The organism is Spirosoma gilvum (assembly GCF_054776815.1).
This window is the reverse complement of the sequence record NZ_BAAHBH010000016.1, coordinates 57,672-115,342: the sequence shown is the minus strand read 5'-3', so window position 1 is coordinate 115,342 and position 57,671 is coordinate 57,672. Positions and strand designations below refer to the sequence as shown.

45 protein-coding genes and 1 riboswitch (2 of these 46 cut by a window edge) are annotated in these 57,671 nt (G+C 49.6%); of the genes, 21 read left to right on the top strand and 24 right to left on the bottom strand.

What is annotated here, in order from left to right; all coding sequences use genetic code 11:
• The 5 genes from ACYVFD_RS31670 to ACYVFD_RS31650 form a co-directional block, all read right to left on the bottom strand.
• Nucleotides 1-1,806 carry the 5' portion of a hypothetical protein gene (locus ACYVFD_RS31670; protein ID WP_461094624.1) on the bottom strand. Its footprint begins 720 nt before the window's first position, so 1,806 of the gene's 2,526 nt are visible here — the first part of the coding sequence; the start codon lies at nt 1,804-1,806; its stop codon lies off the left edge, out of view.
• A gap of 133 nt (nt 1,807-1,939) precedes the next feature.
• Entirely contained in the window at nt 1,940-3,376 is a 1,437-nt protein-coding gene (locus ACYVFD_RS31665; protein ID WP_461094623.1) for a RagB/SusD family nutrient uptake outer membrane protein, read from the bottom strand.
• A 106-nt stretch (nt 3,377-3,482) separates the two neighbouring features.
• On the bottom strand, nt 3,483-6,677 hold the full coding sequence (locus ACYVFD_RS31660) for a SusC/RagA family TonB-linked outer membrane protein (protein WP_461094622.1): 3,195 nt from the start codon (nt 6,675-6,677) through the stop codon (nt 3,483-3,485).
• A gap of 112 nt (nt 6,678-6,789) precedes the next feature.
• On the bottom strand, nt 6,790-8,286 hold the full coding sequence (locus ACYVFD_RS31655) for an L-fucose/L-arabinose isomerase family protein (protein WP_461094621.1): 1,497 nt from the start codon (nt 8,284-8,286) through the stop codon (nt 6,790-6,792).
• Nucleotides 8,287-8,587: 301 nt separating this feature from the next.
• The gene (locus ACYVFD_RS31650) at nt 8,588-9,844 is read right to left on the bottom strand and encodes an MFS transporter (protein ID WP_461094620.1); all 1,257 of its coding nucleotides are present in this window, start codon (nt 9,842-9,844) and stop codon (nt 8,588-8,590) included.
• 214 nt (nt 9,845-10,058) lie between these two features.
• Here ACYVFD_RS31650 and ACYVFD_RS31645 point away from each other — a divergent pair, with 214 nt between their 5' ends.
• The 3 genes from ACYVFD_RS31645 (at nt 10,059) to ACYVFD_RS31635 (ending at nt 13,010) form a co-directional block, all read left to right on the top strand.
• Nucleotides 10,059-10,973 carry a 2-oxoadipate dioxygenase/decarboxylase family protein gene (locus ACYVFD_RS31645; RefSeq protein ID WP_461094619.1) on the top strand — a complete coding sequence of 305 codons (915 nt, stop codon included), beginning with the start codon at nt 10,059-10,061 and terminating at the stop codon, nt 10,971-10,973.
• 103 nt (nt 10,974-11,076) lie between these two features.
• Entirely contained in the window at nt 11,077-11,910 is an 834-nt protein-coding gene (locus tag ACYVFD_RS31640; RefSeq protein WP_461094618.1) for a sugar phosphate isomerase/epimerase family protein, read from the top strand.
• Between the two features lie 146 nt (nt 11,911-12,056).
• Entirely contained in the window at nt 12,057-13,010 is a 954-nt protein-coding gene (locus ACYVFD_RS31635) for a hypothetical protein (protein ID WP_461094617.1), read from the top strand.
• 101 nt (nt 13,011-13,111) lie between these two features.
• Here the strand turns inward: ACYVFD_RS31635 and ACYVFD_RS31630 are convergent, their stop codons facing one another.
• The 6 genes from ACYVFD_RS31630 to ACYVFD_RS31605 form a co-directional block, all read right to left on the bottom strand.
• Nucleotides 13,112-14,203 carry an aminotransferase class I/II-fold pyridoxal phosphate-dependent enzyme gene (locus ACYVFD_RS31630; protein ID WP_461094616.1) on the bottom strand — a complete coding sequence of 364 codons (1,092 nt, stop codon included), beginning with the start codon at nt 14,201-14,203 and terminating at the stop codon, nt 13,112-13,114.
• A 10-nt stretch (nt 14,204-14,213) separates the two neighbouring features.
• On the bottom strand, nt 14,214-15,239 hold the full coding sequence (locus ACYVFD_RS31625) for a dipeptide epimerase (protein ID WP_461094615.1): 1,026 nt from the start codon (nt 15,237-15,239) through the stop codon (nt 14,214-14,216).
• 50 nt (nt 15,240-15,289) lie between these two features.
• Nucleotides 15,290-15,940, bottom strand: coding sequence for a response regulator (locus ACYVFD_RS31620; protein WP_461094614.1), 651 nt, complete (start codon nt 15,938-15,940; stop codon nt 15,290-15,292).
• A gap of 179 nt (nt 15,941-16,119) precedes the next feature.
• Nucleotides 16,120-16,926 carry a sensor histidine kinase gene (locus ACYVFD_RS31615; protein WP_461094613.1) on the bottom strand — a complete coding sequence of 269 codons (807 nt, stop codon included), beginning with the start codon at nt 16,924-16,926 and terminating at the stop codon, nt 16,120-16,122.
• Complete coding sequence (locus ACYVFD_RS31610) at nt 16,887-17,549, bottom strand: hypothetical protein (RefSeq protein ID WP_461094612.1); 663 nt, start codon at nt 17,547-17,549, stop codon at nt 16,887-16,889. The genes ACYVFD_RS31615 and ACYVFD_RS31610 overlap by 40 nt, the downstream gene beginning before the upstream one ends.
• A 43-nt stretch (nt 17,550-17,592) precedes the next feature.
• Nucleotides 17,593-17,808 (bottom strand): hypothetical protein, encoded by a 216-nt coding sequence (locus tag ACYVFD_RS31605; protein ID WP_461094611.1) that lies wholly within the window; start codon nt 17,806-17,808, stop codon nt 17,593-17,595.
• Nucleotides 17,809-18,287: 479 nt separating this feature from the next.
• Here ACYVFD_RS31605 and ACYVFD_RS31600 point away from each other — a divergent pair, with 479 nt between their 5' ends.
• The 3 genes from ACYVFD_RS31600 (at nt 18,288) to ACYVFD_RS31590 (ending at nt 21,469) form a co-directional block, all read left to right on the top strand.
• Nucleotides 18,288-18,839, top strand: coding sequence for a fasciclin domain-containing protein (locus tag ACYVFD_RS31600; protein WP_461094610.1), 552 nt, complete (start codon nt 18,288-18,290; stop codon nt 18,837-18,839).
• 218 nt (nt 18,840-19,057) lie between these two features.
• Entirely contained in the window at nt 19,058-20,641 is a 1,584-nt protein-coding gene (locus ACYVFD_RS31595; protein ID WP_461094609.1) for a M20/M25/M40 family metallo-hydrolase, read from the top strand.
• Nucleotides 20,642-20,866: 225 nt separating this feature from the next.
• Nucleotides 20,867-21,469, top strand: a complete 603-nt coding sequence (locus ACYVFD_RS31590) for a DUF1684 domain-containing protein (RefSeq protein ID WP_461094608.1) — start codon at nt 20,867-20,869, stop codon at nt 21,467-21,469.
• 42 nt (nt 21,470-21,511) lie between these two features.
• Here the strand turns inward: ACYVFD_RS31590 and ACYVFD_RS31585 are convergent, their stop codons facing one another.
• The 6 genes from ACYVFD_RS31585 to ACYVFD_RS31560 all read right to left on the bottom strand — a co-directional run bounded on the left by ACYVFD_RS31585 (nt 21,512) and on the right by ACYVFD_RS31560 (nt 29,881).
• A complete protein-coding gene (locus ACYVFD_RS31585; protein WP_461094607.1) occupies nt 21,512-24,634 on the bottom strand; it encodes an efflux RND transporter permease subunit in 3,123 nt (1,040 codons plus the stop codon).
• An 84-nt stretch (nt 24,635-24,718) separates the two neighbouring features.
• Nucleotides 24,719-25,807 carry an efflux RND transporter periplasmic adaptor subunit gene (locus tag ACYVFD_RS31580; protein ID WP_461094606.1) on the bottom strand — a complete coding sequence of 363 codons (1,089 nt, stop codon included), beginning with the start codon at nt 25,805-25,807 and terminating at the stop codon, nt 24,719-24,721.
• A gap of 33 nt (nt 25,808-25,840) precedes the next feature.
• Nucleotides 25,841-27,124, bottom strand: coding sequence for a TolC family protein (locus tag ACYVFD_RS31575; RefSeq protein WP_461094605.1), 1,284 nt, complete (start codon nt 27,122-27,124; stop codon nt 25,841-25,843).
• Nucleotides 27,125-27,471: 347 nt separating this feature from the next.
• Nucleotides 27,472-28,839, bottom strand: a complete 1,368-nt coding sequence (locus ACYVFD_RS31570) for a sensor histidine kinase (protein ID WP_461094604.1) — start codon at nt 28,837-28,839, stop codon at nt 27,472-27,474.
• Complete coding sequence (locus tag ACYVFD_RS31565) at nt 28,839-29,528, bottom strand: response regulator transcription factor (protein ID WP_461094603.1); 690 nt, start codon at nt 29,526-29,528, stop codon at nt 28,839-28,841. The genes ACYVFD_RS31570 and ACYVFD_RS31565 overlap by 1 nt, the downstream gene beginning before the upstream one ends.
• A gap of 110 nt (nt 29,529-29,638) precedes the next feature.
• Entirely contained in the window at nt 29,639-29,881 is a 243-nt protein-coding gene (locus tag ACYVFD_RS31560) for a type B 50S ribosomal protein L31 (protein ID WP_461094602.1), read from the bottom strand.
• A gap of 601 nt (nt 29,882-30,482) precedes the next feature.
• Between ACYVFD_RS31560 and ACYVFD_RS31555 the strand changes: the two genes are divergently transcribed.
• From ACYVFD_RS31555 to ACYVFD_RS31545, 3 genes are all read left to right on the top strand, one after another.
• The gene (locus tag ACYVFD_RS31555; RefSeq protein WP_461094601.1) at nt 30,483-32,963 is read left to right on the top strand and encodes a ribonucleoside-diphosphate reductase subunit alpha; all 2,481 of its coding nucleotides are present in this window, start codon (nt 30,483-30,485) and stop codon (nt 32,961-32,963) included.
• A 260-nt stretch (nt 32,964-33,223) separates the two neighbouring features.
• On the top strand, nt 33,224-35,998 hold the full coding sequence (locus ACYVFD_RS31550; protein ID WP_461094600.1) for a beta strand repeat-containing protein: 2,775 nt from the start codon (nt 33,224-33,226) through the stop codon (nt 35,996-35,998).
• 91 nt (nt 35,999-36,089) lie between these two features.
• The gene (locus tag ACYVFD_RS31545) at nt 36,090-36,452 is read left to right on the top strand and encodes a LytTR family transcriptional regulator DNA-binding domain-containing protein (RefSeq protein ID WP_461094599.1); all 363 of its coding nucleotides are present in this window, start codon (nt 36,090-36,092) and stop codon (nt 36,450-36,452) included.
• A 58-nt stretch (nt 36,453-36,510) separates the two neighbouring features.
• Here ACYVFD_RS31545 and ACYVFD_RS31540 read toward each other — a convergent pair whose 3' ends face one another.
• The 6 genes from ACYVFD_RS31540 to ACYVFD_RS31515 form a co-directional block, all read right to left on the bottom strand.
• On the bottom strand, nt 36,511-36,735 hold the full coding sequence (locus ACYVFD_RS31540) for an MbtH family protein (RefSeq protein ID WP_461094598.1): 225 nt from the start codon (nt 36,733-36,735) through the stop codon (nt 36,511-36,513).
• Nucleotides 36,736-36,779: 44 nt separating this feature from the next.
• Nucleotides 36,780-40,643: a methionine synthase gene (gene metH / locus ACYVFD_RS31535; RefSeq protein WP_461094597.1), complete on the bottom strand. Its 3,864-nt coding sequence runs from the start codon at nt 40,641-40,643 to the stop codon at nt 36,780-36,782.
• Nucleotides 40,644-40,748: 105 nt separating this feature from the next.
• A riboswitch (SAM riboswitch) is annotated at nt 40,749-40,869 on the bottom strand.
• A gap of 119 nt (nt 40,870-40,988) precedes the next feature.
• On the bottom strand, nt 40,989-41,351 hold the full coding sequence (locus ACYVFD_RS31530) for an SxtJ family membrane protein (protein ID WP_461094596.1): 363 nt from the start codon (nt 41,349-41,351) through the stop codon (nt 40,989-40,991).
• A 2-nt stretch (nt 41,352-41,353) separates the two neighbouring features.
• Complete coding sequence (locus ACYVFD_RS31525) at nt 41,354-41,503, bottom strand: DUF5989 family protein (protein WP_020600213.1); 150 nt, start codon at nt 41,501-41,503, stop codon at nt 41,354-41,356.
• Nucleotides 41,504-41,554: 51 nt separating this feature from the next.
• The gene (locus ACYVFD_RS31520; protein WP_461094595.1) at nt 41,555-42,718 is read right to left on the bottom strand and encodes an SGNH/GDSL hydrolase family protein; all 1,164 of its coding nucleotides are present in this window, start codon (nt 42,716-42,718) and stop codon (nt 41,555-41,557) included.
• A gap of 30 nt (nt 42,719-42,748) precedes the next feature.
• Nucleotides 42,749-44,611, bottom strand: a complete 1,863-nt coding sequence (locus ACYVFD_RS31515; protein WP_461094594.1) for a carbamoyltransferase family protein — start codon at nt 44,609-44,611, stop codon at nt 42,749-42,751.
• Between the two features lie 275 nt (nt 44,612-44,886).
• On the opposite strand from ACYVFD_RS31515, the gene ACYVFD_RS31510 reads away from it, so the two are divergent.
• Together ACYVFD_RS31510 and ACYVFD_RS31505 are read left to right on the top strand one after the other, a co-directional pair.
• Nucleotides 44,887-45,774, top strand: a complete 888-nt coding sequence (locus ACYVFD_RS31510) for a Ppx/GppA phosphatase family protein (protein WP_461094593.1) — start codon at nt 44,887-44,889, stop codon at nt 45,772-45,774.
• A 191-nt stretch (nt 45,775-45,965) separates the two neighbouring features.
• On the top strand, nt 45,966-47,330 hold the full coding sequence (locus ACYVFD_RS31505; RefSeq protein ID WP_461094592.1) for a sensor histidine kinase: 1,365 nt from the start codon (nt 45,966-45,968) through the stop codon (nt 47,328-47,330).
• A 23-nt stretch (nt 47,331-47,353) separates the two neighbouring features.
• On the opposite strand, the gene ACYVFD_RS31500 is transcribed toward ACYVFD_RS31505, so the two are convergent.
• A complete protein-coding gene (locus ACYVFD_RS31500; protein WP_461094591.1) occupies nt 47,354-47,959 on the bottom strand; it encodes a hypothetical protein in 606 nt (201 codons plus the stop codon).
• 347 nt (nt 47,960-48,306) lie between these two features.
• On the opposite strand from ACYVFD_RS31500, the gene ACYVFD_RS31495 reads away from it, so the two are divergent.
• From ACYVFD_RS31495 to ACYVFD_RS31450, 10 genes are all read left to right on the top strand, one after another.
• A complete protein-coding gene (locus ACYVFD_RS31495; protein ID WP_461094590.1) occupies nt 48,307-49,257 on the top strand; it encodes a GNAT family N-acetyltransferase in 951 nt (316 codons plus the stop codon).
• 123 nt (nt 49,258-49,380) lie between these two features.
• On the top strand, nt 49,381-50,286 hold the full coding sequence (locus ACYVFD_RS31490) for a motility associated factor glycosyltransferase family protein (protein ID WP_461094653.1): 906 nt from the start codon (nt 49,381-49,383) through the stop codon (nt 50,284-50,286).
• A complete protein-coding gene (locus ACYVFD_RS31485; protein ID WP_461094589.1) occupies nt 50,283-51,821 on the top strand; it encodes a sulfatase family protein in 1,539 nt (512 codons plus the stop codon). The genes ACYVFD_RS31490 and ACYVFD_RS31485 overlap by 4 nt, the downstream gene beginning before the upstream one ends.
• Before the next feature lie 82 nt (nt 51,822-51,903).
• Nucleotides 51,904-52,920, top strand: a complete 1,017-nt coding sequence (pseB, locus tag ACYVFD_RS31480; protein ID WP_461094588.1) for a UDP-N-acetylglucosamine 4,6-dehydratase (inverting) — start codon at nt 51,904-51,906, stop codon at nt 52,918-52,920.
• A 62-nt stretch (nt 52,921-52,982) separates the two neighbouring features.
• A complete protein-coding gene (pseC, locus tag ACYVFD_RS31475) occupies nt 52,983-54,155 on the top strand; it encodes a UDP-4-amino-4,6-dideoxy-N-acetyl-beta-L-altrosamine transaminase (RefSeq protein WP_461094587.1) in 1,173 nt (390 codons plus the stop codon).
• On the top strand, nt 54,152-54,841 hold the full coding sequence (gene pseF / locus ACYVFD_RS31470) for a pseudaminic acid cytidylyltransferase (RefSeq protein WP_461094586.1): 690 nt from the start codon (nt 54,152-54,154) through the stop codon (nt 54,839-54,841). The genes pseC and pseF overlap by 4 nt, the downstream gene beginning before the upstream one ends.
• A 61-nt stretch (nt 54,842-54,902) precedes the next feature.
• The gene (pseG, locus tag ACYVFD_RS31465) at nt 54,903-55,934 is read left to right on the top strand and encodes a UDP-2,4-diacetamido-2,4,6-trideoxy-beta-L-altropyranose hydrolase (protein WP_461094585.1); all 1,032 of its coding nucleotides are present in this window, start codon (nt 54,903-54,905) and stop codon (nt 55,932-55,934) included.
• A gap of 28 nt (nt 55,935-55,962) precedes the next feature.
• Nucleotides 55,963-56,484: a GNAT family N-acetyltransferase gene (locus ACYVFD_RS31460; protein ID WP_461094584.1), complete on the top strand. Its 522-nt coding sequence runs from the start codon at nt 55,963-55,965 to the stop codon at nt 56,482-56,484.
• On the top strand, nt 56,481-57,548 hold the full coding sequence (gene pseI / locus ACYVFD_RS31455; protein WP_461094583.1) for a pseudaminic acid synthase: 1,068 nt from the start codon (nt 56,481-56,483) through the stop codon (nt 57,546-57,548). The genes ACYVFD_RS31460 and pseI overlap by 4 nt, the downstream gene beginning before the upstream one ends.
• Before the next feature lie 88 nt (nt 57,549-57,636).
• Nucleotides 57,637-57,671: the start of a lipopolysaccharide biosynthesis protein gene (locus ACYVFD_RS31450; RefSeq protein ID WP_461094582.1), read on the top strand. Its footprint extends 1,468 nt past the window's final position; the window shows 35 of its 1,503 coding nt (coding positions 1-35); its start codon is at nt 57,637-57,639; its stop codon lies beyond the right edge, outside the window.

Here is a 57,671-nt window from a genome sequence, read left to right as displayed (position 1 = left end):
GGCTTTGTTCTTCACCTGCGTAGATACACCACCGCCCGAAAACAAAGCCCGGTGGGTGATCTTGTCGGGATAGGGCTTGTCCAGTTTGTCGAAATTGATGGTTGAGCTCACTTGAAAATCGCCCTCCAGCGCCGACGTATTTTGTAGATTCAGTAGATTCATAAACGCGGGGCCAGCATAATCGGCGGGACCATATACCAGCAGTTTACCACCATTCTGCACAAAATCAATCAGCGATTTTTCGAGCGACGAATTAGCCTCAGGCACAATCGACACCAACACCGATTCATTGAAATACGCTGGTTTAGCAGCCACTACGTTCTGAAAGGAGTTGGTCGACAGGATGGTGTTGAGCGGAAAGCCGTTGTTGATGGCCTGTCGAATGAGCCAGTCGCCATAATAAATTTCGGGTAGGCGTTTCCCATCCTTATAAGCCCAGGTATGGTATTCCTCGAACGGATACACCCAAACCAGTGGCCCCGGTGCCGTTGGCGAATCATAACGGGCTTTCAGAATATGCGGGGTTACCTCGTCGGGCACCTGAGCTGGCATTTCACCGTACGTATTATCGGCCGTCAGAAAATTCAGGTGTGTGGGCAATTTAATCTCTCCTTTGGCATTGATCCGGGCAACGGCCATTGGCAAGTAAATGTCGTGCGGTTCCTGTCCGTAGCGGTCAAGCCAGGGGCTGTTCACCCACCAGGGATCGTGTGTGTAGTAGCGAAACAAATACCGTTCGTCGGGCAGCTCGGCCATCCTTGACATGTACCCCACCATTTCGAGTCCAAAGTCACTGTCCAGTGCCGCCCAGGGTGAATTGGGGGGAGGCAGCATATTGTAGTGTCCACTGTAAATCTGCTTGAGGTCAACCCCATCACGGGCCAGATCAGCTCCTGTAGAGAGGTTAGTGCCCCGCGTCTGAATCTGAAAACCAGGGCATTCTTTCCGAAACAGGTTCCAGAATCCCGCAATCAACTCACGAGTATTCGCTAGCTTTTCGGCAGCAAACGCTTTCCCGTCGAAAATAGCGCCCGTCGATGACCAGCCTTCTACCCCGAACCCAAATCCGTTGCTGAGCCAGATATAATCGTAACCCAGATCGGTCAGGAAGTGCTGGCTCTGGCGACCCAGAAAGGTCCCGAAAGGCGTATTGGCTGGAATGCCTTTCGGAAAGCCCGCATACGCCTGATTGTCGGCGTTCAGGGTCGAGTAGCAACTGACCATCGTTTTATGGCCCATCGCATTGCCACCCAGGATTTCGGGGTGCTTTTTGTACTTGAAGTCCGAGTGAGCAAACTCCGGTCCCGGATCGAAGGTAGCGCCGATACGAATGGGTTTTCCCGTGATGCGTTGGCCCGCGTCTTTCAGCGACTGGATGATGTATTTGAGATCGCCGTAGGTAAAGGCGGGCGGGTTGTCCATGTACAGGAGCGCACGCTGGTGAAGCGACAGGTCGGCCGGGCCTGAACCTACTTCGTGTTCGGTATTCGGATTGCCCATATATTTTGCCCATTCCAGCGGCTGATTCAGCTTCCCCGTATAATCCAGGATTTCGGACCCATCGGATGTCCAGAGCATCACCGATACCGTATCCGTATGCCGCAGCAGCGACGACCACTGCGTAAACAGTTCTGTCGCCACCTGTCCGATATAGGCTTTGTCGTTCTTCTTGAACGGCTTTAGCGACAGCTCCAGCGTGATGTTGTTGAACGGCTTACCCCGTAGTGTCGAATTATCCAGATTAGGCGTATCGTAGGTAAAGCCCAACAGGACAAGGCTAAGTATGATAACTAGTTGAGTACGCATGGATTGAAAAGGCTGATTTAAGCCGTGTTTACCTCACCCCCTGCCCCTCTCCGTTTTAGGAGAGGGGAGAAAACGTGGGGCTTAACCTCCCCTCTCCTGTTTTAGGAGAGGGGGCAGGGGGTGAGGTGAATCATCAATACCCCGGGTTCTGCTTCAAAGCCGGATTGAGGTCAATTTCGGCTTGCGGGATTGGGAACAGCAACTCGTAATCCTGCACCGAAAAGTTCAGCTTCTGACTGGCATAATGGGCGTTCAGAACAGTTTGGGCGCGTCCGGTACGAACCAGATCGAACCAGCGATGGCCTTCAAACAGGAATTCAGTGCGTCGTTCACGTTCCAGCGCCAGCCGGGTATCGGCTTGTGATAGTCCAGATAACGTCGGTAACTTAGCCCGTTGACGTACCTGATTCAGATAAGGCAGGGCATCGGCTGGTTTACCTTGCTCATTGAGCACTTCGGCATACATCAGCAACACATCGGCATAGCGGAGGATGGTAAATGAAACCGTTCCATCTGATAGATCAACGGCTTTGAAATCAACGAACTTAAGGCCATACCGACTGTACGATTTCTTGCCGCCAATCAGGGTGACCGAGTCATTGACCGAAATGGCCTTACGCACATCGCCCGTTTCATAGGCTTTAATGACATCCAGCGTCGGCACGATACGACCTGATCCCTGCAAATTGTTGGGAAAGATGGCCATACTCGTGATGGCGGGTGTGAACAACGCCGAATAATTGTTGCCCAGCGACTGTCCCGACAGATAATCCACTTCCAGAATCGTTTCGGCCAGATTGGTATTGCCATTGGTCGACAGGGTTTTATAATCGGCTACTAACGAATATTGCTTCGAGTCGATCACTTCCTTCAACTTCGTACCGGCCAGATCGTAATTCTGTTGGGTCAGGTACACCTTGCCGAGTAAGGCTTTCACCGTCATCTGCGAAGCGCGGGTCTTGTCGGCGTTCAGGGTGGCGGGCAGCAGACTTTCGGCACTGGTCAGGTCGGCCAGAATCTGTTTGTAAACCTCTTCTTTAGGCTTCAGCGTCAGATCGGCCGAGGCTACCTGCGCCGGACTGGTAAAGGTCGTGTTCGTAATGGGTACATTGCCGAATAGCCGAACCATGTAGAAGTAGCTGAACGCCCGCAGAAACTGTGCTTCGCCTTTGATCCGGTTCTTGGCTGTCTGGTCAAAATTTACAGCATCGATCCGATTCAGGATGTTTGAACTCTGTGAGATGGTATACAGGCACATATTCCAGACTCCCCGAACAAAAGCGTTGGTCGGCGTAACCGCATTCTGATCCATCTGCATCTCATCAGCCGAGGGCGACGACCACTGAATTTCGGCGTTGTCGGTCGATAGCTCGGTCAGGTACAAGATGTTGCTGCTGCTGTATAGCCCCCGGAAAGTACTGTATACACCGACCAGTGCCGTTTCGAAGTCGTTCTGATTCTGGTAAAAGTTCTGATCGCTGATCTGATAGGCTGGTTTCAGATTCAGAAAATCATGGCAGGAAGTTAAAGTGGCCGTCAGAAAGAGTATGGCCAGTAATTTCGTTTTCATGAGATGTAAAGAGTGAAAGTGCGAAAGAGTGAAAGAGTGATTAACTGTTTTGTGGAAAGGTTGAATAACGACTAGCGCTCTTTCACTCTTTCACTCTTTCGCTCATTTAAAAGGTCACACGCAGGCCAATTGTATACGTCCGTGGGTTTGGATACGAGAAAAAGTCGACACCACTTTTCGCCAGATTATCGCCACCTGTGCTGCCTTCGGGGTCGTAGCCCGGATACTTGGTGAAGGTGTACAGATTCGTTACGTCGGCATAGACCGAAAGGGCCTGAAGTTTCAACTTACCAACCACCGTTGTCGGGAAGGTGTAGGACAGATTCACATCCCGGATGCGCGTGTAGGAGCCGTCGAACAGGTATTTGGTCGTTCCCGCGCTGAAACCGAAGGCATAGTCATTGCGAATCGCCCGTGTATAAAGACCATCCCCCGGATTTTCCGGCGAACGCCAGCGGTTGGCAACAACGGCTAACTGATTCTGCACTCCCGCGTCATTGAGCGAGACTTCACCCCCCTGAAAATAAATCTGGTTGCCGTACGAGCCATTCAGGCTGACACTCAGGTTGAAGTTCTTAAAGCTGAACCGGTTGCCGAAACCCCAGGTAAACTTAGGCCAGGGTGTTCCGACGATGGTTTTGTCCGAGGTGTTGATGGTTCCGTTGCCATCCACATCCTGATATTTGTAGTCGCCGGGCTGAACGCGTGGATTTTGGATCGGGCTTTTGCTGATTTCTTCCTGCGTCTGGAAAATACCCAGAATATTCAGGAGCCGGAAGCTGGAGATAGCATAGCCGACCTGCGCTACCTGATAGTCGGATGTGACAATTCGGGCGGCATCGGAATTAAGGGCCGTAACTTTATTGCGGTTCCAGCTAATGTTGAAATCGGTGTTCCACTGGAACGGCCCTTTCACAATATTCTGCGAGTTGACCGTCAACTCAAGCCCTTTGTTTTCAACCTCGCCAATATTCTGCACCGAACTGCCGAAACCCGATGCCGCTGGTAAGGTAACGTTTAGGAGCAGGTTCTTTTTATAGGCCCGGTAGGCGTCAATGGTGAACGACAGACGGTTCTGGAACAGCGACAGATCCATGCCGAGGTTAGTTTGTACGGATTGTTCCCAGGTCAGTTGGTCGTTGGCCAAGCTCGTCGGGACAATGCCGGAGACAATCTGTCCGTTCGATACCGTCCGCGATACCCCCAGTAATCCCTGCGTAGCGTAGTTGGGAATCAGGTTGTTTCCTGCAATACCGTAGCTCGCCCGGAGTTTTAGATCGCTGATGACCGAAATGGGTTTCATAAAAGCTTCGTCCGACAGCCGATACGCCAGCGAGAGCGAAGGGAATGTTCCCCACCGATTTTTGGAACCGAATCGAGAACTACCGTCGGTTCGAATGGTCGCCGTGAGCAAGTATTTGTTGGCGAAGCCGTAGTTTACCCGTGCCAGCCAAGACATAATGGCCCATTCGCTTACGTAGTTGGTGCCGTTGGATACCGTTCCGGCTGACAGGAACGGAACATAGTCGGTCGAAAAGCCGGTAGCGCCTGCCTGTAAAATCTCGTCGGAGCTTTTCTGAATCGTATACCCTGCCAGTGCGTCAATATCGTGCTGACCGAACTTATGGCGGTAGTTGATCGTGTTTTCGTTCAGCCAGTTTAAGCTCTTGATTTCAGTTGCTCCGGCGGTTGCCGCCCCTGTTCGGCTCGTCGCTAATCCTACCTTGGATGATTTCCACAAACGGGTAACGTTGTTGGAATAATTGACTCCAACGGAGGTTTTCAGCACCAGGCCGGGCATCAGTTCGTATTGCAGGTAGTTGTTTGTGAATACGTTGGAGTTGTTGCGTTTGTCCGAGAATTCGGCTGCAATCACCACTGGGTTCTCGACCGGAATACCCGTCGGGCTGGAGAATTCAGAATAAGGCGTACCATCGGGATTATACACCGGAATGGTTGGGTCGCTGGCGAGGGCTGCCGAAATCAGGCCCCGGTATTGCAGGTGTCCTTCGGCCCTTGCGAAGTTGCCGTAGGAATGAGCACCCGAAAACGAAGCGCCGATTTTAAGCTTCTCGGTCAGGTGGGCGTCGATGTTTGTGCGCAGGGTAAACTTGTTGAAATCGGAGCCGATAATGATGCCTTTGTTCGTAAAATAACCACCCGATACGTAATAGCTCACATCCTTGCCTGTGCCGCTAGCCGATAGCTGGTAGTTCTGGACCATGCCCTTCTGAAAAATAACGTCCTGCCAGTCGGTGCCGTAGCCCTGATCGGCAAATTGGCCAGGGTTACGAAATTCGGGTTTTACCTGCGTGGCCGTACTCCGAACGCTGTTGGGGTCCGACGCTTTTCCACCAGCAAATACCCAGGCATTGTCGCGCCCTTCGGCTACGTATTCCGCGTATTGGCGAGGGGTGAGTAGCTTCAGTTTCTTCGCCAGTTCCTGCATCCCTGTCGATTGTTCGAAGCTGATGGTTGGCTTGCCGAGTTTGCCTCGTTTGGTGGTAATGATGATGACCCCATTGGAGCCGCGCGAGCCGTAAATAGCTGTTGCCGATGCATCTTTCAACACCTGAATCGACTCAATATCAGCCGGATTGATAATACTCAACGGATTGATCCGATTGACTGAACTGCTGTTGGCAATCCCGCTGGCCGAATAGGAGTTGGACGCATAGTTGCTCAAATCCGACCCGCCACCACCCGTACCAATGGCATACCCATCCACAACGTACAAGGGGGAGTTGCCACCCGTAATGGAGCTAATTCCCCGGACAATGACGTTGACATTACCGCCCGGTGCGCCCGACGTTTGGGTAATCTGCACACCCGCTACTTTCCCCTGCATCATCTGATCGACGCTGGTGGCCGAAGGAACAGGTACCAGATCTTTGCTGGTCAGATTGACAATAGAGCCCGTCAAATCCTTTTTTCGCTGGGTACCATAGCCCACCACCACTACATCCTGCAGTTGCTGTTGGTCGGTTTTTAGAGCGATATTGAATTGAGAGCGATTACCTACGGGAAATTCCTGAGGAGCATATCCAATGAAACTCACAACCAGCGTGGCATTGGGCGCAACGTTGAGCCGGAAGTTGCCACTAGCATCAGACGTAGTGCCGTTGGTGGTACCTTTCTCGGTTACGGTAGCTCCAACCAAAACGTCGCCGTCTTCCGACGCGGTAATTTTACCACTGATCGTCACTTTGGGCGATTGGGCAAACCCAACCGTAACAGCCAATAGGCTCAGCATACTGCCAATCACTAAGAGTCGCAGTCGATGGAATAAAAAGTGGTCCATGTGTTAAAAATTGAGGTTTAAGAAGTTTTATAATTGATAATGATCCTGAGGTAAGTGTCTGATATTTCAACAGATAGCTATGTTTCATCCATTATACATTATACATTCTTCATTATTCATTAGAAATAATGACTGACTCGACTTTGAGGTAGTCGGCGATTTTCTGGATGGTTTTGGCATGATGGCCGACACCCAGCGCGAAGTGGTGCGTTGGCCCTTCGTTAATCCATCGTTTCAGGAAGGTGCGAACGTCGGGTTTGAAGAAGCCGCGTGTATTGGTATTGCCCGTTGGCGGAATAGGCCCTGCTATCGACTCGCCTTCGGCAATTACGAACTTCATTTTGCCCTCGTAGGTCGAACTGATGCTGAGCATAGTAATCGGCCCTTCCTTGATCTTGAATTCTACACCCGCACCAAAGCCAGGTTTGCCATGGTATTTTTTCAGGCTGCGCAATACCGGCTGACCTTCGGCAATGGCGATGTTATGCGGCCCGTCGTGTCCGACGAGAACGAAGCCTTCCTTGAAATCGACCGGGTGGAACTCCGCGAAGCTGCCGCCAATGCCCAGTCGTTCCATAATGAGCATCGCAATGCAGGTTTTCAGATCCGATTCGCCACACATCGGAAAGCCTGCGCCTTGCAGGAGGGAATTACCGACAATCAGATTCGACATCACCACCCGCGTATCGCTGCCTTCCGGACCATCGTAGTAATAGGCCAGACCGTCGAGTTTTTTGGCTTTGATAAATTTTTCCAGCGCCACGGCAGCCTGAGCCGCAATGTGCAGATCGGAATCGCGGAGTTTTTCAGAAATGGGGTCCGAGACGGGGTCGGGTGTGTCGAAGAAAGCCAGAATGCGCTCTTTGACCGCGTCAATTTCAGAGTCTGAAGCCTTCTGGTATTGCGAAACGATCTCATGCGCTTCGCACTGTACAATGTGTGCCCCAAAATGAGCCGTGAGCATGGTCGAGTCGGAGTGCATGTCGAGCATAGCCTCAATCGGGTGACCGATATGCCCGATTCGGGCCGTTTTCAGATCGTGCAATACCGTCGCAATCCGGCAATATTCTTCAATGTCAGCATCGGCAGCCGGGTCGTCGTGCAGAGTTCCGATAATCATTTCGGGCACTTTCTTTCCCATCCGAACGGCTACGCCCGCAAACTCCGGCAGTGAACAGATATCGTCGTTGTACAACTGCATGTATGTGGATGCGCGGCTGTAATCCATCGCTTTGTCGGGCTGGAGGGCGACCAGAACTATTGGAACGTCGATGCTTTTGATAATGATGCCAAACGTACTGGACGTGGCGTAGGTGAGCATGTCGCAGAAGATAAGATCGAGGTTAGCCGCGTGGAGTTTTGGAACGATCTCGTAGGCTTTCGATACGTCGTCAACCAGACCAAAATCAATGATCTCAGCCGTATCGAGGGACTCAATTTTGCTGATGAAAACAGCCTGTTTCTGCATCATGTCGTCCAGTAAGCCGTCGAATTGCCCCCAGTATTTGAAATAGCCTACACCAAAAACGCCAATGCGTGGGCGCGTCTTTTTGCGTTTTACCCATTCGACTTGTTGTACAGCCAGACCATTTGGAGATGGATTTTCCATAATATTCAGTTTATGCCTTTATAGATTTAACTTAGTGCACTAAGTTGATTTTGCGTGTAATGATCCTAAGTCGTGACTTATGTACTCACTTTAAACTAGTGGCTTTTCTGTCATCCCGACGAAGGAGGGATCTCAAGCGTCAGGAAATTCGAGATCCCTCCTTCGTCGGGATGACAGAAAAGTCTAACAAATACTGACTGCTCAGCGTGGTACCTGGACAAATCACCAACCATCCTTGCCCAGGTTTACACACGCCGAACTACTGAAGGAAAAGAATTCTATAACGTTTGTAATCAGTATTTTACCTTTCGATTTCGCTTACACGCTGGTTGTGAGCAACTCGCTTGGTTCCGAGCGAAAGAGCTTCGATTCGGGGAATCAGTACGAGTAGCAGCACAAACGCAAATGGATATAACAAGCCTGAAGCAATCCATAACGGTCGATATGAATACTGCTGGATAACCACACCCATCAGCGGATTAAGCAATAATCCAGACACGGCCCCGGCTGTTCCCGACAAACCAACAACCGTAGAAGTCGCCTTCTGACCGAACATATCGGAAATAGCCGTTATGTAATTGGTAATCCAGAATCCATGCGCAAACATGAACACAGCCATGAGAGCAACCGCTACATTGACCGATGAAACCCACTCGATAGCCGGTGCAGCCAGCGTCAGAATTGCCGCTATGCCCATGACCGTTTTGCGAGCTTTATTGACTGAAAAGTTAAAGGCAATCAGTTGTCCTGAAAACCAGCCACCAAGTATGTTGGCAATGCCCAGCGCCAGAAACGGTATCCAGAAAAGTGCGCCTATTTGTTCAAAAGGCACATTTCGCACCGAACTCAGGTACTTCGGAATCCAGAACATCATGAAATAGAAGACCGGATCGAGCAGAAAACGGATTACAATGAATACCCAGGTCGCTTTCTGCTTGAGCAGTTGTAAAAAAGGAACTGTGTCGTGGGGCTCACTGGTTTTTTCGACAATCAGGTTTTCCTTTTTCCAGGGGATAAACAGCCAGATAATTACCCAGGCAATACCGATCAAACCAGGCAGTAGAAATCCACCACGCCAGCCGTAATTACCCGATAACCAGATGGTTAAAGGAGGAGCTACGACCGCGCCAATGGCTGAGCCCCCAATGGCGATGCCGTTGGCCAAAGCCCGCTCTTTCTTATCGAACCAGCGGTATACTGTCCAGGCTGCGCCCGGAAAACAACCACCCTCGCCCATTCCCAGAAAGAACCGGAAGGTCAATAGCTGAGTAAACGAATTCATGATCGCATGAAGACTGTTCGCCACCGACCATATGCCAACCGAAAGGGCCAACCCGAGTTTGCCACCTACCCGGTCGATCAGCCAGCCGCCCAGCGTGAACATGATGGCATAGCTGATCAGGAAGCTGGTGTTGATCAATCCGTACTGTACGTCGGTTATTTTGAACTCTTCCTGAATCTTAATGATAGCAATGGACAGCACCTGTCGATCCAGAAAGCTGAGTCCTGTGGCTATAAAAAGCAGGAAAACAATCAACCAGCGCAGGTGCTTTTGCATTTTACTTAACGCACTAAGTTAGTGTATGCAAAGATATAAGCCTGAAAAAGAAAAAATCAACTGTTATGGTATTTTTTTTTAATCAAATAGAAATAATTTCATGGCAGTAAACCAGGCAAGTTTTGAAACCGAACCGGTTTGCATCAATTACATCATTACGTTCAGGTTTCCACTTATATTGAGCCATAAAACCTGAAAAGACGATTCATTGCCCATGCTAACTAATCCACAAACGACTACGCAGACCCTCGATGCCGTATTGGGTGGCCTGATGCGACGATATAGTGAACGCGTTCCCGATGTGCAGAAAGTCATCGATGCGATGATTGATGAGGGTATTATCAATTCTGCTACTGAGATTGAAAATGATCATATTGCCTTTCGGACCATGGGCGTGCCGAATCTGGGGATCGCTTCGTTCGAGAAGATTTTCCTGCATTATGGCTATGAAAAGCGAGATGAGTTCAATTTTACCGGAAAAAAATTGACGGCCTATTGGTTCAGCCCGCCCGAGCCTCACTACCCGCGCATTTTTGTTAGCGAGTTACGCGTGCATGAGCTTTCGGAGGAAGCGCAACAAATTATCCATCGCTATACCGATACCGTTACCAGCGACCCGGTCGATTCACTGGATCTGGACGATGCCGACGCAGTCGATCAGTTTCTGCATCAGCCACTCTGGACAACGCCCACGCTAGCCGATTATCAGCGGTTGCTGGACGAAAGCGAGTATGCTGCCTGGGTTATCTACAACCGCTATTATCTGAATCACTTTACCATTAGTGTGCATAACCTCAAACCCGGTTATAACACCATTGATGAGTACGTTGCATTTCTGGAACGACGAGGTTTTCGGCTCAACACAGCCGGAGGAACCATTAAAGTTAGCCCCGACGGTGATCTGCGCCAGGCATCGACAGTAGCCCAGATGATTGACGCTGAATTTGCCGGTGAGGATGTCCATCGAATTGCCGGATCGTATGTCGAGTTTGCCGAACGACGCGTATTGCCCCAGTTTCGGGATTTACCCGCCGAGCAGATCACGCGTCAGCATCGGCGCGAAGGTTTCGAAACCGGTAACGCTGATAAGATTTTTGAAAGTACATTCACAACACAAACCGGTATGTAGTGTCAAGATTGGTGTTTCAAGTTATTAACGAAGAGATGATGCGTCAGCCAACTTGAAACCTGAAACACCAAACCTGAGACTCTTTTAAAACCCCAACCCCAACATGAAACCCTTTTTCCTATTCACCTGGCTGCTTTTAAGCAGTCTGGTTTCGCTGGCGCAGAAGCCCGCGCCAGTCGGTTTGCAGCTCTATAGTTTTCGGGATCAGTTTGCGAAAGATGTACCGGGAACGATGGCGAAGGTCAGGCAAATGGGGTTTCGTGAAGCAGAGATAGCCGGAACCTACGGGATGAGTTTAACAGATTTTCGGAAACTGCTGGACCAGAACGGTATTAAAGCCATTAGTACCGGAGCTAGTTTTGAGGATCTGGACTCGAATGTGCCCAAAGTACTGGCCGAAGCGAAAGCATTAGGCGCTAAGTATGTGGTTTGCACCTGGATACCTCACGCTGGCGATCAGTTCATGATTCACGATGCCGACCGGGCTATCGACGTGTTTAATACGGCCGGGAAGCTTTTAGCCGAAAATGGTGTTTCCCTGTGCTACCATAATCACGGCTACGAATTCCAAACCTATCAGGACGGCACGTTTTTCGATTACCTGGCCGAAAACCTCGATCACAAGTTGGTGAATTTCGAGATGGATGTATTCTGGGTGAAATCGCCTGGTTACGACCCGGTTGCCTTGTTGCAGAAATACCCAAAACGGTTCATTCTGATGCACCTGAAAGACCGGAAACCCGGCACACCCGACAGCCAGACGGGCCATTCGGATATAGAATCGAACGTGACGCTGGGTCAGGGCGATGTAGGTATAGCCGCTCTGATGAAACAGGCCAAAAAATCGGGGGTAAAGCACTTCTTTATTGAGGATGAATCGTCACGTTCGATGGAGCAGGTGCCGCAAAGTATAGCCTTTCTGGAAGGCTTGAAATAGCGAATTGGCCCGTTTATGTAGGCGATGAGCCCGTCGGCAGTCGATTCAATACTCGATTTTTCTACATGATTGATAACCTGGCAGGCCCGATGATGATATACAGATGAAACAAACACATCAGTAAATCACCATCAAACAGGTTTATCATGAAAAAGCTTATTTTATCATTACTGGCAGGGGCTACTGTCGGAATGGTCCATGCTCAGTCAAATACCTTATCCCTCCAACAGGAAGGAAATGGCAACAGTACCCCGGTCAGGCAATATGGCAGTGGCAATACGGGTTCGGTTACAATACAGGGCGACAACAACATGGCCGCCCTCTCTCAGTCGGGCAATACCACATCATCCATTGCCATTCTGGGGAATGAGAACAGCGCTGGCTTGACTGGAGAAGGGACAATCACCCAGATTGGTGATCATAATCTGGCCTCAACGCAGGTATTTGGTTCGTACAACAATCAGTCGAGTTTCTATCAGGAGGGAAGTAGCAACGTTGCTCGTGTGAATTTCGATTGGGGAGGCAACAATCAGGCGTCCATTTCACAGACGGGTTATAACAACCAAAGTTCGGTGAGGGCATCGGGCTATGATGGTCAACTGGCCATTTTCAATAGTTATAACAATCAGGTCAACATCGATCAGACGGGTAGTGATAACTATAGCCGGGTGAATATCCAGTACAGTTCAAATAACCAGGTATCAATCAGCCAGGCAGGGAGCGACAATGTCGCTAAGACCAATCACATAGGTGGCCAAAATCCGGGTATGGGCGTTTACAACCGGACCACGATCGCCCAGGATGGCGAAGCGAACCAGGCCTTTATTGAACAGCCTGGCAACTACAGTGATGCGACATTGACGCAACAAGGCACACATAATCAGACCTGGCTTATGCAGGGGGTAAGTAATACTGCCACGATTGTACAGAGCGGCAACGATAACACCATAGCGGGTGTAGGGCCTTATTCAAATTTTGCCACGCAGGGCGGCTATGGCAATACGATGACCATTACCCAAACCGGCGATGCTAATTTGCTGCGGATCGGCCAGATGGGCAATTCGAACACGGCTACGGTTACGCAGATTGTTCAGCCCTAATAATTGAGGGAGCATACGGTTACTATCCTCTCCCCGAAAGGTCAAAACTTTTAGGAAGAGGATAGTACTATCAAGAGATCTGAAAATCAAATTGTTTAGCCTTAAATAACGCTGGAACGCTCAGCAAATTGATGCACAGCGTTGGCCAGTGTTTCAATATCCTCCGGTGTGTGAAACGCGCTGATAACAATGCGCGTGTTGGCACGATCGGCAGCCGTCGGATACGCAAACGAATAGATCAGCATGTGCTGGTCGAGTAAAAATGGATAGAGCGCATCCTGCCTGGTAAAAAAAACCGGATACCCTTCGGCATGATGAAAAAGGCCCGTTGGGAGCAACAATTTTTCAGCCAGCTCAATGTTCTGACAAAGTTGCTCGTACGCTTCAGCGTATAGGTTCCCAGACTGAAGAAAGACATCAAGATAAGCCGGAGGCATAGGCGAACAGGCGCCGAAAAAAGCAGTCTGCCGAATGGACCGGATCGTATCGGTACTACCCAGAATGACACCGCCGGGTAAACCCATGGCTTTGGCAAGCGAAGCCGTAACCAGTAGATTTACATTGGGTTTATTCTGAAGCTGCGGCCAGATACCCCGCCCGTTATTCAATACCCCCACCCCATGCGAATCATCGACAACCAGCGTGATGGGGTGGTCGTTTGGCAAGGTATCAATCCAATCGAACGGATAATAGTCAGAGCAAACGGCATCGAGCGAATTGGTTAAAATGGCAATTGGGCCGGGTGGCGTAGCGCGTACCTGTTCGGGCAATTGAGCAACCCAGTCGCTGAAGGATAAACTTGGCAAGGCAACGGCCGGTTCGTGCCAGATAGCCGGGTGGGCATTCGGCGCATAAATAAATGTAACGCCCTGTCGGCGAAGCCAGTTCATAATTACCTGACCAGCCATCATACCCGACGACAAGGTGAGCGCGGAAGGTGTTTGAGGTAATCCTGCCGATAGGGTCGACGCCAGCTTTTCCTCAGCCTGCTCGTATATACTCAGTCGTAGATTGCCGTTTCGGGAACTGCCAAAAACAGTACCGTAGCGCCGGATAGCTTCCTGCATTAAGTCCTGAAAGGCAGGATTCTGTGGTAGACCGAGGTAAGCCGTTCCACTAAAAAACAAATATTCCTGGCTGTTGTAGGTGATCGTCCGGTTGGGTAGGTGATCGATGTCAAAAAATGGGCTCATTTTGCTACGATCATTCCTGGCCATCAATCAATTGAACTCCGGTTCCATTTTCTGTGGAGTAAACAACCTTGCCGTAATCGAACGTAACCCCAGTAGCGGGATCGTTAGCAATGAGCATAGCACCATCCAGATCAGCGTAATCGAGTAAGGGAAGCAGTTGCGCAATGGCCGAAATACCGACACTCGATTCGGTCATACAGCCCACCATCACCTGTAGTCCCAGTTCACGGGCGCGGGCAATCATCCGTCGGGCGGGCGTAATGCCGCCACATTTGGTGAGTTTGATATTTACCCCATGAAAATAGCCCGCACACCGATCAACATCGCTCTCGACAATACAGCTTTCATCCGCAATGACCGGTAAGGCACTTTGCTCATAAACAAGTTTGGCTCCTTCCCAATCGGCAGCCGGGAGCGGTTGCTCAATAAATTCGACGTTCAGGTCTTTCAGAAAATAAGATTTCTCAATGGCTTCGTTAGCCTTCCAGCCGCAGTTGGCATCGACCCGAAACAACGCATCCGTATGTTGTCGGAGGGTTCGGACCAGGTTGATATCCTCATCAGGGCGACCTAGTTTTATTTTATAAAGCGGCCAGGGACGTTCCTGCATCTTTTCGACCATTCGCTGAGGAGTGTCCAGGCCGATGGTGTAATCCGTTACCGGACTGCTGACTGGGTCAAGGTTCCAGAGTTTATAAAGGGGTTGCCCTTTCCGTTTTCCCCATAAATCCCAGGCCGCCTGGTCTAGTGCACACAAGGCAAATGGATTCTGTTTCAGGTGCGGATACATATCAGCCCAGAACTGTTCAGGAGCAGCCAACTCATGCGCTTCAATTTGCTCACGAATTGCATCCAGGGCAGCTATCATGCCATCGACAGTAATCCCATAGTACTTCGTAGCCGTAGCCTCGCCAAAGCCACGATACTCACCATCCCGAAGTTCGACAATCAGTGAAGGCTGTACGTCGCGACTATCGTGCGCAATCGTAAATGTATGATTCAGCCGCAGATCGACCGGATGAAAAAGCAGTTGCATTCGTACGGAAATTTCCCCAAAGATAGGGAAGTAGTGGAGTGGTTAATTGGTTATAATTCAATCATGCCGCTTCTGATTGCCTGTATGGCCATACCGACTCGAGTGCGGACGTTCATTTTCTGAAATACGATTTCCCGATAGCCGTCTATCGTACGAGGGCTCAACGACATTTTATCCGCTATTTCGGTATAGGTCAATTCGCTGCAGGCTAGTTTGACGAACTCCAGTTCCCGTTCATTCAGATTAAACGGTATGTACAGTCCGTTTCCAGGAGGAGCCATGAGCGTAGTAATCAGTTTGGAGGTGAGGAAGTCGGAATAATAATAGCCTTTGGTCATCACATCGTCCAGCGCCTGACGAAGTTCATCGGGCTGACAGTCTTTAAGCAGATAACCCAGGGCGCCATTGCGCACCATACGAACAATTTGTTCTTCCCGATCTTCCATCGACAGGGCCAGGACTCGAATGGCCGAATACCGTTCACGAAGGCGGGCTGCTGTGGCAAAGCCATCCATTTCGGGCATATTCACATCCAGCAGAACGATATCGGGGAGTTGTGGGGCCTGTTCCAGCTTTTGGAGAAGTACGCGTCCATTTTCGGCAATCAGGATCACTTCATACGTATCAAAACGGCGAATCAGGTCAGAGAGAGCTGCCGCTACCAGGTGGTGATCATCGGCAATAGCAACATAGGTGGGCATAGAGTTTCTGAAGAGGCAATTTATGAGTTGGAAAGTGGAGCGCTAAGGTAAGGACGAGCGCTCAGAATCCCATTTAGGAACATAAATTGCATATGAATCTATGTAATTTGTCGCTTTCGGCTTATAGGTTTCAATGTATGCCGCCTAAATCTGGAGGCCGTAAACCTACTTCTGTTCGTTCAGTCAAGCTGGGGTCGGGGCATCGTGATTTCGATACGTGTGCCCGATCCGGGTTGGCTACTGATGTGACAGACACCCCCAAACAGGCTGGCGCGCCGGTACAAGTTACTAAGCCCGGAACCAGCTTCTTCGAGCGGCCTGGCAGTGGCTTCTCCTACATCAAACCCTTTCCCATCATCGGCAATGACAAGGATAAATTTGTCTGGCCGGTAGTCGGCAATGAGCTGTATGGTCATTGCCTGGGCGTGCTTGAGTGCGTTATTGATCGACTCCTGCGTCATGCGTACGAGTACGGTTTCCAGATGCACACCCAATGAATACGGCTCCCCAACGGTGGTTAACTGCGTCTGGATTTTACCGATCCGCTGAATCCGGTCAAGTTCTGACGTAAGGCTGGGCAATAGCCCAAATCTACGAACCGTATCGTGATCGAGTGCTTTGGTCAGCGACCGGACTTCGGTGACAATCGTTTTGACCAGATCGCGCGTTTGCTGAACAGACGGTTGTACGGCCGAACCTTTTGTTTCGTATTCCAGTGAATTCAGGCGCATAATGGTCACCGTAAGCAACTGACCGATGTTGTCATGCAGATCATGACCCACCTGCTGTAGCGTTTGGTTCTGGATTTCGAGTTGCGACTGAAGGAGTTCGCGCTGGTGTAAATTCCGGGTTTGTTCCTGTTCGCTCAGGTAGCGCACGTACTGGCGCCGGTGCATAAAAAGGAAGAGGATAGGTGCCCCTGAAATAAGCAGCAAAAAGATGGTGGCTATACTAACGATGGCGATTTCTCCGCTGAAGTCTTGCATCGCAAACCGATAAAGAAATAAATGCACATAATCAGGAAAACGACATTATGAATTCTCCAGATGATGCTGATGGCCGATAGTTGTAGGTGCGTAAGCGTACGAAAGGTCAGAAAAATAAAGAAATTACTGCTATAGTAGGTGAAAATTCCATTGACATACCAAAAATCACGTACGGTCAGGATATTTTGCCGGGGCTGCGTGGCCAATTGGCGGGCGTAATAAACCAGGCAGGCCAATGTCATAAGCAGGCTGGCTATACCAAATGAGGTACTATCAAAATAGGCAACTGTTCGGGAAGTCTGTACCGTTTCGATCGTACTCCATTGAATGAGTACAACCGAAGCAGAAATAACCCAGATCAATGATTGGGATGCGTAGAGCTTAGCGAAGTAACGGGATAAAATAAAGTAAGACCAGGCCAGATTGAGCGAATAGATGAATAAGTTATCGATGAGCAATTCATTCAGTATGTTGGCGCAGCCATTAAAGAGGCACTGGCATACCAGATAATACATAACAAAATCCCTCTTCGGCCGATAGAGCGCAGTGAAAGCTACGATCAGTACCAGCAGAGGAGGGATTGTGTCCAGGTAATCAATAAACTTTCGAGCAAAATGCCACATGGTTGGCTGAACAGACTTAGCAATTTACGGCAATAATACCCGTTTAATCGCAGCCAGGAGGCCTCGGGCAACCATCAATCTCTGTTGAGTCGGCGATGGTACCAATAATACGCTCGCAAAAAGCTGTCACACGAGCCGGAAATGCATCACCTACTTTGGGGTCGAATTTGAGTCTGACGACTACACTACCATCGTCAGGTACGGTAGAGTTATCGATCAGCTTTTTGAGTTCACCTTTCTTAAAAACGAATTCAAGCATCAGTGTAGGGAGTTAAGGTTGAAAAAGTAGATTAAATGGAGATTGTTGGCACTTTATAGTTAAAAAAGAAGCGCCTTATTGAGTACTATCCTGTACAAAAGACACCAATAAACTTCAGATCAGGAACGGGAAATTTCCCGTATTCAATACCGTCTTTTTCCGGTTTGATAATCGGGAGATTCCCCCTATCTATTTTATAGATTATGTATCAAATTTGTTCAGTTTAGCTTTCCTCCTCTATCACGTCATGCCTTTCCTGGTTAATGAGATTGTGCCGGACTTCCATCCGGCTTTTTTTTGGCCATTTCAGAAATCAATACGCTCCCAGCTTAACCGGCCTAGCCAACCAAGTCTCTAAAATTCAGGAACTTGTAAATATTTTTCCTTTTTTCCAATCCAAACTTATCTCTTCCTGCGTAAGTCTGCATGTTGTCGACACAAGGTAATTTTTCCAAACACATCAATTAAGTCAAACAACAATGAAGACGCTTAAAATCACATTTGCTATACTCAGCTTATTGGCGATCAGCCAGGTTTCTTTTGCTCAGGAAAAAACGGTAACGGTCGGTGGAGCACCTATGTATCCATCCAAAAATATTATTGAAAATGCCGTTAACTCGAAAGATCATACAACCCTTGTAGCGGCTGTGAAAGCGGCTGGTCTGGTCGAAACCTTATCAGGCCCTGGTCCCTTCACGGTATTTGCGCCAACGAATAAAGCTTTCGATAAACTGCCAAAAGGTACGGTTGAAACGCTGGTAAAACCCGAAAACAAACAGACGCTGACGGGTATTCTAACCTACCACGTTGTAGCTGGCCGCATGAGTGCCGAAGATCTAATGAATGCGATCAAAGCCGGTGGAGGAAAAGCTACCCTGACAACAGTGGCAGGCGGTACGCTGACGGCTATGCAAAAAGGAAAGAAAATTGAACTCACCGATGCGAAAGGCGGCATGTCAACGGTAACCATTCCGGATGTATTCCAGTCGAACGGTGTGATTCACGTTATCGATACGGTGCTGATGCCGTAAGAATGAGTAACCTATTATCAAGTCAAACGGGCCCCGGAGATAGTCTTGCGGGGCCCGTTTGACTATAGAAATGAACAAAGAATTAGATATACTATTGCGAGTTTCAGAAATAATCGACTAGATTATATGGCGGAAGCAGGTATTTGTGTTTGATTATTGCTATTGATCGTCAGGATGCCGTATTTTAGCTGAAGAGCAGCTTGATACAACCGCTTACAATGGCTACCCAACAAACATCTCCGCTTAAAAAGCTATTTCAACGACATCCATTTACGAGTACGCCCTTCCTGTCACTAACCTGTTGGGTTGCCCTAACGTTGACTCCACTCTGTCTGTCGGCCCAAAAATTGACGGTCGTAAAAATGGATGCGCTGGTCGATAAGCAGATGTGGCCTGCCATCGACGAGCTTAGTGACTATGTGGCTCTCCCGAACGATGCCATCAATCCCGCCGATATTACGAAAAATATTGCCTGGACCGAAAAAGCATTCACAAAGCGGGGGTTTCAGACCAGCGTACTGCAAACACCTGGTCTGCCAGTGGTATTAGCTGAAAAAACTTTTCCCAAAGCGACAAAAACTGTACTGTTCTATTTTCATCTGGATGGTCAGCCCGTGCGGGCGAATGAATGGTTTCAAAAAGATCCGTTCATAACCGTACTGAAAGAAAAGACTGGCAATGGCAATTATAAAGAGTTGGCGGGCGATTTACCCAAAACCTCTGTAAACGACGAATGGCGACTGTTTGGCCGCTCAACTTCTGATGATAAGGGCCCAATCATTATGCTATTGAATGCGCTCGACATTGTTCAGGCCGAAGGGCGTACTCCGCCCTTCCATGTGAAGGTGATTATCGACACAGAAGAAGAAAAAGGTTCTGCCGGACTCAAGGGAGCATTAGCCGCGCATAAAGCCAGGCTGCGCGCCGATTACATGATTGTGATGGATGGGCCTATGCACTCGTCAAATCGTCCGACGCTTACGTTCGGTTGCCGGGGCAATGCTGGGTTTACCATCACGACCTATGGCCCTATCACACAACAGCATAGCGGACACTTTGGCAACTACGCACCGAATCCGGCTTTCCGCCTGGCTCGGCTGATTACGTCGATGAAAGATGAGCAGGGACGGGTACTGATTCCGGGCTTCTACGATGGCATCTCATTCGATGAAGCGACTCAACAAATCATGGCGGCAGTACCGGACAATAAGGAGGAAATTAACAAGACCCTTCTCATTGCCGATGAGGAAAAAGTTGGGCACAACTATCAGGAATCGTTGCAGTATCCGTCGCTCAATATTCGAGGTATGAAAGCGGCTGTGGTCGGAAAAGGTTCAGGAACCATAATCCCGGAAGAAGCTGTTGCCAGTTTCGATATCCGATTAGTACCCGAAACCGATGGAAAACGAATGATTAATCTGGTTCGGAAGCATATTGAAAAGCAGGGCTTTACCGTGCTGGATCATGTACCAACGCCCGAAGAGCGGTTAAAATATGCCCAAATCGTCTTCTTTGAAGGGAGTGCCGGTACGCCAGCTTTTCGGACGAACATTAGCGAGCCAATGGGTGTTTGGTTGCGTAAAGCCATTACGGATAGCTTTAGCAACGATCCGGTGATTATTCGGATGATGGGCGGAACCGTACCTGTGGTGCCGTTCATTCAGGAGTTGAACGTACCAGCCGTTCTGGTTCCGTTGGTGAATATGGACAACAACCAGCATAGTCCGAATGAAAATCTGCGGCTCGGTAATTTACGGACGGGCATAAAAACCTGCCTGGCCATTTTGAATACACCGTTGTAATTGACCTGTTTAAACTTTCCCTTTTTTAGAAAATGTCTGGCTCTTTTTTGTCATTCCGACCGGGACGCGTAGTCGCAGGAGGAATCTCAATGTTGCTTATTAGTCAAGCTTGAGATTCCTCCTGCGACTACGCGTCCCGGTCGGAATGACAAAAAAACGGTCCAATTTTACTGAAATTTAGAAAGTTTAAACAGGTTCATGATAAACAGGTTTCGTAGACTAGCCATGACAAAAGGTTTGGTATTTATTATGACACTGTTGACGACGGCTGTTCTGGCGCAAACGCCGTTTGCCGAGCAACTTGCCAAACACCGCGAAACCTACAAAAAGGACTTATTGACTACATCGGGCGGACCATTACAACCGGAAGACCTGTCATTCGTACAGTTTTATCCGCCCGACTCAACGTACCAGGTTACGGCTACCGTCGAACGGATTACGAAAGCCGAGCCATTCGATATGCCGACCTACAGTGGCAAGACCAAAGAGCATGTTGCCTATGCCCGACTGTCATTTACCCTGCATGGTAAACCACAGCAGTTGACCCTGTACCGAAGCCTGAACCTGATGCGCGTACCCGAATACCGCGACTACCTGTTTCTACCGTTTAAAGATGCCACGTCGGGCAAAGAAACCTACGGTGGAGGCCGCTACATGGACCTGCGCACCGGCGACATTCAGAATGGTAAACTGACGCTGGATTTCAACAAAGCCTACAATCCCTATTGCGCCTTTCAGGACGGGTACTCCTGCCCCATTCCGCCCAAAGAGAACGAACTATCTATCCCAATCGAAGCGGGGGAGAAAGCCTATGGCAAGGAGCACTGACCAAACGTGTACGTCAAAGCGGCCTTCTACGAGCACTAATAGTTACGCAGCAACTAACTCCTTCGGTTTATGGACACTGCTCTGTCGGTAAAACATCCGATAGATAATCGGAAAAATCAGCAGCGTCAGAATGGTCGCCGTAATCAGGCCGCCAATCACCACGATGGCCAGGGGCTTCTGAGTTTCGGAACCGATGCCGGTCGAGACAGCCGCCGGAAGTAGGCCAATAGCGGCCATCAACGCCGTCATCACTACCGGGCGAATACGCGTCTGCACCCCTTCCCGAATGGCCAGGTCAAGCGGCATTTTCTGCTGACGGTTGTTATTGAACACCGAAATCAGGATTACCCCATTCTGCACGCAGATGCCGAACAGGGCAATAAAGCCTACCCCGGCCGAAATACCGAAGTTCATACCCGTAACGTGCAGGGCCAGAATGCCTCCAATCAGCGCAAAGGGTACGTTGAGCAAGACCAAACCGGCATCTTTCGCATTGCCAAACAGGATGAACAGAATGACGAAAATAGCCGCCAGGCTCAGCGGAACCACCTGCCCCAGCCGCTTGGTAGCCCGAACCTGATTCTCAAACTCGCCCGTCCAGTTGATGGAATAGCCTTTAGGCAGGCTTTTCAATGCGGCATTGACACGCCGTTGCGCATCGGCAATCGTACTACCCAGGTCACGCTCGCGCACCGAAAACTTCACGCCAATAAACCGCTTGTTGTTGTCACGGTACACGAAGGCCGGGCCGGTAATCTCGCGGATCGTCGCGATTTCCCGTAGCGGAATTTTGTTACCGCGTAAGGTGGGTACCATTAGCCGCATAATATCATCTTCGGTTTTCCGATAGCTTTCACCATACCGCACCCGAATATCGAATTTGCGCTCTCCTTCGTACAGAATCGATGCCGTTTTACCCCCAATCGCCATTTCGATTACGGCCTGAGCATCGGCCGTCGAAACGCCATACAGAGCCATTTTCTGATCATGGAACAACACACTGATTTCGGGTTGACCAACGTTGCGAAGAATTCCAACATCTTTTACACCGGGTACATCGCGAATGGCAGCCAGAACGGTATTCGCTAGTTTATTCAGCTCGTTCAAATCATCGCCGAAGATCTTGACGGCATTACTGGCATTCATCCCGGCAACGGCTTCGGCTACGTTGTCGATGATCGGTTGCGAGTAGTTGTAATTAATGCCCTGAAACTGCTTCAGTTTCCCGTCCATTTCTTCAATCAGTTCATCGGTCGTAATCTTGCGTGTCCACTCGTCTTTCGGCTTGAGGTTTACCTGCATCTGCACGTAGTAGAATCCTGAGGGGTCGGTACCATCGTTGGAGCGCCCCGTCTGCGACAAAACCCCATTCACTTCAGGAAATTCCATCAACTTTTGCCGCAACACCCGCACCATACCCACCGTTTGGTTGAGCGAGCTACTCATGGGCAATTTGGCCTCTACCCACAAAGCCCCTTCGTTGAGCGTCGGCAGAAATTCGGTACCCAGGAACGTGGCCGAGAAAAAGGAAGCCACCATAAACACAATGGCCGCCAGTAAACTCAACCGACGATTGGCATAGCATTTGGAAAAGCCAGCCATTACAATCCGGTTGAAGAAATTGACCAGCGGATTATTTTTCTCCCGCACGTTTTTCTTCAGCAGTATGGAGCAAAGCAGCGGCACCAGCGTCAGGGTAAACAGGAGCGCTCCCAGCAGCGCAAATCCAAGTGTCCAGGCAAGGGGTGAGAACATTTTACCTTCCACTTTCTGGAATGAGAAAATGGGCAATAAGGCCGTAATAATGATGAGCTTGGAGAAGAAAACCGCTTTACCCAACTCACCACCCGTTTTCTTGATCAGCCCCAGCTTGCTCATCCGGTTGAAGCGGGTCATGCCTGCCTGATGGGCCAGATGATCGAGCGCGACAAAAATCCCCTCCACCATCACCACGGCGCCATCAATGATGATACCGAAATCGACGGCCCCCATTGATAACAGGTTGGCCGACATGCCCCGCATCCGCAGACACATAAACGCGAAGAGCAAGGCCAGCGGAATAATGATCGACACAATCACCGTAGTCCGCCAGTCGGCCATGAACAGGAATACGATGACCGTAACCAGAATAATCCCCTCTGTCAGGTTGTGCAGAACGGTTTTTGTACAGAAACTGATCAGGTTATCACGGTCGTAAAACGTTACCATTTTCACGTCAGACGGCAGGATACGGGTATTTAGCTCCTCGATTTTAGCCTTTACCCGCTCCAGTACTTCGCTCGGATTTTCGTTCTTCCGCATCACGACAATACCTTCTACCACATCATCATCATTATCAAGACCAACCTGTCCAACGCGTGGGAAATTCGACTCAGCAACTTCAGCCACATTCTTCACCAGTACCGGATTACCATCGAGGTCTTCGACAAGCAGGTTTTCGATGTCCTGAATGGACGTCAGCAGGCCGATTCCCCGCACTACATACGCCTGCCCGTTTCGCTCGATTACGTCCCCCCCTACGTTGATGTTACTCCGCGTAACAGCCTGATACACTTCGAGTGGCGTAATGTCGTACTTGGCCAGTTGCGTTGGGTTGACCCGGATTTCATAACTCTTATCCCGTCCACCGAACGCCACCACATCGGCTACGCCCGATACCGAACGCAGTTGCCGGTCGATGACCCAGTTGTGCAGGGTTAGCAGTTCACGGCTATCGCGGGTAGCGGATTTGAGCGTAAACCGGAAAATTTCGCCCGTTGGCCCGTAGGGCGGCTGTACTTCAGGATCGACCCCATCGGGAAGCGACACCGTTCGGAGTTGGTTATTGACCTGCTGCCGGGCAAAGAAATCTTCGACATCATCTTCAAAAATAATCTTGATGATGCTCAGCCCGAACATGGTAATGGAACGCACGTTGGTTTTGCGTTGTACCGAGTTCATCGATACCTCGATGGGCACCGTCACAAACCGTTCGATTTCTTCAGCCGAACGCCCTTTCCATTCTGTCACGACAATAATTTGCGTGTTCGTAACATCCGGGAAAGCTTCAATGGGTGTGTTTAGATAGCTGGCGATACCGGCCACTACCAACCCAAAGGTCATGAAAAAGATAAAAAAGCGGTTCTTGAGCGAAAAACCGACAACGTTGCGGATGAATTTGTTCATGGGGAAAGGGGAAAGGGCATAGGGCGAAGGGGAAAACCAGAAGCGAAACCGCCCCTTTGCCCCATACCCTCTGCCCCATGCTTTTTAATCATTTATCGCGTCGTAGACCAGAAGTTGGTTTTGAGAAATGACCCGTTCGCCAGGTTTCAGGCCGGTTTTGATATAGGCAATATCACCAACGGTTTTCAGCACATTTACTTCGCGGGTTTCAATATCGGAGCGACTTTTGAACACCATCACGAAGTGCTTCGACTGGTCGAAAATGACCGACCCGGCCGGTACAGTAGCCAGCTTGCCCCCATCCTCGTAACGCAGGGTGACCGTTGCATGCATTTCGGGGCGGAGTTTCAGACCTGTATTATTCAGCCGAATCCGAACCGTCATGGCTTTAGTGCCGGGGTCCAACACAGTATAGATTTTATCGACCTGACCTTTGAACAATTGGTCTGGATAACTCAGTGTCTGGATGGAAGCGTCCATCCCAATTCGCACACGACCGATATCGCTTTCATTAACATTGGCCAGCACCCACACTTCAGAAATCTGCCCGATCGTAAACAGGTTATTGGCATTATCGGAACGAAGCTGCATACCCCGGTTCACATTCTTTTCGATGACATAACCATCCAGGGGCGCTTTTACGGTATAAATCGACGTTTTACCAAGCCCATAAATGTGGGCTACTTCTTTTACCCGATTGGCCTCAGCCTGCGCCTTTTCAACCTCTTTCTGAGCCGCTACCACCTCGCGTTGTGATACCAGTTTGGTTTCGAACATATCCTGCGCCACCCGCAGATTTTTCTCCGCCAGCAGTAAATCCGACTGAGCCTGAATACCTTGTCGCTCTATATCAGCGACTTCGCCCGACCGGATCAACGCCAGCGTTTGCCCTTTGCGGACATAATCGCCAAGTTCCACCTTTACATCTTCAACATTGCCACCAACCAGCGGAAATACTTTGATGACCCGGTTTTCATCGGCCACCACCTTCCCCACCAGCGTCAGCTCGCTTCGTACGGGCTGCATGACTGTGGAGTCCAGATGAATCCGATGCATCATCGTATCGGACAGCATAAAGGCTTTTTGCTCTTCCTGTGCCGGCTTGGGAGTGCAGCCCGTGAAAACGGCTAAACTACTAAGCAGCAGAAAGCTATAGCAAATAGGGAGATTCATAGATCTGTGGTTTTGTTGTTATCCCTTTACTGATTACCTGAACAAATCGGTTCCGACCAGGTAATTCAACTCTTCATACGCACCGATCCGATCGGCTTTTAGTCGGTTAAGCTGGCGAACGCTATCGTTGTAGGCTTCGATCAGATCGACAAATTCGATCAGCGTAAGATTACCTTTTTGAAAACTGATAATGACACCCCGGTTCAACTCGTCGAACTGAGCCGTAAACTGACCTTCAACCGCTTGTACGCGCCCTTCGACCTCACGAACTTTCTGCAAAGCAGTAGCCACGTCGTTGCTCACCTGAACCGTCTTCTGCTGATACAACTGTTTCTGGTAACTGATCTGACTCTGTGCGGCCCGAATGGCGCCCTGATTGCGATTAAAAACCGGTACGTCGGCCGAAACAGACAGCCCTACATAATTCTGAATGTAACTCCCGGCCTGATCATACGTACCACCGACTCGTAGGTCGGGTTTGGCGAGTGCCCGTTGCAGATTATAATTCAACTCAGCCTGGCGCGTCAGCGATTCGGCGGCTTTCAGGTCTGGCCGGTTGCGTAAGGCCATCTGTTCGAGCGTATCGTCGGGTTGCGTTGGCAGATGATAGCGGGGTAATGATTCGTTGATAACTCGCGGACGAATGGGCTGATCGACAGACAATAATGTTCGCAACGCCCGCTGGTCGTCGGCCAGCTGGAACACGATTTCGGTCCGGTCATTGTTGATCTGGAATAGCAATGCCTTTAATCGGAGCAGTTCACGAAGCGAGATATTGTTTCGTTCGTACTGTTTTTCGTAGGCCGATACGGTTGTCTGGAGCGTAGCAATCTGCTGATCGAACCGAGCCAGGGTTTGTTCCTGAAAGTAAATGGAGAAAAACCGGCTTCGAAGATCGAACCGCAGCCCCCGTAGTAAATCGATTAATTCAAATTCGGTCAGTCGGGCAGCTTCCGATGCCAGCGCAATGCGTTTGTTGCGTTTGCCAGCCGTATAGAGCAGTTGCTGAACCGAGATAATTTTTTCGCCCTGCCGCCCTACGTCCAATACGCGACGCGCTTCATTGTTGTAGGCACTCAGTTCGAGGGTTACGTTCGGATTGTCGTATAAACTGGCCTGTAATACCTGTGCCTGACTCGCATCGATTCGAAACCGTTCGGCCAGTAACAACAGATTATTTTTCACAAACAGACTGTCGGCCTGCCGAAGCGTTATTGTCAGTGAATCCTGCCGGGATCGAGATGCTAAAGCAATTTGTGCCTGAGTAAATTCCGCAGAATAGAATACTAGAAAAAAGACGAATGTCAATAACCGCATAAGTTGACTAACTTGGGCTACAAAGGTCTTTAATCCAGATTAAGACAGAATTAAAAGGGGATTAGAGCAACTTTAAAAAGAGATTAGAAAAACATTAGAATTTTACATTTTTTAGTGGTTTTTACTCTATTCTTCTGACTCGATCGAGCCTATATCTGACGTTGTTTCATTGAAAATCAGGTAATTTCAGGCGCTCATACGCTTAGAATTAATGGCTCCCTTCCCATTAATTATCATTAAAAACACGTTTAATAAACTTAATCGTATAGCTTAATAACTTAGTCAATATAGTTAGCAGATTATAGTTAGATGGTTTTCTGCAACAGTCCTGCTGGATTTAAGTCGTTTTACAAATGCGGTAGCGAAATAGTAAATGTACTCCCCTCTCCTACCTTACTCTCAACCGTCAGCGTACCCTGGTGCAGTTCGATCAATTTAGCGCAAATCGACAAGCCAATGCCAAACCCATGATAGTCGAGTGCATTGGCGGCTCGATAAAACGGTTCAAAAATATGGGTCTGATCCTGCTCGGAAATACCAATACCGGTGTCACGAACGGCAACACGACAGGCGCTACCATTGGTGCCTATACGCACCTGAGCAGTTTGATTTGCCGAATACTTACAGGCATTATCAAACAAATTCACAAGCACTTGTTTCAGGAGTTCTTCATTGCCCTGAATCAGCGTTTCCGTCTCTGTTTCCGGTATATTTTCATAATCAACGATAATCTGATAGTGGGGTTTAGCGCTGACCAGTTCATCTTTTGCCAGAAAAACAACTTCGTCGACTCGAATGGGCTGTCGAGCTACCTGGTTGCTGGTTTCCAGGGTTCGGGCCAGAAAGAGTAGTCCATTGGTCAACCCAATCAGCCGATCAGTATCCGATAGTAGGTTAGTCAGAATTTCTTTGTGTTCAGTTACGGTCAGTGGGCGACGTAGACCTAATTGAATCTCTGATTTAAGGGCAGCTAAGGGCGTTCGTAACTCATGGGATGCGTGCGACACAAAACTTCGCTGCTGCTCAAAAGCCTGTTGAAGTCGGAAGAGCACGTCATTGAAATTCATGGCCAGCCGGGCAATCTCATCCTGCCGATTCCCTTCGTCCAGTCGTAGCTGAAGATTACGGGCCGTAATGGTTGATACCTGCTGGTTAATCTGACTAATTGGTTGAAGTGATTGTCCGGCAAAGAAAATTCCCAGGCCAATTGTAACGCTCAGCCCAACCAGCAACCCCCAGCTCAGCGTTAGCTTGAGGTTTTCCATCTTACTGTTGCCAAACTGATCGTAGGCCGACGCTAACACCACCAGATCGCGGCCATTTTGCTGGTAAATCAATCCGACCAGCTCGTTGGGGCCACTAAACGTTTCGATTTCTTTTTTTTGCCGAACCTCGTCCAGAAAAGTAGATCGGTAGTGAATAACCTGATCATCGACACTGGAATAAATCAGGCGGTTTTTGGCGTCGAAAATCAACACTTTCTCATCAAAAAGCGCGGTGAGGGTATTATGATCGATGATTTTGAGTAACTCCCGGTCTACTTCCTTCACTTCGATCAGAAAACGAACCGTTGTCCGTGCCTTACTTTTCAGCCGCTCATAAAACTCCTCCCGCCGATACGTGGCTGACACCCAATAAATCAGGATTGAGAAAAATACCAGAATCGACGCTACGATGAGCGAAAACTGAAGAGCAATGCGATTACGGATAGTCATTATGCCTCTTCTTTTAATACATAACCCAACCCTGGACGGGTGTGAATGAGTTTGGGATCGAAATCGCGATCAACTTTTTTCCGTAAATAATTGACGTACACCTCAACTACGTTCGTTCCGGGGTCAAAATTAAGGCTCCAGACAGCTTCGGCAATATCGGCTTTCGACAGAACGCGCCCTCGATTTCGCATAAAGTATTCGAGCAACGCAAACTCACGGGCGGTCAGGTCGATAGGAATGGCTCCCCGCCGAACTTCTTTGGTAGTTAGATTGATACTTAAATTAGCAACCTGCCAAATTTCCTGTTTGGCCGGATTGTCACTTAGCGCCGATCGGCGGAAACAGGTGGCTACGCGGGCCAGCAACTCCCGAAAATCGAACGGCTTAACCAGGTAATCATCGGCTCCTAATGCCAGCCCTTCTACCTTATCTTCAACTTCACCTAACGCCGTCAGCATAATAATCGGTAGCTGAGGTTTTTCGGCCCGAACGCTCCGACACACTTCAAAGCCACTTAAGCCGGGCAGATTAATATCCAGAATAAGCAGATCGATACCAGGCTGGAGAGCCATCTGTCGTCCGTTTATGCCTTCATAGACCACCTGGGTGGCGTATCCTTCTTCCTGAAGGCCCCGACTAATATTCTGGGCAATGCGCCGGTCGTCTTCAATGATCAGGATTTTTTTCATACCACAACGAGAGCCATCGATCAAAATTCGTACGTAAAAATAAAGGAAAAGCTCCTCTGCCACGACGGTCGCAACAGAGGAGCTTTTAATAAACCCAGATCGGTTTCGAATTACTTGGTGCCGTAGCGCTTGCGGAACTTGTCCACACGACCGGCTGTATCGAGCAGCACGTTCTTACCTGTATAGAAAGGGTGCGACTGCGAGCTAACTTCAATCTTTACGAGTGGGTAGGTTTTCCCTTCGAACTCGATACTATCTTTGGTTTGAACCGTTGAGCGCGTCAGGAACTTATAGTCGCTCGACAGGTCGTGGAATACCACATCGCGGTAATCCGGGTGAATGCCCTTTTTCATGATAAATCTCTGTTTCTTGTCATCTTCTCGGTTTCCGACCGAAAAGGACTGCAAAGGTACAAGCTTTTATGGGGATTACAAACGCTTTTTACACGTTCTTTTACGCCCTGATACTAAACAGCCCAGTAGCATACCGTTGCCTAATATTTGGGTAACAAATGCTTGGCTATGAGCCTATTTTTTCATATTTTTATACAACATTACGCTTCCTCTACGGCCTGCCCGACCGGCACTCGGTCCTGCAAACCGCCAAATAAAAAATGCTTTATTTATTTCTTAGACTACCCCTGTAGTAGGGTATTGATAAGTCATTCAGGATGATGGCTTAACAATTTCTTAACCTACTTAGCAGAGTTGCACCTTTCAATGATTCAATAAATCAGGCGAACCTTCTGGGTTGCTTTTCCGTCTATTTCAACAGAACTTTAGAGTCACGTAACAGGCCAATTCCTGCCATATATGGATAGATCAATGTGAACTATTCATTATTCCAAGAACGCCTTTCCAAAATACCGTAGTTGAGTATAGTAATTCCGTAACACCTCGTTCAATTTCTTTTGTATCTAATCATTTCTCCTTACATAACTAGCCCAAACTTATCATGTTCGTAATCAAACGTGATGGCCGCCGGGAATCTGTCAAGTTCGACAAAATCACGGCTCGAATCGAGAAGCTATGCTATGGCCTCGATCCAGCTTATGTACAACCCGTTGAAGTCGCCGTAAAAGTTGTAAGCGGTCTCTACGATGGCGTTAAAACCACAGAACTCGATAACCTGGCTGCCGAAACAGCCGCTTCGATGACCACCAAGCACCCGGACTATGCCATTCTGGCCGCCCGGATCGCTATTTCTAACCTCCATAAAGAGACCAACAAATCATTCTCGGGTACGATCAAAAAACTGTACCACTACGAAGATCCCAAAACGGGTGAGAACGCGTCGCTGATTTCGCGGGAAGTGTATGAGGTAGTGCGTCAGAATGCGGCCTTGCTGGACTCAACCATCATCTACGACCGCGATTACGGCTATGACTATTTCGGCTACAAAACCCTCGAAAAATCGTATCTGTTGAAGATCGACGGCCGCATTGCCGAACGCCCTCAACATATGCTGATGCGGGTAGCTGTTGGGATTCACCAGGAAGACATCGACTCGGCCATTGAAACCTACAATCTGCTGTCGGAAAAGTGGTTTACCCATGCAACCCCAACGCTATTCAACGCTGGTACGCCAAAGCCACAGATGTCGAGCTGCTTCCTGCTAACGATGCAGGACGACTCCATCGACGGTATTTACGATACGCTGAAGCAGACGGCCAAGATTTCGCAGTCGGCAGGTGGTATTGGACTGAGCATTCACAACATCCGGGCTACGGGCACCTACATTAAAGGCACCAACGGAACCTCGAACGGGATCATTCCGATGCTGCGCGTATTCAACGACACGGCTCGGTACGTTGATCAGGGTGGTGGTAAGCGCAAAGGCTCGTTTGCGATCTATCTGGAGCCCTGGCATGCCGATATTTTTGAATTCCTCGATCTGAAAAAGAACTCGGGGAAAGAAGAAGTCCGCGCCCGTGACCTGTTCTATGCGCTTTGGACGCCCGATCTGTTCATGAAGCGGGTCGAAGCCGACGACGTCTGGTCGTTGTTCTGTCCGCACGAGTGCCCCGGCCTGGCCGATTGCTATGGCGAGGAATTTGAAGCGTTGTACGAGCGCTACGAGCGCGAAGGCCGTGCCCGTCGGACGGTGAAGGCGCAGGAGTTGTGGTTCAAAATTCTGGAATCACAAACCGAAACCGGTACGCCGTACATGCTATACAAGGATGCGGCTAACAAAAAGTCGAACCAGAAGAACCTGGGTACGATCAAATCGTCGAACCTCTGCACCGAGATTATCGAGTACACGGCCCCCGACGAAGTAGCGGTTTGTAACCTGGCGTCGATTGCCCTGCCTAAGTACATTAAACGCGATCCAGACGGGATTATGCGTTTCGACCACCAGAAGCTGTTCGAGATTACGAAGGTGGCTACCCGCAACCTGAACAAGATCATCGACATCAACTACTACCCAGTCGAAGAAGCGCGTCGGAGCAACATGCGTCACCGGCCAATTGGTCTTGGCGTACAGGGACTGGCCGATGCGTTTATCATGCTGCGGATGCCGTTTGAATCGGAAGAAGCCCGTCGCCTGAACGAAGATATTTTCGAGACGATCTACTTCGGTGCGATGACCGCTTCGATGGAAGCCGCCAAAGAACACGGCCCATACGAAACCTGGAAAGGCTCACCGATTTCGCAGGGTATCTTCCAGTTCGACATGTGGGGTGTAAACCCAAAATCAAACCGTTGGGATTGGGAAAGCCTGCGGAAGGACGTGATGGAACACGGCGTTCGGAACTCACTGCTACTGGCGCCGATGCCTACCGCATCGACCTCACAGATTCTGGGCAACAACGAGTGTTTCGAACCATACACGAGCAACATCTACACCCGTCGCGTGCTGTCGGGCGAGTTTGTAGTCGTGAACAAGCACCTGCTGAAAGACCTCGTAAAACTGGGCCTGTGGAACGATACAATGAAGAACAACCTGATTCTGGCCAACGGCTCTATTCAGGCGATTCCAGGTATTCCACAGAACATCAAAGACCTGTACAAAACGGTTTGGGAGATCAAACAGAAGCACATCATCGACATGGCTGCCGACCGGGGTGCGTACATCTGTCAGTCGCAATCGCTGAACATCCACATTCAGGATTCGAACTTCGGCAAGTTGACCTCCATGCACTTCTACGCCTGGAAAGCAGGGCTGAAAACGGGTATGTACTACCTCCGTACCAAAGCCGCTACCGATGCCGTGAAGTTCACCGTGGTACAGCCACAGGCCGAGCCACAACTCGAACCCGTCATGGCCGAAACAGCGCCCGTCGAGAAACCCCTCAACTACGTACAGTACGCCAAGGATCACGCCCAGAACGTAGCGCCTGCCCCTGTACCGATGGTAACCGACCTCGAACAGCAATATGCTGCCATGACCTGCTCACTGGACGATCCAGAAGGTTGTGAGATGTGCGGCTCCTAGTCGAGTTTCAAGTTATTAGTTTAAGGTTTCAAGTTTTCGCTCCCGGCTGTGGTTGACATGGCCGGGAGTATTGTTTTATCAGTAAGGTCGCTAATCTATTGTAAACGCGTCAGAAGCCCCGATTTGGGGCTTTTTTTTGTTTATGCTGGAAATGAGTTAAAGAATGCTGGATTTGTGCTAACCCCCAATTAAGCTCAATCTCGATTTTTATACCTGTATTCTTCCTTTTCAAGGTCATTAACTTTCTCACCTCACAATCCATGAAACTGCTTACTAAATTTTTCTACTTTGCGTACCGAGTACGTGCCGTAGCCCCTATTGGAATCGCTCTTTTTTTAGCCGTTAATTTCCTGACTTTCAGCCCTACCTATGGGCAAACGAAGCGGTATGTAAAACCAATTGCCAGCGGCACGGGCACGGGAGACTCCTGGTTGAATGCCTCCTCAGATTTACAGGCTATGATCACCGCCAGTGCTTCTGGTGATCAGGTGTGGGTAGCCACCGGAACCTACAAACCCAATGGCGATGCGAATACGGATCGTACGAAAAGCTTCTCATTAAAGAACGGAGTCATTGTATACGGTGGCTTTATGGGGAGCGAGTCAACGCTGGGTGACCGGCCATCGGTTAATCCCATCACAGGTAACCCCAGCAGTACGACACTGAGTGGGGAGATTGGCGATCCAACCAGTACCACTGACAATAGTTATCACGTGATTTACAATACGTCGGGCCTGAATCTGACCAGCAGTACAACCCTGGATGGGTTTGTGATTACCGGCGGGCGGGCAGATGGAAGTAGCCTGAATAACCTGGGTGGTGGTCTGTTAAACAACAGTAATAGCCCCACCCTAACGAATTGCCTGTTCGTGGCAAACTGGGGTGGAAACGGTGGAGGAGCAGCTAATTCGACAAATAGTAGCCCAATCGTAACGAATTGTTCTTTCCAGAGTAATACATCTACCTCAGGAGGAGGCCTATTTAATACCAGCAGTAGTAACCCAACACTGACCGGCTGCTTTTTTCTAACTAATTCTGCAACGGGTAGCGGTGGTGGGATGACCAATACAAGTAACTGCACGCCTGAACTCCAAAATTGTACATTCCAGTCAAATTCGGCTTCTGTTGGAGGAGGGGCAATGTATAACACAACGAGTTGTAAACCAACGTTGACGGGCTGCACCCTTTTAAGTAATTCGGCTAGTGCCAACGGGGGGGCAATCAATACCGAAAGCGGTAGTGATTTTCAGATGGTTAATTGTCTTCTTAAGAATAATTCCTCCAGTGCCAACGGGGGGGTATTAGAAGTTAACAACAGTACCCCGACCCTGACGAACTGCTCTTTCCTGGGTAACTCTGCCAGTTCCAACGGGGGTGTTGTACATACATCAAGTGGAAATGCCCGGCTGATCAACTGCTCGTTTCAGTCAAATACGTCGATCAATGGGCGAGTCATACACAATAACAATGGCAACGTAGTATTGACCAATTGTGTACTGTTTGATAATGGCGGCAACAAAACCATTTTCCATTTTGGAACCGGTGGGGTTTCTGCCAGTTATAGTTTGTTTGAACCTACGTCGGTTACCGTAAGCGGATTTACGAGCGTTACCGGCAACCTGACCACTACCGTATCCCCCTTTGCTTCAACAACCAGTACAGAACTGTCGGCCTGTGCCCCTGCTATCAATACGGGTGATCCCGCCAGTGCTACGGTCGCCAGTGGCCCTTACTCCGTATCCGCTCTGCCGAGTACGGATTTAGCGGGTAATAGCCGAATTTTCGGCAACCTGGTCGACATGGGCGCCTATGAGTTTCAGGGGACAGCGAGCCTGCAAACGGCCTTTACGACGCTCCCGGTAGCGGGTTCATCGGTTTGTTCGGGAGGGACAGTAACGGCCAGTATCAGTGTGAGTGGAACAGGCCCGTTTACCTATGCCTGGTACAAGGGCGCGGGTCTGGTCAGCCCTGCCCAGAGCACTTCAGCACTTTCATTGACCAATGTGCAAACGGGTGACGCCGGGAGTTATTCCATAGTGGTAACAGGGGCCTGTAACAGTGTAACCTCAACGGCCTTTAGTCTGACGGTCAATGCATCGCCGGTAGCTAGTCTGACAGCCTCAAATTCGGGAACCTTAACCTGTTCTCTAGCCAGTCTGACACTGACCGCATCGGGTGGCACCTCCTTCACTTTCGCCAATAGTAGTGGTACGCTAGGAACGCCCGGAACAAGCCAAACGCTGGTCGTCACTACACCCGATACCTATTCGGTAACAGTCAGTAATGCCAATGGATGTCGCGTTACAGTGGCCACTTCGGTTAGCCTTACAAATACGCTGGCTGTTTCGGCGGGTTCTGCGCTCCCCCTGGCCGACATTGGCGTAACCGTCAGCTTATCGGCTTCGGGAGCTACTACTTATCAGTGGACCGCTCCTACCGGAACTAGTTTCACGACTCCCTCTACCAGTTCGGCCGTCTCCGCCAGTCTACTTACATCGGGGGTAAAGACGTTTACCTTGGTGGCTAGTAGTGGCGCCTGTAGTCAGACTAAACTGGTTAGTGTAACGGTGGTGACGGGGCCCGACCTAACGTCTATTCTAAGTTTGCCAGATGCCAATTTCCCAGCTAATGGCAGCAAGCAGTTGCTAATTCAGGTTCAGGAGGTAAACGGATTCGCCACCACGGGTAGTTCGATTACCATTAACATCACCGTACCCGCTGGCTACACAATCAGTTACGACAACACACTGACCAGCATCAATGTCTCGGGTGGAAGTAACAACCCCGTAGCGGTGCAGAACAGCAAGTGGCAGGTGAGTAGTAATGTAGCCAATCAGCAGCTGAGTCTGACGATCAACGGGGGTGAGTCAATGGGAGCCAACACGACGCTGAATCTGGGCTTCACCATCACGCGTACCACGGCCAATTCGGGAAGTACGTCCAACATTACCATCAATGTGGCCGATGACAGTGGTGGAAGTTATGATAACAACCATCTCAACAATATTTTCGCCCGTATCATTAGTGGCTTATAAACGGTCATAACTGGCAAAGGAAAGATTTACTTAAACCTTATTGGGTTAAATGATTTCCTTATAGCTCTGCTCTATTAGTCACTTCATCCTGATGAAACCGTACACCTCAGCCAAAGGAGCTCAGTTCCGGACCAGCCCATCCAAAATTCTCTACCTGATCGGGGATATAAATTATTGTCGGATTTATCTCATCAATGGGGAAGTGGTCCTGATGTCGCACACGCTGAAATGGTACGAGGACCGCTGGCCCTCATTTCTGAGAATTCATAAACGAGTTTTGATTAATCCGACTTATGCCTACTCGCTACATATGTCGCCCCACAGCCGAAACAATAGTCATGTGATTATGGACAATCAGGCATCGCTACCCATTGCTCGTCGGCGGCTTATTCAGGTACAGGATAAACTGTCGCACCTGCACATACAGGAACCAGCGATCATGCAAGAGTCTTAGGGGAGCTGTTAGCACCTACTTATACTGAAAATCCCGGAGATACCTCCGGGATTTTTGATTATTCTATACCGCGCTGCATTTCCTCCATTTTCTTACGAAGGCTTAGTGGGCGCATATCGGTCCAGAGTTCTTTGATGTAAGCCAGACACTCTTCTTTGGAACCAGATTTACCTACATCGTTCCAGCCGAGGGGATTCTCACGATCAGCGGGCCAGATGGAATACTGCTCTTCGTGGTTGACGACTACTTTGTAGATCGTGTTGTCTTCGCGTTCGTCCTGCATAGTGATTTGGCGGTTTAGGAATGTCCACCAAATATACGCTACGTTTACGCATCATAACTCAGCACGGGAGCCAGCCATCGTTCGATCTCGTCAACCGGCATATCTTTCCGTTGTGCGTAATCCAGCACCTGATCCTTGTTGATTTTACCCACGGCAAAATACTTCGACTCCGGGTGCGAGAAATAGAATCCGCTGACCGACGAGGCCGGGTACATGGCATAACTTTCGGTCAGTTCGATACCAATTTTACCAGCGTCCAGTAAATCAAACAGCGTGCCTTTTTCGGTATGATCGGGACAGGCCGGATAACCCGGAGCCGGTCGGATGCCCTGGTACTCTTCCTTGATTAGTTGGTCGTTGGAGTAGGTTTCTCCGGTGGCATAGGGCCAAAACTCAGTCCGTACCCGCTCGTGCATCCGCTCGGCGAAGGCTTCGGCCAGCCGATCGGCGATGGCTTTCACCATAATGCTACTGTAATCGTCGTGGTCGCGTTCGTATTTCTCCAGCAACGCTTCGATACCGATACCGGCCGTTACGGCAAATCCACCAATGTAATCTTCGCGGCCGCTTTCGAGCGGGGCCACAAAGTCCGACAAGCAATAGTTCGGTAATCCCGGAGCTTTCTGATTCTGCTGGCGGAGGAAATGGAGCACCGTTTTGGTATCGTAAATCAGCTCACCAACCGGACTTACCGCCGTCTGCGACTGCGCACGACTGATTTTGTACTCGATGTGCCGGTGGGACCCATGCCGTTCACAGGGAACATCGCGAACCTGTTCTTCAAACTCATGTAATAGCACATCATCGTCGGCAGTGTTGGCCGGAAAGAAACCAACCACGGCTTTGGCTTTCAACAGCTTACCATCGATAATTTCCTGTAGCAGACGGTTGGCATCATCGAAAAGTTGCCGGGCTTCTTTGCCAACGGTCGCATCCTCGAAGATAGCGGGGTATTTGCCGTGTAGTTGCCAGGTCTGGAAGAACGGCGTCCAGTCGATATAGGCTCGTAGCTCAGCCAAGTCGTACTCCTCAAAATAGCGATTACCGAGGAAAGTCGGTTTGGTTGGCTCGAAATTCCGCCAATCGATGGGAGCCCGATTCTCACGCGCTTTGTCAATCGTCAGGCTGGCTTTCTCCTGCCGACGACGGGCATGGTCGTCGCGAAGTTTGCTGTACTCGGCTTTGATCTGATTAAAAATCTCGTCGCGGGTTGCTGCCTGCTCACTCGTCAAGCGACCGGCTACAGGCACACTCCGGCTGGCATCCAGCACATGAACCACTGGCCCGGCATAATGTGGATCGATCTTAACAGCTGTATGCGTCCGTGAAGTTGTCGCGCCACCAATCAGCAGAGGTAGCGTAAAGCCCTGGCGCTGCATTTCTTTAGCTACGCCCACCATTTCATCGAGCGAGGGGGTAATGAGTCCGCTCAGGCCAATAATATCGACGTTATGCTTACGCGCTTCGTCCAGAATTTTCTGTGTCGGTACCATCACGCCGAGGTCAATGATCTCGTAGTTGTTACAGCCCAGCACTACCCCGACGATGTTTTTACCAATGTCGTGCACGTCCCCTTTCACCGTTGCCAGCAGAATTTTACCGGCCGACGACGAGCCGGTGCCCGATTTTTCGGCTTCAATAAACGGGGTCAGATACGCCACGGCTTTTTTCATTACCCGCGCCGATTTAACCACCTGTGGCAGGAACATTTTACCGGCACCAAACAGGTCACCGACCACGTTCATACCATCCATCAACGGCCCTTCAATCACATGCAACGGACGCTCCACCTGCTGACGAATTTCTTCCACATCTTCATCGATGTAGTCGGTAATACCTTTCACCAGTGCGTACTTAAGCCGCTCACGGACGGGTTCGGCCCGCCAGCTTTCGTCCTGCACAACGGCTTTTCCTTTGGCTTTTACCGTTTCGGCAAACTCAACGAGCCGTTCGGTGGCATCGTCCCGACGGTTCAGGAGTACATCTTCACAGCGTTCCAGCAAGTCTTTGGGAATGTTGTCGTACACTTCTAACTGACCCGCATTCACGATGCCCATGTCCATACCCGCCCGGATGGCGTGATATAGAAACGCCGAGTGCATGGCTTCACGCACGACATCGTTGCCCCGGAAACTGAAGGAGATATTCGATACCCCACCGCTTACTTTCGCCAGAGGCAGGTTTTCCTTAATCCAGCGGGTAGCATTGATGAAATCGACGGCATAGTTGTTATGCTCTTCAATACCCGTTGCAACGGTTAGAATATTGGGGTCGAAAATGATGTCCTGTGGCGAAAAATTAACCTTATCGACCAGAATCCGGTACGCTCGTTCACAAATTTCGATCCGTCGTTCGTAGGAATCGGCCTGGCCCGTTTCATCAAACGCCATGACGACTGTGGCCGCTCCGTAGCGCTTAATCAGCTTAGCTCGCTCAATAAACGCTTCTTCGCCTTCTTTCAAGGAGATGGAGTTGACAATGGCTTTCCCCTGAACGCATTTCAGACCGGCCTCAATCACTTCCCACTTCGATGAATCGACCATAATGGGCACGCGGGCGATGTCGGGTTCGGAAGCAATCAGGTTCAGGAACGTAGTCATGGCTTCGACCGAATCGAGCATACCTTCGTCCATGTTGACATCAATCACCTGAGCGCCCCCTTCTACCTGGCCACGCGCAATGCTGAGGGCTTCGTCGTAATTTCCTTCCTTAACCAATCGGGCAAATTTCTTCGAGCCAGTTACGTTGGTACGTTCACCGATATTCAGGAAGTTGGTTTGTTCCGTCACCTTTAAGGGTTCCAGACCACTTAGTTTCTGATAGGGTTCAGCCTGAGGTCGTTGCCGGGGTGCGTGTTTGGCAGCCGCCTGGGCGATGGCCTGAATGTGATCGGGCGTTGAGCCACAGCAGCCACCGACGATGTTCACAAAGCCATCCCGGATAAACCCTTCCACCTGAGCCGCCATTTCGTCGGGTGTCTGATCATATTCACCAAATTCATTCGGTAATCCTGCATTTGGATAGGCCGACGTAAAAAATGGAGCTTCCTTAGCTAACGTCTGAATATACGGACGCATCAATTCAGCACCGAGCGCACAGTTTAACCCAACACTCAGCAGCGGCAAATGCGACACCGAATACAAAAATGCTTCGGTTGTCTGCCCCGAAAGCGTCCGCCCACTGGCATCGGTAATCGTTCCCGAAATCATGACGGGTAAGTAGCCAGGAGCGAGGAGCGAGGAGTGAGAATTCTCCATCCGTCGGAAATCTTTTGCGTCAGCATGCTCACTCCTCGCTCCTCGCTCCTCGCTCCTATTACTAAAATACTTATCGATGGCGAACATGGCCGCCTTCGCATTGAGGGTATCGAAAATCGTTTCGACCAACAATAAATCAACTCCTCCTTCGACCAGGCCACTTACCTGCTCATAATACGTATCGACCAGATCATCGAACGTAACGGCCCGATAGGCTGGGTTATTGACATCAGGAGAGAGCGACGCTGTACGGTTGGTTGGCCCCATAGCACCGGCCACAAACCGAGGTTTATCAGGATTCTGACGGGTTACCTCTTCCGCTACTTCTTTGGCAATTTTCGCCGACTGGTAGTTCAGTTCATAGACCAGATCTTCCATGTAATAATCGGCCATGGCAATGCGGGTAGCACTGAACGTATTAGTTTCGATAATATCTGAACCCGCATCCAGATACTGGCGGTGAATGGCCTTAATAACGTCGGGCTTCGTGATCGACAACAAATCGTTGTTGCCTTTTACGTCGTGTGGAAAGTCTTTGAATCGCTCACCCCGATAATCGGCATCGGTCAGTTTGTACCGTTGGATCATGGTGCCCATAGCACCGTCGAGGACGAGAATTCGTTCGTTCAGAAGTTCGTATATCGTTTTCAAAGGCAGTTGTATAGTGCGATTGTCAGGAATACCAACAATCAGTGTCCTTAAAAAAGTCCAAAACCGCAAAAAGCTTAGGCACAGAAAGATGGATAGCGGGGAGCTAACTTATCTGGCCCGGTCAATAAACCGGGAGGAAATTGGCACCGAGTCTCAGTAACCAACTGGTTCTGAAAGGGTTGCCAAGACTTCATCGGGTCCGTCCCTCCGTCTTTCTGGATAAGCCTATAACAAAAATAGATAAAAATAGGGTACACTCATACATAGTGTACCCTAAGATTCTAGGAATTGTGTCGTCACCAGCGCCTGTATAACGTATGTGTTAGCAGGGCCGAAGCTTCTCAATTACCAGGTTTGTTCTAAATCCTCTTTTGTATACTGGTGGTTTCGCTCGTTGTAGAACGACTTTTGATCCGTTCGTTTAATGGCCAGCGGATTCTTGGCGGATAGCCGGTACAGCATCGCGATAGGCCACAAAAAGACGAAAAATAGGATAGAAAGAATGATCTTGCCGTTGATGTTTCCCAGCACCTCCGCAATTTTAAACCAGGCTTTCACAATCAGATCGCCAGCCGCTGGAATGACCAGGCTCAACACGCCGACAGCCGCTGCCGCATAGAGCCACCAGGGCGATTTGAAAATAAAATACAGTACTACCAGCCCAGTTACGATCACCAACTGGGCTTTTACCTTCTCAGAAACGTCCATGCTTAGAACAGCGTGTAAATAAACGGTGCAACGGCCGATCCGCCACCAATAACAATCAGAATACCAATCAGTAGCAACAGAATGATCATTGGTGCCAGCCACCACTTCTTACGCTGCTGCATGAATTTGATAATGTCCTGCAAAAATTCCATGATCTAATTTGAGTTTATTTACTTGTGTATCAAACCGATAAACTAAAAAATCTAAGGTTTAGCCGTACTGTCGGCCAGCGCCATATGCCCTGTTCCTGGATTAGACTGAACAAGTTTGAACAGAGCCTCTCCCACCCGCTGATTGACCAACGCACTGGCGTGCCCATCGTTCCGGCCAACTACCCGGTCTTTCGGTTCGATATCGCCCATCAGTTTGCCAGCTTCCAGCACCGGCACGTTATTTTTCTGGAAGAACGAAACCACCGGTTTGACGTATTCCGCTGTTTTTTCCAGGTTATGCGAAAAGGGGAACAAAACAACGTAAAAACGAGCCTTATGCTCTTTGGCATACGTTACAAATTTAGCCAGATCACTCAGATGGTCGTTAATAATTGCCGGAGTTCCGTAAGCTGTACGAGCATAGGTATCGAACGGCGCAAAATTACCGTGTGGAAACTGCCAGTACAGGTAATTTAGCAGATACGACTTAATAAACAGCGATTGAAACGCCCGAGGTACGTCGGAATAAGGTTCAAACGACGCGGGTACTAACCCATGATCGTGAGCCACCTTTTCGATATCGTTCGGAAAATACTGCAACACCAGTATATCAGGCTTTTTGCCAAATTTCACAAGCCGTTCGTATTCATTCCGGGTATCCGAACCCGAAATACCCAGGTTATAGGTTATGTACTGATTTCCCAGCTTTTCGCCTAAAACATTTCCGTAGCGCTCTTCCGCCCGTTTCAGACCGTGGCCCGACGTAAACGAATCACCGACCACCAACACGACTTTTTTACCCAGTGTATCGGTCCGAGGTGTATCGCGATAATCACCTACCATAGGCGGCCAATAGCGTTCAAACCAGATGTGTGACGCCAAGGTGAGTCCACCTTCCTGACTCTGGGAGATGAACATGAAAATAATTTCCACGAACACCAGCAACAGCGCCGTTGGAACTAGCAACGTAGCCAGGTTACCAATCAGTTTAGGCGGTTTCGGATTCTTAACAACACCATAATAATAGATCCGGACAATCTCCATCATCACCAGCAGCAGGATGGCGATTTTAGCAAACCGAACATATATATTATCGAAAAGCCCTCGGTGTGGATAATCCAGCACCACGTTCAGCCGATCTCCGTAGTATAGAAGAAAGGCTAAGAACCCCAGGAACAGTAAACGAATAGCACTCGAAACAAATTTTGATTGCATCAATTCAGCCCATTCGGCGGTAGGCTCCCGTTAGTCTAAAACAAATTCTTCTTTCCAGTTATCAGTATCCTGCCATTCGGGTTGCTGGCGCTTATCGAACAGGTAGTTACCAACTACGAGGTAATCCATTTCAGTACGCATAAAACACCGATAGGCATCATCCGGCGTGGAAACGATGGGTTCGCCCCGCACGTTGAAACTGGTGTTGACAATGACGCCGTAGCCCGTGAGTTGCTTAAAGGCGTCAATCAATTGGTAATACCGCGGATTGGTGTCTTTATGTACCGTTTGAATCCGGGCCGAATAATCGATGTGCGTAATCGACGGCAAGTCGGACCGCTGATAGTAAAGTTTTTCACGCAACGGGAAGCTGGCGTAATTAGCCGGTACGGGTGTACGACGCTTCTGAGCTACTGGATGCACCAGCAGCATATACGGCGAAATGCCATCGTAATCGAAATATTCCGCGCAATCTTCGGCTAATACCGACGGCGCAAATGGCCGGAACGACTCCCGATATTTGATTTTTAGGTTCAGTTTTTTCTGCATCTCGGCATTGCGCGGGTCGCCCAAAATGCTGCGTCCGCCTAATGCCCGAGGACCAAACTCCATCCGTCCCTGCACCCAACCTACCACGTTGCCTTCTGCCAACAGACGGGCGGCTTCGCGGCTCAATTCGTCAAAATTATCGAAGTGTTTGCCAATAGCTTTGTATTTAACGGCCATCAGTTCAACGTCCAGATCGGAGAAAGTTGGCCCCAGATACGATCCCCGCATGGCATCCCGTTCTTTCGTGACCTCACGCTCTTTTCCGAAATAGATATGATAAGCGGCTAAAGCAGCTCCTAAGGCCCCACCGGCATCACCGGCAGCCGGTTGAATAAAGAGATCCTTGAACAAACCAGCCGCCTGAAGCTTCCCGTTCGATACGCAGTTCAGGGCTACACCACCTGCCAGCACGAGCGCATCGGCATTGGTTAGCCGTTTGGCTTCGCGGGCCATGTTCAGGACCACCTCTTCGGTCAGGTATTGAATCGCCAGACCCAGGTTGCAATGGTGTGCCTGAAGCTCATCCTCCGGCTGGCGTTTGGGGAATCCAAACAGTTCGGCCCATTTCTCATCATGCACCATCGTGAGTCCGGTCGCATAATCGAAATACTCCTGGTTCAGCCACACCGAGCCATCGGAACGCAAATCGGCCAGTTTCTCTTTGATCATGGCCATGTAGCGGGTTACGTCGGGCGAATGCGGATCGCCGTAGGGCGCCAGGCCCATCAGCTTATATTCGCCGGAGTTGACCCGGAAACCCAGAAAGTAGGTAAAAGCCGAATACAACAGCCCCAGCGAATGGGGGAACCGTAATTCTTTCAGGATCGAGATGTTTTTCCCTTCACCCAATCCGATCGACGCCGTTGCCCATTCGCCAACACCATCGATGGTCAGAATAGCCGCCCGTTCGAACGGGGACGGATAGAACGCACTGGCTCCATGCGACAAATGGTGTTCGGGAAACAGCAGCTTTACTTTGCTGGATGACTTATACCCGATCTTTTCCAGTTCCTCCCGAATCAGCCGCTTCAGAAACAGCTTTTCCTTGAGCCAAACCGGAATCGACATCAGAAACGACCGTATGCCTTTGGGCGCAAAGGCATAATACGTTTCGAGTAGCCGCTCAAATTTCAGCAGCGGTTTGTCGTAAAAGACAATGGCATCTAATTTATTGAGATCTGCTCCACCGTATTGAAGACAGTATTGTATCGCCTGAGCCGGAAATCCTGGATCATGCTTTTTACGTGTAAATCGCTCTTCCTGAGCTGCGGCAATGATACGGCCGTCTTCGATTAGCGCAGCCGCTGAATCGTGATAAAAAGCAGAAATACCTAATATGGTCATGAACTATGGTACTGTTCAAACAGGGGCCAAAATTAACTGATTTTTTGGTAAACGTGTTATTAAGCTTTCTGCGACTTACTCAGTGGTCAATTCACGCCCACTTCAGAAAAGGCTGTAGGGTAGCAAAAAAGCGTATCTTTGGGCCAGCTTAAAGAGCGAATGAGCGAATGAGTGAAAGAGTGAAATCGTACCGCTGAAGCAACTAGCTGACGCCAATCCGTTCACGTTCTCCCCTATTCGCTCTTTCACTCTTTCACTCTTTCGCTCTTTACTGAATGAAACTAGCAGCTATCGATATCGGTTCTAACGCAGCTCGTCTGCAAATCTCAACGGTATTATATAACGACAATCAGGTTAGCTTCAAACGGGTTGAATATGTTCGTTTCCCGCTTCGCCTGGGGCACGACGTATTCAATTTCGGAGAACTCACTCCCGAAAGTGAAGCGCGAACCACTAAGCTTATGCAGGCTTATAAGTTGCTGATGGAACTGCATGAAGTAGAGGATTATATGGCCTGTGCCACATCGGCCATGCGTGAATCTTCGAACGGGCACGAAGTAGCCAAACGTATTGAAGCAACAACCGGCATTAAAATCAATATCATTGATGGGCGGAAAGAGGCCGAACTGATCAACAACGTAGTGGTACAGGCGCTCGATGATAAACAATACCTGCACATCGATGTAGGGGGCGGTAGTACCGAACTGAACGTCTACGAAAATCGCCAGAAAACCAATTCCAAATCCTTCAAAATAGGGTCGGTCCGGTTATTGGAAGGCAAGGAGACGAAAGGAGCCTGGCGCAAAATCGAAGATTGGGTTGAAGAAAATGTTGACTTGTCGCGGGAGATTGTGGCCGTTGGTACGGGTGGAAACATCAGTAAGCTGTTCAATCTGGCGTCTAAAATATCGGAACTGGAAACCACCCGCGACGAGATCGAACGGATACGAAACTACATTGCTGGATTCAGTCTGGACGATCGGATCAACAAGCTTCGCCTGAATGCCGACCGTGCTGATGTGATCGTACCTGCTTCCGACATTTACATTTCGGTGATGAAGTGGGCCGGAGCCGATCGAATTATTGTACCGGATTTAGGGCTAAAAGACGGCATCATTCAACTGGTGTATGCACATTTAGGCAAGCGCAAACCAATAGGCTAATGGAAACCCGATAGTACCTTTCTCTTCCGGTAACGGCTATATTGTTATTAACGAATCAATTATTTTACATTTAAGTTAGTCATTTAGCAAATTTGGTATGACACGCAAGTGTATTTGGTTTATTTTTTGCTTATAATGCACATCGAAACACTACCCTCGATACCGCCTGGAGCAAGCTTAACCAAAACACCATGGACGTAATAACCACCGTTTCGTTACAAGAGCAAATCGATACACTCATCCGCGAAAATAACCGACTAAAATCGCAGTTGGACGAGCAGGAGATAGATCAACGCTTTCTGATCGAATTCTCGGATAAGTTTGCTACGTATACGGTTGGAGATGAATTTTTTCACTCCCTGGTCAGCTATATTGCTGAGCAAACCCGGCTGGATTTCGTTTTTCTAGGCGAACTAATTGAACCTGGGCCCAATCACTTTGCCATTCGCACGATTGCCCTCACGGCCTACGGACAAACTGTCGGGAACATTCAGTATGATTTACCCGATGGTCCCTGTGAGCAGGTTATACAGGGACAATTATCGAAATACCCAAGTCAATGCCGTCGGTTGTTTCCCAAGAATCAGACGCTGGTTCAATTTAATGTAGAAGGCTACATTGGCTACCCGTTGTACGACACAAAGGGCAATGCGTTCGGCATCCTGACAGTCATGCACCAATCGACCATCGACCAACCCGAATACATTGCTTCCTTATTAAAGATTGTAGCCAAACGAGCCGAATTTGAACTGGAGCGCACGAAATACGAAGCCGACTTAAAAGCTATCAACGAAGAACTACTGGCTAAAAATCAGGAGTTAACCAACCGGAACGCTGAGCTGGCTTCGTTCAGTTACGTAGCCTCCCACGATTTGCAGGAACCGCTCCGTAAAATCCGCTCCTTTGGCGACCGGCTGAAAGTAGCCTACGCACATAACTTAGATGAGGAAGGGGCTGATATTGTTGATCGAATGGTACTGGCGGCCAAGCGCATGTCGCTGCTGATCAAAGACCTGCTCGATTACTCCCGGTTAACACTGCAATCGGATACCTGGCGCCCCCAGCCCTTAAGCGAAATCGTAGAATCGGTAGCCAATGAGTTAGACATTTCGATTCAGGAATCAGGCGCTCAACTGGAAATTGGTGAGTTAGCCATTGTACCGGGTGATGAGAGTCAGCTTCGGCAGTTATTTCAAAATCTGCTTTCCAATGCACTCAAGTTTACCCAACCTGATCAGTCTCCTCACATTCGCATTCAGAGTAGGCAGATCAAACGATCCGATCTACCCGCCGAATTTTTACTCCTGGCAGCCCCATCCGATTACGACCTGATTGAAGTGACGGATAACGGTATTGGTTTCGATGCACAACATGCCGAACGTATTTTCGGGACATTCCAGCGGCTACACGGCCAGGGGAAATATCCGGGTACCGGTATTGGGCTCGCCATTGCCAAAAAGATTGTCGAAAATCACCGGGGTTATATTACGGCAAAGAGTCAACCCGGTCAGGGCGCTACCTTCTCCGTCTATCTGCCAACGCAACATGTAGCCTGATTGCGTGCGGCAAACCCAGATGCTTATTGTCCAGTACGTCCACTTCTTATTTTTCGAATGACGATTGGTACGCACTTAGCAGGTGGACAAGCGCAGGAGGTGTTGGCCAGGGTAATAGACCGTTCTACATAACAGCCGAATGCACTGTAGATTCTTACTTTATAGGTCTGTGGCTTTCCTGTTCGTTTAAGATGCTGGATCACCATGCCATCAGCCGGAATCGGGTGGCTGGCACCTGAGAATACGCCATTATTTGCCACCTCATAGGTATCTATTTGAGTAACGTCATTGATACGCACCCAGCCATTGGCGAGCGATACCGAATCCTGACAGGTAGCTTCCTGTGCCGATACGGTAGCCTGAGGGGCAGGTTTCACAATGACAGTCAACAAGGCAAATGGGCGGCAGGTGGTATCGGTTGGAAATGGACTCAGACGCCCATACACATAATACGTTTTGTCGACCACATCGGTATTGGGTGGGAGCGAAATCGTACGCATCGTAGCGATTCCATTCGATGCGATCAATTCGCCCAGCGACACGCCACCGTTATATGGATTCGTTTGAGGAGAATCAAACCGAACCAACTCGATTTTATCAGGCCAGAAAGCGGTTGTTCGAACCTGCAAACTATCAACAATAGCCCCAGAACATACAGTTACCGACGTTTGGGACGTATTCGTGATTGACGGACACTGCGCCTGTGCCTCACATGGGGATAAAAAACTGGAAACAGTCAGGCAAATGACTACCAGAATCAGATGAAAGATAAGCTCATTTGGCCAACTGCCTGTGACCTTATAAGTACATCGATAAATTAATTTCCTGGTATAAGTCATCCCGCAATCCGATTCCCACAAGCTAAATTATACGCTATTCCAACTAGTAAAACGACTGTACTCACGAATTCTAACCCTTTTTCGTCACGTTACTTTTCCCAGGCGGGTTTCGTCTTTACGATCCAACTATTCACAACATGGACTCGTATCGTATTTTACTGCAACACAATCCACATTTTTTTGAAATTCCCCGGTTTCATCAGGACGGTTTTTTCTTCAATGAAATCGCCCATCTCCGCCAACAGACTGATGGCCATTTCTATTTGTTATCAGCCGTTAATCAGGCCACTCAACAGGCCGAGGTGAGGTGTGCTTTTTTTAATCGGCCCGATCAGGTGGTAAGCCCGGCAGCCGCTCCGTTTGGTTCAATCGAGTTTGCCGAAACGCTCCCCGATCCCGTGCTGGATAGCTTTTTAGAACAGCTTCTGGCGTCGGCCCGGCTTCTCAAAAGCTCTGTTCTCCGGCTGGTGAATTATCCAGATTGCTACGCTCCTCAACAAGCAAGCCGTCTCACCGCCAAACTGTTCAGGCACGGATTCCGGCAAGTAACAACCAATCAAAATTTTTATCTACCCGTTGGCACTCGAACCTTTGAAGAACTCATTCGTCCAGCGGAACGTAGGCGACTCCGTAAATGCCAACGGGCTAATTTTCGCTTTCATCACTGGACCAATCCTGCCATTTCTGATGTAGTGAATTTCCTCACCGAAACCCGACAGCAACAAGGCTACCGCTTAACCTTATCCCCCGAACGGCTAGCGGAGTTACTACATAACTTTCCAGATAAATTTCTGGTATTCAGTGTTACGGATGGGCCCAATCTGGCGGCACTGGTCATAACGGTACGCGTTCGACAGGACATTCTCTATTATTTTATGCCGTCTTCACATCCTGATTATCGAGCATTCAGTCCGATGGTTATGCTCATGGATGGCCTGTTTACGTACTGCCAGCGGCATCACATCCGACTACTCGACCTGGGTGTTTCGCTCGACAGCGCCCATAATCCAAAACCGAGTCTGATGCGATTCAAGCGCAATCTGGGTGCCCAGGAGTCGCCAAAACAGGTATTCGAGAAAGACCTGTAAGTTTTTGACAGGATGACAGGATTTTTAGCGATGGCCTTCCGCAATCCTGACATCGCTTATTCAGTCTGCTATTTTCTTCGTTATTTTACAGGAAAAAAGGAGCCCGGATTGGGAGCCGACGGCATGATTGAAGCTGTTTTTAATTCGGTTAGTCAGTTTATAAATGAGTTTTTCGCATCGTTGGTATCGCTGCTCAAAGTAGCCATGCGCTTACAACATGCCACGCGCTTACCCGCTCGTCAACGCCCGGCCTGTTCGGTTTTAGGCAATGGGCCGTCGCTGAATGAATCGCTGACTGAGCAGTTTGAGTTTATCAAACAAACCGAAATTGTTTGTGTCAACAACTTCGCCCACGCCGACATTTTTACCCGACTACAGCCTCAGGATTACGTCATTTCGGACCCAAACTACTTCGTTTTTACGGAACACACTACCGATCGCGACGACATTCGGCAGACGTTGGCAGTTTTTCGGGAGCGCGTCGATTGGCCTATGACACTGTATGTACCCCACTTTGCCAAAGGCTCCTATTTGCTACGAATTATTCAGGAGGGCAACCCGAATATTTCGGTCGTTTATTTCAACTATACGGTTGTACGTGGTTTTCGATGGCTGGTTTACTGGCTATACGCCAAAGGGTTTGGAATGCCACAAGCCCAAACGGTCATCATTGCGGCATTGGCGCTGATGATCAACCGGAAGTTCGAGCGGATTTATTTGTTTGGTGCCGACACATCCTGGCACGAACAAATCCGCCTGAACGACCAGAATCAGTTGCTGATCAAACAGATCCACTTCTACGATAAGCCGAAAGATATTTCCCACCAACCAGTGTATTCGGATGCCCAACGGCAGCGCACGTTTTCGATGGCTTCGCAGTTTTTAGCGTTCCATAAAGTATTTCGGGGCTATGAAGTGCTTCGGGATTATGCCGATTATCGTGGTGTAAACATTATCAACGCCAGCGCCAAAAGCTACATCGACGCATTCGAGCGTGAAAAGCTTCCTCAACCCGTCAGTAATCCATGAACTATTCCCGGTACCAACGCTTTCTAAGCTTGCTTTTCAGTCTGTTTTTGTTGAGCTGCCTTCAGGGCATAGCCCAACAAAAACCCAACATTGTGCTGATCTATGCCGATGATTTAGGGTACGGTGATGTCAGTTGTTATGGGGCTAGTAAAATCCAAACGCCTAATATTGACCGAATTGCCCGCGAAGGTCTTCGGTTTACCAATGCGCATGCCTCTTCGTCGACCTGTACACCGTCCCGCTACACGTTGTTAACCGGTTCCTATGCCTGGCGAAAGTCGGGAACGGGCATTGCCCCTGGCGATGCGGCTCTACTGATTCCTACCAACCGCACCACACTGCCCGGCATTTTACAAAAAGCGGGATATAAAACAGGCGTTGTTGGTAAATGGCATTTGGGGCTAGGCCCTCAGGGTGGCCCCGACTGGAACGGCGACATCAAACCCGGTCCGCTCGAAATCGGCTTCACCTATTCGTACCTCCTGCCCGCTACCGGCGACCGGGTGCCTTGTGTATATGTAGAAAATCACCGCGTGGTAGGCCTTGATCCGAAAGACCCCATTCAGGTTAGTTACACAACACCGATTGGAACCGAGCCGACGGGCAAAGCCAATCCTGAACTCCTCAAAATGACGTATTCGCACGGTCATGACCAGACCATCGTGAATGGCGTTAGCCGAATCGGGTATATGAGTGGCGGCAAATCGGCACGCTGGGTCGATGAAACAATGGCCGATGTACTGGTTGGTAAAGTGTCTCAGTTTATTGAGAACAGTAAAGCGGGGCCATTTTTCGTTTACTTTTCAACGCACGACATTCATGTACCGCGTATGCCGAATCCACGATTTGCGGGTAAAAGCGGTATGGGACCACGGGGCGATGTGATTCTGCAACTGGATTGGTGTGTGGGCGAAGTCCTGAAAACGCTTGACCGACTGGGTCTTAGCCAAAATACGATGGTCATTGTGAGCAGCGATAACGGTCCGGTCGTGGATGACGGGTATAAGGATCAGGCTGTCGAAAAGTTGGGGACTCATAAGCCAGCCGGGCCGCTGCGGGGTGGCAAATACAGTGCCTTCGATGCCGGAACGCGGGTGCCGTTTATCCTGCGCTGGCCAGGCCATGTCAAGCCCGGCGTTAGCGATGCCCTGGTTAGCCAGGTTGATTTGCTGGCCTCCTTTGCGGCACTCACGGGTCAAACGCTTTCGAAAACCGACGCTGGGGACAGCTTTAATTCACTAGACGCTTTGCTGGGAAAGTCGAAAAAGAATCGGGAGTATGTGATTGAACACGCATTAAACGGAACGCTCTCGATCATTCGGGATGACTGGAAATACATTGAGCCCCACGATGGTCAGGCACATATGCCCGAAGTCAATATTGAAACCGGCTATACGCCAAAGCCACAACTGTATAATTTAAAAAGTAACCTCGGTGAAACGGTTAATCAGGCCGGTCAACAACCTGCGCTTGTTAGCCAACTAGCCGACCTTCTGAAAGCTGTCCGCGAAACCGAAGGGTATAAGAAAGAATAATGAACAATGGGTTTTCTGATGGCCACCAGTTGGATCATTATCCATTTTTCATTGTTCATTATGCATTTAATTAAAGACGAATATGCTTGACCTCACAAATAAATCGATTCTGATTACGGGCGGTACGGGTTCGTTCGGCAAAAAGTTTGTCGAAATGATGTACCAACGACACCCGAATCTCAAACGCCTGGTTATCTACTCCCGCGACGAACTGAAACAGTTCGAAATGTCGCAGCATTACCCACATGCCAAGTATAAGTCCATCCGGTTTTTCATTGGCGACGTGCGCGATGCCGAACGGCTCAAGCGGGCTTGCGAGGGTATCGACATTATTGTCCATGCAGCGGCACTGAAGCAGGTACCAGCCGCCGAATACAACCCGATGGAGTGCATCAAAACCAATGTATTCGGTGCTGAAAATGTCATCAACGCGGCACTGGACAACGGTGTGCAGCGGGTTGTGGCTCTTTCGACCGATAAAGCAGCCGCGCCCATTAATCTCTACGGAGCCACCAAATTATGTTCCGACAAGCTATTCGTGGCAGCCAATAATATGAAAGGCAGTCGTGATCTGCGGTTTTCGGTTGTTCGCTATGGTAACGTAATCGGCTCACGGGGTTCGGTGGTGCCGTTCTTTCTGGATAAGCGAAAAGAGGGTGTACTTCCCATCACGCACCCCGATATGACCCGATTCAATATCTCGCTGGAAGAAGGGGTCGAAATGGTGTTTCATGCGCTCGAACATGCCTGGGGTGGCGAGATTTTCGTTCCGAAGATTCCCTCGTACCGGATTACGGATGTGGCCACAGCCATCGGTCCCGACTGCGAGCAAAAGTTAGTGGGTATCCGACCCGGCGAAAAATTGCATGAGGAAATGATTACCGAAACCGACTCACTTAATACGGTCGAGACGGATAAGTATTACGTCATTACGCCCTCTACGCCAACCTGGAGCATTGATGAGTACATGAACGCGTTCAACGGTCGTCAGGTGGAGATGGGCTTTAAATACAACTCCGGCACCAACACCGACTGGCTCACGGTTGATCAGCTTCGTGACCAGATTCGGCAACACGTTGATCCAGATTTTCAGGTGTAATGCGGGTGGAAACCCGCAATACGTTGCCACATAAAGCGGGTTTCCACCCGCATTACTGATTTATGAACCCCATTCCCTACGGTCGGCAGCACATCACCGACGAAGACATTGACGCCGTTGCCAACGTTCTGCGTGGCCCTTTTCTGACGCAGGGGCCGCATATCGCTACGTTCGAATCGGCCTTTGCTGCTTATATTGGCTGTCAGTATGCTGTTGCCGTTGCCAATGGAACGGCTGCCTTGCATTTGGCTTGTATGGCTCTGGGCGTTACCGAATGGACGCGGGTCATCACAACGCCTATTACCTTTTCAGCTTCGGCCAATTGCGTTCGGTACTGCGGGGGTGAAGTACACTTCGCCGACATCGACCCTAAAACAGCCGTACTTGATGTAAATTCCGTACGGGCTTTACTTGAGCAACATCCGAAAGGCTATTTTTCTGGCGTCATTCCGGTCGATTTTGCGGGTTATCCGGTCGATTTAGCTGCGTTTCGAAAGCTGGCGGATGAGTACGACTTGTGGATTTTGGAAGATGCCTGTCATGCGCCCGGTGGCTCGTTTACCGACGCTGAAGGCACCGCGCATCGCTGTGGCGATGGGTCGCTGGCCGAACTGGCAATTTTCAGTTTCCATCCGGTCAAACACATTGCGGCTGGTGAGGGCGGTATGATTACCACCAACGATGAAGCCCTGTACAAACATCTGCTTCGGCTCCGAACACACGGCATTACCAACAAACCAGAAGAGTTGATCGAACCCTACCTTGGCGAACCTGAACGAGGGGGCTGGTACATGCAGATGCAGGAGTTAGGCTATAACTACCGGCTAACCGACATGCAGGCCGCTCTGGGAACGAGTCAGCTAAATCGTGTTGATGGCATGCTGGTTCGACGACAGGAAATTGCCAAACGGTACGACGAAGCCTTTGCCGGAACTGTCGTTACTACGATTGCGGCACCGACCAATGGAAGTCATGCGTACCACCTGTATGTGATTCAGGTAGACGACCGGAAGGGTTTGTACGACTTTCTGCGAACCAAACAGATCATGGCGCAGGTGCATTACATACCCGTACACCTGATGCCCTATTACCGGCAGTTTGGCTGGAAACCGGGTGATTTTCCGAAGGCCGAGCATTACTACGCCCGTTGCTTGAGCTTACCCATGTTCCCAACGCTGACTGATGCTGAACAGGAGCATGTTATTGCCTGTGTCAACGAATTTATGGGCTTATGAGTACATTGGCTATCATTCCCGCTAGGGGCGGCAGTAAGCGGATTCCCCGCAAAAACATCCGGCCATTCCTCGGCAAACCGATTATAGCGTATGTGATTCAAGCAGCGCTCAAATCCGGTTTGTTCAATGAGGTGATGGTCTCGACCGATGATACTGAAATTGCTGCTATTGGCCAGGAATATGGCGCATCGGTTCCGTTTTTACGCCGAGCTGAAACCGCTGATGATTATGCCACGACAGCCGCTGTATTGCAGGACGTGTTGGGCCAATACACTGAACTGGGCCGCTCATTTGACTATGCCTGTTGCCTCTACCCTACTGCTCCCTTTATTACGCCAAAACTCCTCAAAAAGGCTTTTGAAACCCTTACTGAACAGCAGTTCGATACGGTTTATCCGGTTCAGCCCTTCAGCTTTCCGATTCAACGGGCCGTCCGGTTACGCGACGCAAAAGTAGCGTGGTTTCAGCCTGAACATGCCCTAACTCGCTCGCAGGATTTAGAGCCCGCCTATCACGATGCGGGTCAGTTTTATTTCTTCAACGTGGCTACCTTTCAGCAAAATCATCGGCTCATCACCGATAACGCGGGAGGCATCATCATTTCGGAACTGGAAGCCCACGACATCGACAATGAAACCGACTGGCAAATCGCGGAGATAAAATTTAAAATGAACAATGAACAATGAACAATGTGGTGTTAGGACTCACTGCATTATCCATTGTTCATTATGCATTATGAATTGATTTATGAGTCGACTACTTTTTCGAGCGGACGGAAACGCCCAGATTGGTCTTGGCCATGTGATGCGATGCCTGGCGCTGGCCCACATGCTCAAGAATGATTTTTCAATGCGCTTTGCTATCGTAGAGCCAACGGCAACCATTCAAAGCATGATTGAACAAACTGGCATAGTCGTTTTATCGCTACCAGCATCAGACTCCCAATCGGCATTTGTCAACCTGATTGAGGGCGATGAAGTTGTAATACTAGACGGCTATGCGTTTGACGAGTCGTTTCAGCGTTCAGTACGATCAAAAGCTCTGAAGCTGGTTTTTATTGACGACCTGATCACAGGCCATCAGGTAGCGGATGTCGTTATCAATCATGCGGGTGGTGTTTCGAACGATGAGTACGATGCGGCAGACTATACTCAATTCTATCTGGGGCCGCACTATACCATGCTCCGACCTGAATTTCTAAAGCCCGAAGGTTTTGGCGAACCTCCAACCAATGTCCCCATTTTTGTCAGCTTAGGCGGTGCCGATCCCGAAAACCGTTCACTTACGGTAGTAGAGGGTATAAAAAAAGCGGACGCCAGCTTACCAGTCCATATCGTTTTAGGGCCATTTCACCCAAACCGAGCCGCCATCGAAGCCTTCCAAGCCGAACTTCCTAACCTGACCATTCTGGAAAATCTCAGCGCCAGTCAGATGGTCGAAACGCTACAACAATGTCGCTTGGCCATTACGGCCAGTAGCACCATCAGCTACGAAGTTTGTGCTGTAAACCGCCCGTTAATCGCCGTCGTAACGGCCGATAACCAGGCTCGTCTGGCCCGCTTCCTTTCCGAAAAAAAACTGGCGTTATCCGTCCTTTCGCCAACCTACCTTACAGGTAAGATTCCGGTTTTGGGGCTAGATGAGCAAATCCGATTAGCGATCCAGAATTTTCAGCCAGCCAGTGAAATCGTTGCCGATTCGTTGTCAAACCAGCGTCGTTATTTTGACGGACAATCGCCCGAGCGATTTCGTGCGTTATTTCAAAATTTAAATGCGTAATTCGGGGCAACCAGTCTGTGCTACTGTCATGCTTACTTACCGAACCGCTAAACCCACCGATGCTCAGCTTTACTTCGCCTGGGCCAATGACCCTGATACCCGGCGACAGTCGTTCAACTCATCGCCGATTTCACTGGAAACGCATACGGCCTGGTTTACCCGTAAGTTAGCTGATCCTAATGCGTTGTTACTCGTTTTTCTGAACGATACCGGACAGCCTGTTGGTCAGGTCCGTTTTGAGCGAACACCGGTGGCGGACATGCCCGACGAAATCGTCATCGGTATCTCTGTCGATGCCAACCATCGGGGAAAGGGGCTGGCTTCTCAGCTTATTCAGCAAGCCTGTACCATCTGTCGGCAACGCTGGGAAGCCGTTACGATTCATGCCTATATCAAACCCGAGAATCAGGCGTCCATACGCGCCTTTGAGCGGGCCGGTTTCAAATTGTCAGGGGAAAGCGGTAAATTTGGGGATTCCAGCCCAGCTTCATCAGGCCGGATCACACCAGGCCAGCCAACGCATAGCCTGCTTTACATAAACAGTCAATGAGTAGTACTCAACCGATTCAGGTTGCCCACTATACCATCAGCCCCGCACATCGCCCGTTTGTGATCGCCGAGATGTCGGGCAATCATAACCAATCGCTGGAACGAGCGCTGGAAATTGTCGATGCTGTAGCCGATGCGGGTGCACACGCCCTTAAGCTCCAGACCTACACCCCCGATACCATTACCTTCAATGGCGCTTCCGAGGAATTTTTCATTCGGGATGCCAAGTCGTTGTGGGCCGACAAAAACCTGTACAAGCTGTACAAAGAAGCCTACACGCCCTGGGGGTGGCACAAGCCGATTTTTGAGCACGCCCAAAAGCGAGGTATGATTGCGTTCAGTTCGCCGTTCGATACCACTGCTGTCGATTTTCTGGAGTCGCTCAACGTGCCGCTGTACAAGATTGCATCGTTTGAAAATACCGATCATATCCTGCTCAAAAAAGTAGCGCAAACGGGTAAGCCGGTCATTATGAGTACGGGCGTAGCCTCCGTTGCCGACCTCGATGAGTCGGTAAAAGTCCTCCGGGCCAATGGATGCAAAGAGCTGGTGCTGCTCAAATGCACCAGCACGTACCCGGCCACGCCCGAAACGACGAACCTGCTCACCATTCCGCATATGCGTGATCTATTTGATGTCCCCGTTGGCCTTTCTGATCATACAATGGGCATTGGTGCAGCGGTAGCCGCCGTCGCTTTGGGAGCGGTAGTCCTCGAAAAACACGTTACGCTCCGCCGGGCCGATGGCGGTGTCGATTCTGCCTTTTCGCTGGAACCCGACGAACTGAAAAATCTGGTGATCGAAACCGAGCGGGCGCATCTGGCTATGGGGCAGGTGAGTTATACACTTACGCCTAAGGAAGAGAAAAGTCTTCAATTCAAACGATCGCTGTACGTCGTTCGCGACCTGAAAGTGGGCGAAACCTTCACCTCCGAAAACGTCCGTAGCATTCGCCCGGCCAACGGCCTGCACACCCGCTATTACGACGACATTCTCGGCAAAACCGCCACACAAGACATCACCGCAGGCACAGCCCTTAGCTGGAATCTAATTGCGAATGAGTGAATGAGTGAATGAGTGAATACCATCCGGCTAACTTTTCTTGCGTCAGCTATTCACTCATTCACTCATTCGCTCATTCGCTCATTGAAAAATGGGTATCATCAAACGGCAAACCATTCAGAGTTC

Coding starts and splice junctions, on each gene's coding strand:
- ACYVFD_RS31635 (WP_461094617.1), top strand. CDS start 12,057: ATGAAAAAGCTTATTTTATCATTACTGGCAGGGGCTACTGTCGGAATG.
- ACYVFD_RS31530 (WP_461094596.1), bottom strand. CDS start 41,351: ATGGACGTTTCTGAGAAGGTAAAAGCCCAGTTGGTGATCGTAACTGGG.
- ACYVFD_RS31520 (WP_461094595.1), bottom strand. CDS start 42,718: ATGCAATCAAAATTTGTTTCGAGTGCTATTCGTTTACTGTTCCTGGGG.
- pseG (WP_461094585.1), top strand. CDS start 54,903: ATGAGTCGACTACTTTTTCGAGCGGACGGAAACGCCCAGATTGGTCTT.
- ACYVFD_RS31595 (WP_461094609.1), top strand. CDS start 19,058: ATGGCTACCCAACAAACATCTCCGCTTAAAAAGCTATTTCAACGACAT.
- ACYVFD_RS31660 (WP_461094622.1), bottom strand. CDS start 6,677: ATGGACCACTTTTTATTCCATCGACTGCGACTCTTAGTGATTGGCAGT.
- ACYVFD_RS31525 (WP_020600213.1), bottom strand. CDS start 41,503: ATGGAATTTTTGCAGGACATTATCAAATTCATGCAGCAGCGTAAGAAG.
- ACYVFD_RS31515 (WP_461094594.1), bottom strand. CDS start 44,611: ATGACCATATTAGGTATTTCTGCTTTTTATCACGATTCAGCGGCTGCG.
- ACYVFD_RS31600 (WP_461094610.1), top strand. CDS start 18,288: ATGAAGACGCTTAAAATCACATTTGCTATACTCAGCTTATTGGCGATC.
- ACYVFD_RS31460 (WP_461094584.1), top strand. CDS start 55,963: ATGCTTACTTACCGAACCGCTAAACCCACCGATGCTCAGCTTTACTTC.
- ACYVFD_RS31585 (WP_461094607.1), bottom strand. CDS start 24,634: ATGAACAAATTCATCCGCAACGTTGTCGGTTTTTCGCTCAAGAACCGC.
- ACYVFD_RS31625 (WP_461094615.1), bottom strand. CDS start 15,239: ATGCAACTGCTTTTTCATCCGGTCGATCTGCGGCTGAATCATACATTT.
- ACYVFD_RS31575 (WP_461094605.1), bottom strand. CDS start 27,124: ATGCGGTTATTGACATTCGTCTTTTTTCTAGTATTCTATTCTGCGGAA.
- ACYVFD_RS31650 (WP_461094620.1), bottom strand. CDS start 9,844: ATGCAAAAGCACCTGCGCTGGTTGATTGTTTTCCTGCTTTTTATAGCC.
- pseC (WP_461094587.1), top strand. CDS start 52,983: ATGAACCCCATTCCCTACGGTCGGCAGCACATCACCGACGAAGACATT.
- ACYVFD_RS31505 (WP_461094592.1), top strand. CDS start 45,966: ATGGACGTAATAACCACCGTTTCGTTACAAGAGCAAATCGATACACTC.
- ACYVFD_RS31645 (WP_461094619.1), top strand. CDS start 10,059: ATGCTAACTAATCCACAAACGACTACGCAGACCCTCGATGCCGTATTG.
- ACYVFD_RS31490 (WP_461094653.1), top strand. CDS start 49,381: ATGATTGAAGCTGTTTTTAATTCGGTTAGTCAGTTTATAAATGAGTTT.
- ACYVFD_RS31620 (WP_461094614.1), bottom strand. CDS start 15,940: ATGCCCACCTATGTTGCTATTGCCGATGATCACCACCTGGTAGCGGCA.
- ACYVFD_RS31615 (WP_461094613.1), bottom strand. CDS start 16,926: ATGCAAGACTTCAGCGGAGAAATCGCCATCGTTAGTATAGCCACCATC.
- ACYVFD_RS31665 (WP_461094623.1), bottom strand. CDS start 3,376: ATGAAAACGAAATTACTGGCCATACTCTTTCTGACGGCCACTTTAACT.
- ACYVFD_RS31560 (WP_461094602.1), bottom strand. CDS start 29,881: ATGAAAAAGGGCATTCACCCGGATTACCGCGATGTGGTATTCCACGAC.
- ACYVFD_RS31565 (WP_461094603.1), bottom strand. CDS start 29,528: ATGAAAAAAATCCTGATCATTGAAGACGACCGGCGCATTGCCCAGAAT.
- ACYVFD_RS31605 (WP_461094611.1), bottom strand. CDS start 17,808: ATGCTTGAATTCGTTTTTAAGAAAGGTGAACTCAAAAAGCTGATCGAT.
- ACYVFD_RS31550 (WP_461094600.1), top strand. CDS start 33,224: ATGAAACTGCTTACTAAATTTTTCTACTTTGCGTACCGAGTACGTGCC.
- ACYVFD_RS31485 (WP_461094589.1), top strand. CDS start 50,283: ATGAACTATTCCCGGTACCAACGCTTTCTAAGCTTGCTTTTCAGTCTG.
- ACYVFD_RS31570 (WP_461094604.1), bottom strand. CDS start 28,839: ATGACTATCCGTAATCGCATTGCTCTTCAGTTTTCGCTCATCGTAGCG.
- ACYVFD_RS31555 (WP_461094601.1), top strand. CDS start 30,483: ATGTTCGTAATCAAACGTGATGGCCGCCGGGAATCTGTCAAGTTCGAC.
- ACYVFD_RS31590 (WP_461094608.1), top strand. CDS start 20,867: ATGACAAAAGGTTTGGTATTTATTATGACACTGTTGACGACGGCTGTT.
- ACYVFD_RS31630 (WP_461094616.1), bottom strand. CDS start 14,203: ATGAGCCCATTTTTTGACATCGATCACCTACCCAACCGGACGATCACC.
- ACYVFD_RS31610 (WP_461094612.1), bottom strand. CDS start 17,549: ATGTGGCATTTTGCTCGAAAGTTTATTGATTACCTGGACACAATCCCT.
- ACYVFD_RS31655 (WP_461094621.1), bottom strand. CDS start 8,286: ATGGAAAATCCATCTCCAAATGGTCTGGCTGTACAACAAGTCGAATGG.
- ACYVFD_RS31640 (WP_461094618.1), top strand. CDS start 11,077: ATGAAACCCTTTTTCCTATTCACCTGGCTGCTTTTAAGCAGTCTGGTT.
- ACYVFD_RS31540 (WP_461094598.1), bottom strand. CDS start 36,735: ATGCAGGACGAACGCGAAGACAACACGATCTACAAAGTAGTCGTCAAC.
- ACYVFD_RS31510 (WP_461094593.1), top strand. CDS start 44,887: ATGAAACTAGCAGCTATCGATATCGGTTCTAACGCAGCTCGTCTGCAA.
- pseB (WP_461094588.1), top strand. CDS start 51,904: ATGCTTGACCTCACAAATAAATCGATTCTGATTACGGGCGGTACGGGT.
- pseI (WP_461094583.1), top strand. CDS start 56,481: ATGAGTAGTACTCAACCGATTCAGGTTGCCCACTATACCATCAGCCCC.
- ACYVFD_RS31545 (WP_461094599.1), top strand. CDS start 36,090: ATGAAACCGTACACCTCAGCCAAAGGAGCTCAGTTCCGGACCAGCCCA.
- pseF (WP_461094586.1), top strand. CDS start 54,152: ATGAGTACATTGGCTATCATTCCCGCTAGGGGCGGCAGTAAGCGGATT.
- ACYVFD_RS31580 (WP_461094606.1), bottom strand. CDS start 25,807: ATGAATCTCCCTATTTGCTATAGCTTTCTGCTGCTTAGTAGTTTAGCC.
- ACYVFD_RS31495 (WP_461094590.1), top strand. CDS start 48,307: ATGGACTCGTATCGTATTTTACTGCAACACAATCCACATTTTTTTGAA.